The sequence below is a fragment of the Pseudomonas sp. G3-39 genome, assembly GCF_054790485.1.
The window spans coordinates 6,000,426-6,056,958 of sequence record NZ_CP186497.1 but is presented as its reverse complement, the minus strand read 5'-3'; the positions used below and the strand labels follow the sequence as shown (position 1 = coordinate 6,056,958).

Below are 56,533 nucleotides of genomic sequence, written 5' to 3'. Positions count from 1 at the left end.
CATCAGGCGCTGCATCTCTTCATTGACCGTGTCGAGCAAGTCCGCCTCGCGTGACTCCGGGGGAAACTTCGCCCGCTCGCGAAACAGCCCGAACGCCATGTGCATGCCGGTGACCGGCGTGCGCAGCTCATGGGAGGCACGCAGCACAAACTCGCTGCGTACGCGCTCGAAGGCGCGCTGCTCGGTGACGTCATGCAGCACCATCACCGCGCCAAGAATATGCCCCTGGGTGTGGCTGACCGGCGTCAGGCTGTAAGTCAGCAGACGTGATTCGCCATCGACCTCGATGCTCAAATCTTCCGGAGCACGCTCAAGGGTGCCGCCGCGCAACACCAGTTGCAGTTGTGCGTCGAGTTCCGGGCGCTCCAGCGCTGTGCCCAAACCCTGACCGAGTCGATCACTGTCCCAGCCCAACTGGCGCTGGGCCACTGGATTGAGGTGCTCCAGATGCCCTTCGCGATCAATCATCAGCAAGCCGTCGTCGATGCTGTCGAGCACCGCTTGCAAGCGTTGCTGACCGGCCAGCAGCTCGTCGACGTTGGTCGCCTGATGCTCGCGCAGCGCCTCGGCCATCAGCCCGAAGCGCTTGGTCAGCTGGTTCATTTCCATCGCCGAGGAAATCGGCAGCGTCACCTCGAAATTGCCTTGGCCGATGTTGTCCGCCGCTTGCGCCAGCGCCTCGATCGGTGCGCCGAAACGCCGGGCAATCGCATGCGCGGTGACAAAGCCGATGATCAGCACCGCCAGTCCCACCAACCCTAGCAGGCCGGAGACCAGCAGCGCCCTTTCCCGGGCGTCATGCTGCACGGCGTTGATGTTGTCCAGCGCATGCTTGTGCTCGGCAATCAAACCGTTGCGCAAGATGTTGAAGCGTTCTCTGAGGTCGCTGTTGCCGCTGAGCACATTGCCCGGATTACGCGACAGCTCGAACGCCTGGAGAAAACTCAGATAGTCGGCCTTGGCCTGGGTAAACCCGTACTGGCGGCCATCGCCGTCGGCCTCCTGCGAAATGCCTTCATCCAGCAATTGCAGGTAATGCTGCTTTGACGCTTCGAACGCGGCGGGATCGGGTTTTTCGGCCAGCATCAGCACCAACTGGTCGCCGAGGGTCTGACGCAACTTGAGCCCCAGGTCGAGGGTCACGAAGTTGCTGCGGATCGTTGCTTCCTGAGTACCGGCCATCTGCATCACGCTGACCAGCCCGAGCAACAGCCCGAGCAAGGCGACCGTGATCAGCGCAGAAATGCTCAGGAACAAGCGAGTGCGCAACTTCATCGCCAGCTTCATCGTCGGGCGCTCACAGGTTGTACTGCTTGCGCTTGCGATACAGGGTCGACGCGTCGATGCCCAGGGTTTTCGCCGCCTGATCCAGAGTGCCCGCCGTCGCCAGCACCGCGCCGATGTGGGCTTTTTCCAGCTCGTCCAGGCTCAACGCGGCGCCGACTCGAGGTGCGTTGTTCGCCGGCTGCTCGGCCATGCCGAGGTGGCTGATCTCCACGCGCTCCTGCGGGCAGATAATGCTCGCCCGCTCCACCACGTTGCGCAGCTCACGAATATTGCCCGGCCAGCGATAACCCAGCAGCGCTTCGCGCGCCTCGTCACTGAAGCCCCGAGCCGGGCGTGCGTACTCTTTTACGAAGCGCGCGAGGAAGCGGTCCGCCAGGGTCAGGATGTCCTCGGCACGTTCGCGCAATGGCGGCAGATGCAGGGTGATCACGTTGAGGCGATACAGCAGGTCTTCACGGAAGCGCCCGTCGCGCACCATGTCTTCGAGATTAAGGTTGGTCGCGGCGAGAATCCGCACATCGGCACGACGGGTCACTGGATCCCCTACCCGCTCGTATTCCTTGTCCTGAATAAAACGCAGCAACTTGGGTTGCAAAGTCAGCGGAAAATCGCCGATCTCGTCGAGAAACAGCGTGCCACCGTCCGCCTGATTGACTCGACCAAGCGTACTTTCGCTGGCGCCGGTAAACGCACCGCGACTGTGACCGAACAGCTCGCTTTCCATCAACTCTGCGGTCAACGACGGGCAGTTGATGGTCACGCAGGATTTCTTCTCGCGCTTGCTCCAACCATGAATGGCCCGGGCCAGTTCCCCTTTACCCGTGCCGGATTCGCCGAGGATGAGGATGTTGGCGTCGGTACCGGCAACCTGCCGCGCAGTTTCCAGCACGACTTTCATCGCCGGGCTGTGAGAGTCGAGGCCGTCCTTGGGTTTGCGGATCTCGCCTTCGAGGGCTTCCAGACGCGCCGAGAGCTGGCGCACTTCCAGCTGCTTGGCCGTGGCCAGACGCAACTGGTCGGGGCTGCACGGTTTGACCAGATAGTCGGCGGCGCCCGCCTGGATCGCGTCCACCGCGGTATCGACCGCCGAATGCGCGGTGACGATCACCACCCGCATCCATGGCGCCTGAACGCGCATCTGCGCCAGTACATCGAGACCGTTGTCTTCACCCAGACGCAAATCAAGGAAGCACAGGTCGAATACCTGGCGTTGCAACAGTGCATCAGCCTGAGCCGCGCTGTTGGCGGTGGCCACCGTATAACCTTCGTCTTCGAGGCAGTAACGAAAGGTTCGCAGGATGGCGGACTCGTCGTCCACCAGCAGAATGCGGCCTTGATGCTCAGTGGCAGATTCCATTTTTCCTACGCTCCATAGTGATTGATCTTGGGTTAGTCCCGGAAAAATCGGGCAAGTTGCATGGTTGATTCTGAACGATGCGAGCCATGGGAGGGTAGCTCTCTCCTGCCTTGACGGCCAATCCGTTGATTTTGTTGAGTTTTTAAACAATCACCGATTTACAGAGGGTTCCCTGCGTACTTTTCTGACATCCGGGACGTGCTCTCAATTCCATAAGAATGAAATCTCCTACGAAATAATCATGCATTTCGCACGACCGTAGATGACCCATCGTGCAGGATGCGTCCGTCGCCGAATTCCACTCACTCGCAAACCATTGATTTTATTGAATATTTTTCAAATAAAAAACTGGCATGCAGCCTGCAATAACTCAATCAGCCCGGGCAGATTCCACTGCCCCAACCGAATAAGAGTGAGGAACCCAGGATGACTCGCCAACGTGCCGCCCAAGTGCGTATCTCGCCACTGCATATTCAGCAAGGCCTGTTTGGCGTACTTGCGCTGTTGATCACCCTGATCGCCTGCCAGCAATACCTGAGCTGGGAAAACAGCCAGAAGCCTGAGCCACTGATCTCGATTCAACACAGCACGCAGACGCACTTCAGCGCTGTCAGCAGCAGTCAGGCCGAAAGCGCCTCGATGCGCATGATGGATGTCGATCAGCCACAGCCGCTGGATCAACTGCCACGTGAAGAGCGCTGGGTTTTCTGACGAAACCGAAGAATTCGGGCGCATCGCGCCGGAACACGCAATATCCCTAAATAGAGAAGTAAGGAGAATCACCATGTTGAGCTGGGCAATTACATTCTTGATCATTGCCATCATCGCCGCCGTACTGGGCTTCGGTGGTATCGCGGGCACCGCCACGGGTATCGCCAAGATTCTCTTTGTCGTGTTCCTGGTGATGTTTATCGCTTCCTTCTTCTTTGGCCGTCGCGGCCGAGGTTAACGATGATTGCTTTGAAGACACTGGCAGCCGCCCTGCTTATGGGCGGTAGTGCCATGGCGATGGCGGCCAATGATGGCCAGGCGCGGGTCAACGAGCTGCTCAGCTCCGACCCGCAATACCGGGAAACCTGGCAAGGCGTTGTGAAGCACGAAGAACGCCTGCCGGAATGGGTGATGAACCTGTCCGGCACGCCAGACCAGCAGATGAATGCCGTGACTGAAGACGGCGACAAGTACTTGGTCGGCCCGCTCTGTGAATCCGCAGACAAGTGCCTCAACCACCGCTTGATCGTGGCCTTCAGCTTCGACAAGAAAGATGCATATGCCATGCTCGTGGATGTGCCCGAAGGACTGCCGGCCGACAAGTCGCCAACGCGACATGCCACCTACCGCTTCCTCGGCAAACCGGATGAAGGTATGCAGAACCTGCTGATGGAAACGCTGAAGAAAGACCCGAAGTGGTATTGATTCGAACATGAGGGCAGCGCCCCGCTGCCCTTTATTGCGCCTACCCGAGGAAGGCTGGCGCATGACCAAGGGGCCGGGACGTTCTGACTGTTGCAGGGTCGGAGTGACCTACGGGTACAGGGAGTGCCTGCGCGAGGGCCGGGTCAGGGTAAAAGCTGCGACGCAGGTTCGCCGACCCTCAGTGGTTCGACGGACTTGCGCTGAGCTTTATCCGATGCAAAAACATTGATCCAGAGCGTCCTGCTCATCTTTTTATGCCTCACACTGCGCGCGAAAACATTACGCGGTGTTTCCTGGCGACCGTATATCGAGAAAGAGTCCCTTTAAACAGTGGTACATCTAGTCTGCAAACGTAGGCTTTTTCTTAAGATTTCCGTCGAAATTTCTCGTTTAAAAAATAACCAATCTACGCTGCAATGGCCGGTTCACGGCACTTATGCCGGCTGAAATGTCGTAATCGAACCGGTTGGGACGCCAGTTTCAATTAAAAAAGCTCATGCCGATTCGGCATAGGGTAGGCGTTTACGGCATTAGACGGCGCAACCTTGCATCGGAATAGTTGCGCCTTTTTTCGCCTGCCGAAGAGCCGTAAATACGCGCTTCGGGGCACCTTATACGGAGGCAGATGCACAGACTTTTCCGCTGACAGAGCGTTCCAGTTCCTGCATGTGCCTGAGTCAAACGCAAGTAAGGGTAAAGATAATGAAGAAGGCAAAACTCAGCCTCGCCTGGCAGATCCTCATCGGTCTGGTTTTAGGGATTGCAATTGGTGCGTTGCTCAACCACTTCAGTGCCGAAAAAGCCTGGTGGATCAGCAACGTCCTGCAACCGGCAGGCGATATCTTTATCCGTCTGATCAAGATGATCGTGATCCCGATCGTCATCTCCTCCCTGATCGTCGGCATCGCCGGCGTGGGCGACGCCAAGAAACTCGGGCGTATCGGTCTGAAGACCATCATCTACTTCGAGATCGTCACCACCATCGCGATCATCGTCGGCCTGCTGCTGGCCAACCTGTTCCACCCGGGCACCGGCATCGACATGAGCACCCTGGGCACGGTGGATATCTCCAAGTACCAGGCGACCGCCGCCGAAGTGCAACATGAACACGCGTTCATCGAGACCATCCTCAACCTGATCCCGTCGAACATCTTCGCGGCCATGGCCCGTGGCGAAATGCTGCCGATCATCTTCTTCTCCGTGCTGTTCGGTCTCGGTCTGTCGAGCCTGCAGTCGGACCTGCGAGAGCCGCTGGTGAAGATGTTCCAGGGCGTCTCGGAAAGCATGTTCAAAGTCACCCACATGATCATGAACTACGCGCCGATCGGCGTGTTCGCCCTGATCGCGGTGACCGTGGCCAACTTCGGTTTCGCCTCGCTGCTGCCGCTGGCCAAACTGGTGATCCTGGTTTACGTCGCCATCGCCTTCTTCGCCTTCGTGGTGCTGGGCCTGATCGCCAAGCTGTTCGGCTTCTCGGTGATCAAGCTGATGCGCATCTTCAAGGATGAGCTGGTCCTGGCTTACTCCACCGCCTCTTCGGAAACCGTGCTGCCACGGGTGATCGAGAAGATGGAAGCCTACGGCGCACCGAAAGCCATTTGCAGCTTCGTGGTACCGACCGGCTATTCGTTCAACCTCGACGGTTCGACCCTGTACCAGTCGATCGCAGCGATCTTCATTGCCCAGCTGTACGGCATCGACCTGTCGATCAGCCAACAATTGCTGCTGGTGCTGACCCTGATGGTCACCTCCAAAGGCATCGCCGGCGTACCGGGCGTGTCCTTCGTGGTGCTGCTGGCGACGCTGGGCAGTGTCGGTATCCCGCTGGAAGGCCTGGCGTTCATCGCCGGTGTCGACCGCATCATGGACATGGCGCGTACCGCACTGAACGTGATCGGCAACGCCTTGGCAGTGCTGGTTATCGCGCGCTGGGAAGGCATGTACGACGACGCCAAAGGCGAGCGCTACTGGAACTCCCTGCCGCACTGGCGCAGCAAGGAAAAACTGCCGGCTGGCGAAATTTCCAAGAACTGATAGCTGAAACCTGTGGAGATCGGCTTTTTTGTGGGAGCGAGCCTGCTCGCGAAGGCGGTATGTCATTAAGCATTGATGGACTGACAGGACGCTTTCGCGAGCAGGCTCGCTCCCACAGGGGATTTTAGCCAAGCCACAAATGAGGCACACACGAACCCCGGAGCAATCCGGGGTTTGTCGTTTCTGGCGACCCCGCTATCATTCGCCGCATCTTCCGGGGGATTTGACTGATGCTTAATGGCCTGTGGCTTGGCTTCTTCGTCGTGGCAGCAATATCTGCGCTGGTGCAGTGGCTGGTCGGTGGCAACGCCGGGATTTTCGCGGCGATGGTGGAAAGCATTTTCGCCATGGCCAAACTCTCGGTCGAGGTCATGGTGCTGCTGTTCGGCACGCTGACCCTGTGGCTGGGCTTTCTGCGCATCGCCGAGAAGGCCGGGATCGTCGAATGGCTGGCAAAAGTCCTCGGACCGCTGTTCCTGCGGCTGATGCCGGAAGTCCCGGCGGGGCACCCGGCACTGGGCCTGATCACCCTGAACTTCGCCGCCAACGGTCTGGGCCTGGACAACGCCGCCACGCCGATCGGCCTCAAGGCCATGAAGGCGCTGCAGGAGCTCAACCCCAGCGCGACCATCGCCAGCAACGCGCAGATCCTGTTCCTGGTGCTCAACGCCTCGTCGCTGACCCTGCTGCCGGTGACGATCTTCATGTACCGCGCCCAGCAAGGCGCACCGGATCCGACCCTGGTATTCCTGCCGATTCTGCTGGCGACCAGTTGCTCGACCATCGTCGGCTTCCTTTCGGTGGCGTTCATGCAGCGCCTGCGCATCTGGGACCCGGTGGTGCTGGCCTATCTGATTCCCGGCGCACTGATCCTCGGCGGCTTCATGGCGCTGCTGGCGACGATGTCGGCCACAGCGCTGGCCGGGCTGTCGTCGATCCTTGGCAACCTGACGCTGTTCGGCCTGATCATGCTGTTCCTGGTGATCGGCGCGTTACGCAAGGTCAAGGTCTACGAAGCGTTCGTCGAGGGCGCGAAGGAGGGCTTCGACGTCGCCAAGAACCTGCTGCCGTATCTGGTGGCGATGCTCTGCGCGATTGGCGTGCTGCGTGCCTCGGGCGCGCTGGACTTTGGTCTGGATGGCATTCGGCATCTGGTGCAGTGGGCCGGGTGGGATACGCGTTTTGTCGATGCGTTGCCGACGGCGATGGTCAAACCGTTTTCCGGCAGCGCCGCACGGGCGATGCTGATCGAGACCATGAAGACCTCCGGCGTCGACAGCTTCCCGTCACTGGTGGCGGCGACGATTCAGGGCAGCACCGAGACCACGTTCTATGTACTGGCGGTGTATTTCGGTGCGGTGGGGATTCAGCGCGCAAGGCACGCCGTTGGATGCGCGCTGCTGGCTGAATTGGCCGGCGTACTCGGCGCCATCGGCGTTTGCTACTGGTTCTTCGGTTAACCACGAATCCCCATTGTGGGAGCGGGCTTGCTCGCGAAAGCGGCGGGTCAGTCGACCTGTATATTGACTGACACACCGCCTTCGCGAGCAAGCCCGCTCCCACAGGGGTTATGTATAAGGTTTAAGGTCTGGGTTGTTGGGTGAATTGCTGGCCTTGCTGAACAGCCCAGGCGACAACCTTGGCCGTCAGCCGATCACTGGCCTGTCCAAACCCCGCGACCACCGCCGGCACCTGTACATCATTCAATGGCTGGCGCTCTTCGAAGCGGCGGCTGGCGAGAATCTTCTGGTCATAGCCGCGCACCAGCAGCGCATCGACGCGCACCACAACGCTGGCCTGATTGCCCTGATACTCAGTCTGAAACGCCTGCAAGCTGCCGCCCAGTTCCAGATCCGCAGCGAAGTTGCTGTCATCGGTGCTGAGCAGCGTCACCCGACCATCGCGGGCAAAACCATCCAGCAGCCGATTACGCACCAGCACCGGCGCCGGATCGCTCCAGCGCGACGCCTTGTAGCTGCTGATCACGTCGCCCTGTGGAATCACCGCAATGTTCGGCCGGTTCAGCGCTTCGCTGGCCTGCAGTTTGTTCAGGCGCAGCGACCAGTGCTGCGTCGCCGCTGAGCTGGCCGAGGCGGGCACTTGTGTGGCGGGCAGGCGATAGACGTCCGAAGGTTCGGCCTTGGGCAGGATCGAGCAGGCACTGGTCAAAGCGAGGCTGGCGAGGAGAGCGAAGTGAATCAGCTTCATGGGGTGAATTCCTTGTTCTTGTCACTGCCCAGCAAGTAGCCGCTGGGGTTGGCCTCAAGGCGTTGGGAAATGCCGCGCAGCGAAGTCAGGGTTTCGCGCAGTTCGCGGATCGCCGGCGCCAGGCCATTGAGGCCCTGCATACCGTTGTCGAGGGAGTTCTGATTCTTGCTCAGCAGGCCGTTGATGGTGGCGCTGCTTTGCTCCAGCGACTTCATCGCCTGCTCGGCACTGCCCAGCGCCTGCTTGCCCTGATCGTTGAGCAGGCCGTTGGCGTTGCGCATCAACGCCGAGGTTTGTTCGAGCATGCTGCCGGCCTGCTTGCCGACGCTCGCCAGTTGCTGCATGGCCTGGCGCAGGTCGCCGCGCTGATCGTTGATCGAACCGGTGGTCTGCTCCAGATGCGCCAGCGTGTTGCTGACGCGCTCGACGTTCTCCGGGGAGAACATCTGGTTGGCGTTGCTCAGCAGCGCGGTGATGCCACTCATCAAATCGTTGCTGTCGTTGAGCAGTCGCGAGATGGGCGAGGGTGCCGCAACGATGGTCGGCAGTTCGCCGTCATGCCCACGCAGCTTCGGACTCTCCGGGGTGCCGCCGCTGAGCTGGATGATCGAGGTGCCAGTGATCCCGGCCAGTGCCAGTTTGGCCTGGGTGTCTTCCTTTACCGGGGTGTCCCCACCCAGACGAATCCGCGCCAGCACTCGGCGTGGGTCTTTCGGGTCGAGACGCAGGTTGACCACGTCACCGACCTTGATCCCGCTGTACTGCACGGGGCTGCCCTTGGACAGGCCGCTGACCGCCTCGTTGAAGACCACTTCATAATCCTTGAACTCGCTGTCGACGCTGGACTTGGCCAGCCACAGGCCGAAGAGCAGGGCGCCTGCCACGACAATCACTGAGAACAGGCCGATCAACACATGATGGGCTCGGGTTTCCATGTCAGACCTCGTTGAGCAATTTGGCGGCGTCCAGCGCCGAGCGGCCACGCGGGCCGTGGAAGTATTCGTGAATCCACGCGTCGTCGGTTTCCGAAACCACATCGATAGGGCCGGCCACCAGCACTTTCTTCTGCGCCAGCACCGCCACACGGTCGGTGATGGTGTAGAGCGTGTCGAGGTCGTGGGTCACCAGAAACACGCTCAGGCCCAGCGCATCGCGCAGGGTCAGGATCAGTTGATCGAACTGCGCCGCGCCAATCGGATCGAGGCCGGCGGTGGGTTCGTCGAGAAACAGGATGTCCGGATCCAGCGCAAGGGCCCGCGCCAGCGCAGCGCGCTTGATCATCCCGCCGGACAGCGAAGCCGGGTATTTGTCCGCCGCCGACAGCGGCAGCCCGGCCAGTGCCAGCTTCACCGCCGCCAGATGCTCGGCGTCGTTGCGGCTCAGGCCGGCGTGTTCGATCAGCGGCAGGGCGACGTTTTCGGTCACCGTCAGCGAGGAGAACAGCGCGCCTTTCTGGAACAACACACCAAAGCGCCGCTCGACCAGCGAACGCTCATGCTCGGACAGGCTCGGCAGGTTTTGCCCGAACACCTTCACGTTGCCTTCGCTGGGCCGGCGCAGACCGACAATGCTGCGCAACAGCACCGATTTACCGCTGCCGGAGCCGCCGACCACGGCGAGGATTTCACCTTTGTACAAATCCAGATCGAGATTCTCGTGCACGCTCTGGCTGCCAAAGCGATTGCACAGACCACGGACTTCGATCACCGCCTCCGAGGGCGCGCGGGGTAGACGACTCACCAGCCCATCTCCATGAAGAACAGCGCAGCCACCGCATCGAGCACGATCACCACGAAAATCGACTGCACCACGGCTGACGTGGTGTGCGCACCGACCGATTCGGCGCTGCCGCTGACCTTGAAGCCTTCCAGGCAACCGATCGTGGCGATCAGGAAGGCAAAGATCGGCGCTTTCACCAGGCCGACCAGAAAGTGCTGAATACCGATGTCGCTCTGCAGCAGCGAGAGAAACATCGCCGGCGAAATTCCCAGCGACACCGCGCACACCACGCCACCGCCGATGATCCCGCAGAGCATCGCCAGAAACGTCAGCATCGGCAGCGCCACCAGCATCGCCAGCACGCGCGGCACCACCAGCAGCTCCATCGGGTCGAGGCCGAGGGTGCGGATCGCGTCGATCTCCTCGTTGGCCTTCATCGAACCGATCTGCGCGGTGAAAGCACTGGCAGTGCGCCCGGCCATCAGGATCGCCGTGAGCAACACGCCGAACTCACGCAGGAACGAGAAGCCCACCAGGTCCACGGTAAAGATTGTCGCGCCGAAACTGGCCAGCACCGTGGCGCCGAGAAACGCCACCACCGCGCCGACCAGAAAGGTCAGCAGCGCCACGATTGGCGCGGCGTCGAGGCCGGTCTGTTCGATGTGGGCGACGACGGGGGTGATGCGCCAGCGCTTGGGGCGCAACAGGTTGCGGGCGATGGTTTCGAGGATCAGGCCGATGAAACCCAGCACTTGCAGGGTGTCCTGCCAGACCGTTTCCACGGCGCGCCCGATGCGGGTCAGCAGTTGCACGCTGACACTGACTTCCGGCTCTTTGACCGGCACACAGAAATCAGTCAGCGAGCGATACACAGTCTGCAGCAGCGCGCGGTCAGCCTGGGAAATCGTGCAGTCGGGGTGTTCGGCGGATTTGCCCAGACGCTCGGAACCGAGCAGCTCCACCAGCAACGAAGCGCCAGCGGTGTCGAGCGCACCGAGGCTGTTGAGGTCGACCACGGTATTGGCGTCGTACTGGCCGCGGAGTTTTTCGGTCAGGTGCTTGAGGTCGGCGTAATGGGCAAGCGTCCAGTCCCCGGAAACCCGCAGGCGGGCAGGGCTGATTGACGTGTCCAGCTGGGCATTACCGCTCATTGAGCTGCTGATCATAAGCTCCGTGCTTGTCCGGCTATTAAGCGAACTAACGTAATAGCACGAACCGGATTACTTTTCTTTGATCGCTGTGCTGTCTGTCACTTCGAAACGCAACACGCCGATCACCTGACCATCTTCAGTCAGCACCCGCACCTGCCACTTGCCCGCCGGGTTGCCGGGGAAGTTCTGCTTGTGCGTCCACGCCCGGTAACCCTCCTTACGCCCGCCGTGGATATCGAGAGCGATGCGGTCGACCTCTTTGCCGTCGAACTGCCACACGTGGTAGATCCGCTCATCCAGCCCGCGCGGCGCGTTGATTGCGGTGTAGGCGTAGAGACCGCCGTTGCGGATCTGCTCGGCGCTGACCTGTTCGAGGCTGTCGCCCGGGGTGCGATCCTGCAACTGGGTGCTGATCGCCACGTCGGTCATCCACAGCGTCGCCGGCGGCACCCACGAGCGCAGCGTCCAGCCGACCGCGCCAATGCCGAAGGTGATGCACAGAATGGCCAACGCGTTGCGCACGGTGCGGATCGGGAAGATCGACGCCAGACTCGGGAACGACAACACCACCGCCGTGCCCAGCGCCCATTTGAAACTTTGCGCGGTGGTCAGGTGCATGATCACCGGCAGCGCGGTGAGCAGGGCGGCGAACAGGGTCAGGGTGTGCAACGCGAGAAAAGCCCAGCGCCGTGGCGCCAGCCATTTGTAATAGAGCGGATCGACAATCGAGATCAGCGCGGCGATGCACAGCAGGCCGGTGAAGATCAGTTGACCGCTGTTCCAGGTGGTGGTGATGAAGAAGAACGGCAGGACGAAAAACAGGCTTTCCTGATGGATCATCTGCGTCGCGTAACGCAGCAGCGGCTGGGGGATCTCCCGCTTGAAGATGCGCGTGAACAGGCCGGTCAGGGTGTTTTCCAGCATCAGCCAGATCCAGCTCAGCAGCATGATGATGGTGATCCAGCTCGCCAGTCCCTGTTGGCGATCGACCAGAATGAAACTGCCGACCCCGGAGATGAAACCGCCAAGCGCAATCACCCCGGGATAGCGCTTCATCAGCTCGAGAATGCGCTGGATCAGGAGGGGGATTTTCTGCATGGTGGCGGTTCACGACTGGATAGGGAAAAACCTCGACAGAGTACCGTCCGCCGGGCAACGTGGCGAGGCTCCCGGTCAGTAAAATCAGCACGGATCCCTGTGGGAGCGGGCTTGCTCGCGAAGGGGCCGTGTCAGTCGACATCATTGCTGAATGACACACCGCATTCGCGAGCAAGCCCGCTCCCACAGGTTCAGTGTTTGGCTGGCTTACGACGGTGCAACCGCCAGCAAATCAGCACCAGCAAGACCACGCCCAGGCCACCGGCAATCAGCCACAACACTTCATCATCACTGAGCAACGGCTTCTCGATCCGCAGATATCCCGGCTGCAACAGCAATTCACGCATGGCCTTGTTCGCCGTCTCCAGCGTCACGCCTTGCAGCTCTCGGGCCGGGTTGGCAAAGCGCCCGTCCTCGTAATCACCCAGCGCGCTCCAGTAGTAATCCGCCATGGCACTGTTGCCCTGTACCGCCCAGGCCTGATGGGCGATGGCGGCTTGTTTGATCCGGGCGAAGGTGTCCGGGTCGAGGCCGTTTTTCAGCAGGTCGGCCTTGAGGTCTTCCAGCACCTGTTGGGCTTCGGCGAGGTCATCGCGATCCACGTCAGCGTTGAGGCTCATGAAGCCGACCCCGCCAAACACTTCGCGCTCGGCCCATGGCCCGTAGGACAGGCCGTGATTCAGGCGAATCTGCCGGTACAGCGCCCAGTCGAGGTAGTCCTTGAGGATGTCGAAGGTCTCGTCGTACTGATCGTCGAGCATCGGCTCCGGCACCAGCCAGTGCAACTTGGCGCTGTCGCCGATGAAGCCACGGGTGAGGGTGCGTTCATGGGCGGCGCTGGTGCGGATGTCCGGCAGCTCACGGTGCTCCGCCGGGTCCACCGCTTCGAGCGCGCCCCAGGTGCGTTCCAGATAGGCCGGCAGCAGTTTGTCGAGCTCACCGACGACGATCAGGGTCATGTTGTTCGGCGCGTACCAGGTCTTGCGCACCTTCTCCAGTTGCTTCTGGGTCAGGTGACCGACCTCGGCCCGTTGCGGGCATTTCAGGCCAAGCTCAACCGCCAGTTGATTGCTCGCGGTGTGGCCCAGATCCTGACGGTCGAGAAAGCGTTGCAGGCGGGTGTAGTGGCCGCCGTCCTCGCGCTCGACTACGCGCTTGGCAGCGTTGATCGCGTTGTCGTCGATGCGGGTCTGGGTCAAAAGGTCGAGCAACAGGTCGAGGACCTTGCGCTGATTCTTTGCCGGGGCTTCGATGACGAACGTGGTGTCGGCGTTGCTGGTGAACGCGTTCCACTCACCGCCCAGCGCCTGCATGCGCTCCTCGAGGCCGCCTTCGCCGGTGGCATCGACGCCGCTGAACAGCAGGTGCTCAAGCAGGTGCGGCAGCTCTTTTTCATCGCAGTCGAAATCGTCGAGACCGACGCCCACCACCAGACGAATCGCCACATGCCCGCGCTCGGTGCCGGGCTTGAGCAACAGCTGCAAACCGTTGGGCAGCGCATAGCCTTCGACCTGAAAGCGATCAACGGCGAAGGCGGGCAGGGAACCGAGCAACAGACAGGCGAACAACAGGCAACGCATAACAGGCTTCCATACGGCTGATTTGGAGATCCGTGTCGCTATTCAGGCCGCTTTCGCGAGCAGGCTCGCTCCCACCTTGAAATTCATTCCCTGTGGGAGCGAGCCTGCTCGCGAATATCTTGCGGCTGAATCAATGTTACTGACTGACCCCAGCCCCAGACGTTCCAGGCGAATGCGTAATGTCGGCAATATCATCCGCTTCCAGCGCCCCGGTATCCGCCGTTTCCAGCACCACGTAAGCACTGCTGCAAAACAGCGAATTCAAGCGCTTCATATCCGCAATCAGCTCCAGATGCAGCGAACTGGTTTCCAGACTCTGCACGATCTTACGTTGCAAACGGCTGACATGGGCATGGGCCAGACGCCGTTCCTGTGCGCGAAAGCGACGTTTCTCGCGCAACAGCTGACGGGCGCTTTCCTTGTCGCCGCTGAGGAACACTGACAGGCCCAGGCGCAGGTTGGCGATCAGTTGCTGATGCAGCCCGGCCAGGTCCTCCAGGCCTTCTTCGGAAAACGACCGACGCTGCGAAGTCTTCTGCTGCTGCACTTTGCGCAGCATGCGTTCGATCAGGTCGCTGGCCAGTTTCAGGTTGATCGCCAGCTCGATGGTCTCAGCCCAGCGCCGACTGTCCTGTTCGCCGAGATCCTCGCGGGGCATTTGCGCCAGATACAACTTGATCGCGCTGTACAGCGCTTCGACGTCATCGGTCAGTCGGCGCATTTCCTGGGTGATGGCGGTCTGCTTGCCACGCAGTACATCGAGCATCGCGTCGAGCATGTTGTCGATCAGGTCGCCCATGCGCAGGGTCTCGCGGGCGGCGTTGGCCAGCGCCAGGCTCGGGGTGACCAGCGCCGTCGCATCGAGATGCCGCGGCTTGGCGGTGCCGTTGACCTCCGGGCGCTCCGGCAGCAGCCAGGCGCACAGGCGTGCCATAGGCGCGACGCTGGGCAGCAGGATCAGGCAGCGCGCGGTGTTGTAGAGCAAGTGGAAGCCGATGACCATTTCCTGCGGGCTGAAATCCAGGCCGTCCATCCAGTGCACCAGCGGGTCAAGCACCGGGATGATCAGCAGCAGGCCGATCAGTTTGTACAGCAGGCTGCCCAGCGCCACTTGCCGCCCGGCCGCGTTCTGCATGCTGGTGCTCATGAACGCCAGCACGCCGCTGCCGATGTTGGCGCCGATCACCAGACCGATCGCCACCGGCAGGCTGATCACGCTGGCACCGGCCAGCGTCGCGGTCAGGAGCACGGCGGCGAGGCTGGAATAGGAAATCATCGCGAACAACGCACCAACCAGGGCGTCGAGGAGGATGTCGCCGGTCAGCGAAGCAAAGATCACCTTCACACCTTGGGCGTGGGTAATCGGTGCGGCGGCCTCCACGATCAGTTGCAGCGCGAGAATGATCAGCCCCAGACCAATGCTGACCCGGCCCATCTGCCCGAGCCGCGTCTGTTTGCGCGACAGAAAGAAAATCACCCCGAGGAAAATCAGCAGCGGCGACAGCCACGACAGGTCGAACGTCAGCACCCGCGCCATCAGCGCCGTACCGACGTCGGCGCCAAGCATGGTCGCCAGCGCCGGGGTCAGCGCCATCAGGCCCTGACCGACGAAGGAGGTGACGAGCATGGCCGTGGCGTTGCTGCTCTGCACCATCGCAGTCACGACGATGCCGGCGACGAACGCGAGCCAGCGTTTGGACATGTTCTGGCCGATCACATGGCGCAGATTGGTGCCGTACACCCGCAGGATGCCGGTTCGGACGATGTGCGTGCCCCAGATCAGCAGGGCCACGGCAGAAAGCAGATTGAGCAGGGTGAGCATGCAGACCCCCTGTAGTAGCAGCGCCCCAGAGGGGCAAGTTGACGGTACCGCGCGGTTTCTACGTTTTGATACTTAAGCTGTAGTTGGCTAACGGACTGGGCGCCAGCATTGCACAGCTAAAGTGCGGATTGAAACAAAAGTGTCATGAAAATGGCCTTATCCACCTGACTTGAAAACCCCGATTTCCCTGTGGGAGCGGGCTTGCTCGCGAAAGCGGTGGGCCAGTCAACATTTCTATTGACTGATACGACGCCTTCGCGAGCAAGCCCGCTCCCACAGGTTTTTATGACAGAGCTTGAGGGGATTAAACGCAGCGAACTGGCGGTGAACCGGGTGCTGCACAACCTCGTCCCCCCGCCTGAATGCAGAAACAACTGTGGGAGCGGGCTTGCTCGCGAAAGCGCTGGGTCAGCCAACATCATCGTCGACTGACACGCCGCCTTCGCGAGCAAGCCCGCTCCCACAAGGGGTGTTGCGTGATTCAGGACTACCGGGTTATTGCCCCGGAACATCCTTGCGCAGTTTCACCGGATCCTGCTGCTGTTTCTTCCGGGCCATCGCGCCGCGCAGTTTGATGTTGATCGCTTCCACCGCCAGCGAGAACGCCATGGCGAAGTAGACGTAACCTTTCGGCACATGCACGTCGAACGACTCGGCGATCAGTACGGTACCGACCACCAGCAGGAACGACAGCGCCAGCATCTTCAGCGACGGGTGCTTGTCGATGAACTCGCTGATCTTGCCCGAGGCCGCCATCATCACCAGCACGGCGACGACGATTGCCGCGACCATCACCGGCACATGGGAGACCATGCCGACGGCGGTGATTACCGAGTCCAGCGAGAACACGATGTCGATGATCGCGATCTGAATGATGGTGTAAAGGAAGTTGCCGCCCTTGCCCGAAGGCTCGTCGCCGCTTTCGTCTTCGCCTTCCAGCGCGTGGTACATCTCCTGCGAGCTCTTCCACAGCAGGAACAGGCCACCGAAGAACAGGATCAGGTCGCGACCGGAAATGCCCTGGCCGAACACCACGAACAGGTCGGCGGTGAGGCGCATGACCCAGGTGATCGACAGCAGCAACAGGATCCGCGTGATCATCGCCAGGCCCAGGCCGAAGATCCGCGTGCGTTGCTGCATGTGCTTGGGCATGCGGCTGACCAGGATCGAAATCATGATGATGTTATCGATGCCCAGAACGATTTCCAGGGCGGTCAGGGTAAAGAAGGCAACCCAGATTTCGGGGTTGGTCAGCCAATCCATGTGTATTCCTTTGAGCGAGTGTTAAACCATGACGCCAGCAAGCAGCTGGCGTCATGGTGAGTGAATGCCGTTACAACGTGCTGAACAGCGGGAACGTCCCCAGCAGCAAGGCGGCCACCAGTATGCACAGGCAGACCAGCACTGCCCACTTCAGGGTGAAACGCTGGTGGTCACCGAACTCGATACCGGCCAGCGCCACCAGCAGGTACGTCGACGGCACCAGCGGGCTGAGCAAGTGGACGGGCTGACCGACGATCGAGGCACGGGCCATTTCCACTGCGGTGATGCCGTAATGGCTGGCCGCTTCGGAGAGCACCGGCAACACGCCGTAGTAGAACGCGTCGTTCGACATGAAGAATGTGAACGGCATGCTCACCAGCGCCGTGATCACCGCCAGGTACGGGCCGAGGAAGTCCGGAATCACTGCCAGCAGACTTTTCGACATGGCGTCGACCATGCCGGTTCCGGACAGGATACCGGTGAAGATACCCGCAGCGAAAATCAGACTGACCACCGACAGCACGCTGCCGGCGTGGGCCGCAACGCGGTCCTTCTGCATTTGCAGGCACGGGTAGTTGACGATCATCGCGATGCTGAACGCCACCATGAACAACACCGGCAGCGGCAGCAGGCCGGCGATCAGGGTGCACATCAGCGCCAGGGTCAGCAGGCCGTTGAACCAGATCAGCTTCGGACGGCGGGCATCGGGGAACTGCGAGACGCTGATTTCACTGTGATCAATCTCGTCGCCGATCAGGTGCAGCTCGCCCAGACGCGCACGCTCACGTTTGCCGTAGAAGTAGGCAATGATCAGGATCGCCACCACACCGGCGGCCATCGCCGGGATCATTGGTACGAAGATGTCCGACGGGTCGACATGCAGCGCACTGGCGGCACGGGCGGTTGGGCCACCCCACGGGGTCATGTTCATCACGCCACCGGCGAGGATGATCAGACCGGCCATGATCCGCGGGCTCATGCCGATGCGGCTGTACAGCGGCAGCATGGCGGCCACGCAGATCATGTAAGTGGTCGCGCCGTCTCCATCAAGGGAAACGACGAGCGCCAGCACGGCGGTACCGACCGAAACTTTCAGCGGGTCGCCCTTGACCAGTTTGAGGATCTTGCGCACGGCCGGGTCGAACAGGCCGGAGTCGATCATCAGGGCGAAGTACAGAATGGCGAACATCAGCATCACGCCGGTCGGCGCAAGCTTGGTAATGCCTTCGAGCATCATCGGGCCGATCTTCGGCGCGAAACCACCGAACAGGGCGAACAGGATCGGGATGATGATCAGGGCGATCAGCGCAGACAGGCGCTTGGTCATGATCAGGAACATGAACGTGATGACCATGGCGAAGCCAAGGAAAGTCAGCATGGGATTACTCCAGGCGTAGCGCGGCTAATTGAGTGAGCGGATCGGAAGGGATCAGCGCAGAACGGGAAGCACGAGACGTACGGGCGGAGTTTCAGCGAGAAGGCGGGCTACAGAGGACATCAGAATCACCATTGTTGTTGTTAATTGGGCCTGACATGCGAGCGATCACACGCGTTGGCCAACCGGTCTGTTGCCGGTAGTGGCGGCGATCCTAATCGGGCAACCTTTCAGCTACCTTTCGCTGACGAAAGCTTCAGGCGAATGGCCAACCGGCTGTCGGATGCGGCTAGAGTCAATCATTTCGGGGACGGGAGGGCACGGACATGGAAGAAGTGCACAGTGGTGGCTGCCACTGCGGACAGATTCGCTATCAGTTCAGCGGGCCGTTGCACGACATTGCCCACTGCCACTGCTCGATCTGCCGCAAAGTCAGCGGTGGGATTGTCACCACGTGGATTACCGTGGCGGCGGCCAGCTTCCAGTGGCTGAGCGGCACGCCATCGCGCTATGACTCGTCGAGCAGTTGCGCGCGGTATTTCTGTTCGCACTGTGGCGCGCAACTGGCGCTGGCGACATTGCTCAGCCCTGAGAGCATTGATGTGACCATCGCCACGCTGGATCACCCGGAGCGGGCGCCGGCCGAGCGGCATATCTGGACCGACAGCCAATTGCCCTGGCTGCATCTGGACGAGCATCTGCCGGGCGAGCCTGAAGAAACGCTTTGATCAGAAAATAGACAGATCCAGCGGACGTATCGCGCCCATCCAGATCGCATGCTCGGTGTGATCGAGCAAGTCATCGCCAGTGTCGGGGTGCAAAAACACCACCAGCCCCTTGCGATTGAGCGCCAGCCACGGCAACACCTCACCGATCAGCTCCGGGCCGAAAGCCAACTGGCAGCTCCAGTCCGGATGCGGGCCGACCGGGCGCTCATGGACGCGCCCCATCTTCAGAGGAAACAACTGCGCCGCCTGTTCACACAAAGCGCGCGCCTGATCAATTGAGTCAGCGTCGAAATAGACGTGGGCGTGATAGCCATTGATTGCGTGCATCTGAAAGCCTCTGAATCGGTTCGAACCCTCGGCGCAGGCTGCGTGTCACACGCCATACGAGGGACAACAAAAAGGAATCAGCCATGAAAAATGCCGAAACCCCGACGGTGAAAGTGGTGCTCTATGGTGCCATGGCCAGCCTGGGCGGTGCGTTGATGGCTGAATTGCTGCGACGGCAGCACGAAGTCATCGCGATTCTCGACGATTTGAACGTACTCGCACCACGTCCGGGCCTGCGCACCAAAAGCGGCGATCTGTTCGATGCCGAGCGGGTCAAGCAGAGCGTAGCGGGCAGCTCGGCAGTGATCTGCTTGTTGGACGCACCGGGTCTGCCGTTCAACAGCGACCATGTGGAAAGGTCCGTGGTGCTCGGCCCGGTGGAACAGGTTTTAGCGGTCGATGCGCTAGTCGACGGCTTGCAAGCGGCCAACGTGTCACGGTTGTTTCTGGTGGGGAATTTTGCCGTGCTCGACGAGCCAGATCTGGACGACGGGCTGCAACGCCACGCCGCCGAAGAAATCCGCGAAGCCCTGCAAAGCAGCCCATTGCAGTGGACACTGGTGAATGCGCCGCACGGGGTGGCGGGGCTGACCATTGAGCATTTCAGTCAGGTGGGCGGCAATCTTGAGCCGGGGCTGGCGGAGCCGCTGGAACGGCTGAACCGGGTCGCGGTGGGGATTGCCGATGAGCTGCGGCTGAACCTGCATGTGGGGCAGCATGTGAATTTTGTCGCGACGTCGGGTACGTAAAAGATCGCAGCCTGCGGCAGCTCCTACAGGGAGTTGTTTTTGATGTTCAAACCGCAATCGACGGCAATGCCACTCCGGCGAGGGACTCGGCACTGCTCGCCTGCTCGGCCATCAACCAGTCGACAAACTGTTGAATCAACGCCCCCCGGCGTTTGCGTTGCGGCAACACCACGTAATAACCCAGGCGCGACAACGTGGTCTCGGCGACAGGCCGACAGAGCAAGCCCTGGGTCAGCAAGTTATCCACAAGGTGCCGCCAGCCGATGGCCACACCCTGGCCGCCAATCGCCGCTTGAATCAGCAGCGTGTAATTGTCGAAACGCAATTGCCCCGGCGCCGGCGGCGTGTTGATGCCCAGTTCGCGAAACAGACCGCTCCAGTCAAACCAGTTGCTGCTGTTTTCCCCGCGCAAGTGCAGCAATGGAAACTCCAGCAACGTCTGAGCAGGCAAGGGCAGGGTGCGGCCCTTGAGCAGTTGCGGGCTGCACACTGGAAACACTTCTTCGCTGAACAGCCAATGGCTCTCGCCCTGTTTAAATCGGCCGTCACCAAACAGCACCGCCACGTCGATGTCGGTGCGTAGCATGTTGTGGTTGCGCTCGCTGGTGACCAGGCTGACATCGACGTTCGGGTTGGCTTCATGAAAGCGGTGCAGGCGCGGCATCAGCCAGTAGGCGGCGAAAGCGAAATCGGTGGCGACTTGCAATACTTCATGTTGCTGTTGCGTACTGATCGCGCTCAACCCTGCGTCGATATGCTGCAAACCGAGCTTAATCTGCTCGAAAAGAATCGCCCCGCCCTCGGTCAGTTCAATGCCGCGGTATATCCGGTCAAACAGCCGTGCGCCCAGTTGTTCTTCCAGACGCTTGATCTGCTGGCTGATCGCCGGTTGCGTGGTGCCCAGCTCCACCGCGGCGGCGGTAAAGCTGCGATGGCGCGCCGCCGCTTCGAATGCGCGCAACAGGTCGAGGGACAGATTGCCGAGGGCGTCATACATAAGCTGTGCTTATCCTAGTCATTGTCCGGCGCAGGCTTTACCGGACGGGGCATGGACTCCATGCTCGATCGCAGCAATGTCGCATAAATATTCACTATGGAATGCCGCGATCACATGAAGCGCAAGAACATTCTTTTCATCATGGCCGATCAAATGGCCGCGCCAATGTTGCCAATCTACGGCCCGTCGCCGATCAAACTGCCGAATCTTTCGCGCCTCGCCGCTCAGGGCGTGGTGTTCGATGCCGCTTACTGCAACAGTCCGCTGTGCGCGCCGTCGCGTTTCACTCTGGTCAGCGGCCAGTTACCGAGCAAGATCGGCGCCTACGACAACGCCGCCGATTTCCCTGCCGATATTCCGACCTACGCCCACTACCTGCGTCGCCTCGGTTACCGCACCGCGCTGTCGGGCAAGATGCATTTCTGCGGCCCGGATCAGTTGCACGGTTATGAAGAGCGCCTGACCAGCGACATCTACCCGGCCGACTACGGCTGGGCGGTGAACTGGGACGAGCCGGACGTGCGCCCGAGCTGGTATCACAACATGTCGTCGGTGCTGCAGGCCGGGCCGTGCGTGCGCACCAACCAGCTCGACTTCGATGAAGAGGTGGTGTTCAAGGCCCAGCAATACCTGTTCGATCACATTCGCGAGGACGGCGATCAGCCGTTCTGCCTGACCGTATCGATGACGCACCCACACGACCCATACACGATTCCCAAGGCGTTCTGGGATTTGTACGACGACGGTGACATCCCGTTGCCGAGCACCCCGGATCAACATTCCCTCGATCCACACTCGCAGCGCCTGTTCAAGGTCTATGACCTGTGGGACAAGCCGCTGCCTGTGGATAAGATTCGCGATGCACGGCGTGCCTACTTCGGCGCGTGCAGCTATATCGACGCCAACGTCGGCAAACTTCTGCAAACCCTCGAAGATACCGGGCTGATCGATGACACCATCATCGTGTTCTCCGGCGACCACGGTGACATGCTGGGAGAGAAGGGCCTCTGGTACAAAATGCACTGGTTCGAGATGGCTGCGCGGGTGCCGCTGTTGATCAGTGCGCCGGGGCAGTTCGCTGCCGGCCGGGTTAGCGCGGCAGTGTCCACCGCCGACCTGTTGCCAACCTTCGTCGAACTGGCCGGCGGCACGCTGGAGCCGGGTCTGCCGCTGGATGGCCGTTCGCTGTTATCACACCTGCAAGGGCAGGGCGGTCATGACGAAGTGTTCGGCGAATACATGGCCGAAGGCACGGTTAGCCCGCTGATGATGATCCGTCGCGGCGCCTACAAATTTATCTACAGTGAAAGCGATCCGTGCCTACTCTTCGACGTGCACAACGATCCGCGTGAACTCGAAGAACTCAGCCAGTCGCCGCAACATCGCCAGCTGTTCGACGAATTTCTCGCCGAAGCGCGGGCCAAGTGGGACATTCCGGCGATCCACCGCGAGGTGCTCGCCAGCCAGCGCCGTCGCCGATTTGTTGCCGATGCCCTGACCATCGGCAAGCTGAAGAGCTGGGATCACCAGCCGCTGGTGGACGCCAGTCAGCAGTACATGCGCAACCACATCGACCTCGACGATCTGGAGCGCAAGGCCCGTTATCCACAACCCTGCCAAAATCAATAATGTAAGGGGAAGTCCATGCGCAAGTTATCCACAGCACTGACGATTGGCCTGCTGGCTCTGGCCAGCGCCTCGGCATTTGCCGAGCAAAGCTGCGAAACGGTGAAAATGGCCGACCCGGGCTGGAGCGACATCGCCGCGACCAACGCCATCACCGGGTTTCTGCTGGACGGCATGGGCTACAAGGCCAAGGTCGACACCCTCGCGGTGCCGATCACCTTCGGCGGTTTGAAGGACGGTCAGGTGGATGTGTTCCTTGGTAACTGGATGCCGGCGCAGCAAGGCTTCTACGACAAATTCGTCGCCACCGGTGACGTCACCCAACTGGCGAAGAACCTCGACGGCACCGAGTTCACCCTGGCGGTGCCCGACTACGTGTGGGATGCCGGTGTGCATAACTTTGCCGACCTGAACAAATACGCAGACAAATTCGACAAGAAGATCTACGGCATCGGCTCCGGTGCACCGGCGAACATCTCGCTGCAGGAAATCATCAAGAAGAACGACTTCGACCTCGGCCAGTGGAAGCTGATCGAATCCAGCGAACAGGCGATGCTCGCCGAAGTGTCGCGGGCAGTGAAGAAGCAGAAATTCGTCACCTTCCTCGGCTGGACCCCGCACCCGATGAACGTGCAGCTGAAGATGCATTACCTCAAGGGCGGCGAGAAGTATTTCGGCGACACCGGCAGCGTCTACACCCTGACGCGCAAAGGCTACGCCGAGGCCTGCCCGAATGTGGGCAAGTTGCTGACCAACCTGGCGTTCACCCAGGACATGGAGAACAGCATCATGGCTGAGGTGGTGAACAAGAAAGTCAGCAATGCCGATGCGGTGAAGGCGTGGATCAAGGCCAATCCGGCGGTGCTGGACAAGTGGCTGGAGGGGGTGAAGACCGTGGATGGCAAGGATGCGTTGCCTGCGGTGAAGGCCAAGCTCTGACGCTTTCTACTTGACGACAACTTACTCGTGGCGAGGGGATTTATCCCCGATCGGCTGCGCAGCAGTCGCAAAGTCTATGCACTCGGTATACCTGACTCACCGAGACCGTCGGTTTTGGGGCCGCTTCGCAGCCCATCGGGGATAAATCCCCTCACCACAGTAATTGGCGCGTCCTGATAACCTTGCATAAACCCACACACCGCGAGGACCCATGGCCCTGCCAAGTCGCCATTCACTCTTTCCCTTCCTGACCTGGCTGCCCCGGCAAACCCGCGCCAGCGTCGGCCGGGATCTGGTCGTTGGCCTGAGCGGTGCGATTCTCGCGTTGCCGCAGTCGATCGCCTACGCACTGATCGCCGGCCTGCCGCCGGAATACGGCCTCTATGCGGCGATCATCCCGGTGCTGATCGCCTGCCTGTGGGGGTCGTCGTGGCATCTGATCTGCGGCCCGACTGCAGCAATTTCGATTGTGCTCTACGCCAGTGTCAGTCCTTTGGCCGTTCCCGCATCCCAGGACTACATCACGCTGATCCTGCTGCTGAGCTTCCTGGCGGGGATTTTCCAGTGGCTGCTCGGCCTGCTGCGCTTCGGTGCACTGGTGAATTTCGTCTCGCACTCGGTGGTGCTCGGCTTCACCCTCGGCGCGGCGGTGGTGATTGCCATCGGCCAGTTGCCGAATCTGCTGGGGCTGGATCTGCCGGCGAAAGCCACGGCGCTGGCCAGTCTGATGGACCTGCTGCAACACCTGCGGGCTGTGGATAACCCATCACTGGTGTTGGGTGTGGCCACGGTGCTGGTCGGTTTTGTCCTCAGACAACTGCTGCCGCGCTGGCCGACTCTGTTGATAACGCTGGTGCTGGGCAGCGCAGTGGTGTGGTTATGGCCGGCGATGTTCGGCCACGTGCATCTGGTCAGCGCCTTTGTCGGACGCCTGCCACCGTTCAGTGCGCTGCCGCTGGATCTCGATCTGGTGCTGCGCTTGCTGCCGAGCGCGGTGGCGGTAGGCATGCTCGGTCTGGTCACTAGCCTGTCGATTGCCCGTTCGATTGCTGCACGTTCGCAGCAGTTGCTTGATGCCAACCAGGAAGTCCGCGCACAGGGCTTGTCGAATATTGTCGGGGCGTTCTTTTCCGGATCGCTCTCCGCCGGTTCGTTCACCCGCTCAGGCCTGAGTTACGAGGCGGGCGCCTGTTCGCCGCTGGCCGGGGTGTTTTCGGCGATCTGGGTCGCGCTGTTCGCGATTTTCGGCGCCGGGCTGATTTCACACATTCCGATTCCGGCGATGGCCGGGAGCATTCTACTGATCGCCTGGGGGCTGGTGGATCATCGCGGGATTCGTTCGTTGCTGCGGGTCAGCCGTGCCGAGTTCGTGGTCATGGCGCTGACCTGCCTCGCCACGCTGCTACTGGAACTGCAGACCGCGATCTATGCCGGGGTGCTGGCGTCGCTGTTCTTCTACCTCAAGCGCACTTCGCAACCGCGAGTGCAGCATTCGCGCGAAGGTGAGGAGGACGTGCTGCGGGTCGGCGGCTCGATCTTCTTCGGCGCCAGCCATTACCTGCAAGTGCGCCTGCAACGGCTGCACGGTACGCGGGTGGTGATCGAGGCGCAGCAGATCAACTTCATCGATTATTCGGGGGTGGAGATGCTGCATCAGGAGGCGCGGCGCCTGCTGCGTCAGGATCGCAGCCTGACCCTGCGCCGGGCGCGGCCGCAGGTGGTGGAGGAGTTGCGGAAGCTGGAAGGGGCGGAGAAATGCCCGATCCGGTTTGAGGATTGATCCAGGATCGGCGGTGCGGCCATTCGCGAGCAAGCCCGCTCCCACATTTGATCGCATTCCAATGTGGGAGCGGGCTTGCTCGCGAAGCTTTTAAAGGGCCAACTGGCGGCGTAGTTCCGCCAGTACCGGCGCCGTATCCGGACGCACCCCGCGCCACAGGAAAAACGCCTCGGCCGCCTGTTCAGCCAGCATCCCCAGACCATCCATCGATACCGCCGCGCCATGCTCGCTGGCCCAACGGCAGAATGCGGTCGGCTCTTTGCCGTACATCATGTCGTAGCACAGGGTCTGGCCCGGCTCGATCAGGCTCGCGGCAATCGGCGGCACGTCGCCGGTGAGGCTGGCGGAGGTGGCGTTGATGATCACGTCCACCGGCTCCTGCAACCAGTCGAAACCACTGGCCGACACCGGCCCCAGATCACAGAACAGCTCGGCCAGCAGCTCGGCCTTGTCCACCGTGCGGTTGGCGATAATCACCGATGCCGGCTTCTCCGCCAGCAACGGCTCCAGCGCGCCACGCACCGCGCCGCCAGCGCCGAGCAGCAGGATGCGTTTGCCGGTCAGGCTGAAACCGGCATTCACCGTCAGGTCGCGCACCAGACCGGCGCCGTCGGTGTTGTCGCCGAGCAGCGAACCGTCGACCAGTTTGCTCAAGGTGTTCACCGCACCAGCGCGCTGCGCGCGAGCGGTCAGGCTGTTCGCCAGGCGATAGGCCTCTTCCTTGAACGGCACCGTGACGTTGGCGCCGCGACCGTCCTGGAAGAACGCCATGGCGCAGGCACTGAAGTCGTCAAGCGGCGCCAGCAGGGTGCTGTAGTCGAGGCGCTGACCGGTCTGCTCGGCGAACAGTTTGTGAATCATCGGCGACTTGCTGTGGCCGATCGGGTTACCGAAAACGACGTAACGATCCATCAGCAGTCCTCAGGCCTGGGCCAGCCAGTCGCGGTCTTGCAGGAAGTAGTCGGTCAGGCGCGCTTCTTCGCTGCCGGGCTCGGCCTTGAAGTCATAGGCCCAGCGCACTTGCGGCGGCAACGACATGAGGATCGACTCGGTACGCCCGCCCGATTGCAGGCCGAACAGGGTGCCTCGGTCGTAGACCAGGTTGAACTCGACGTAGCGGCCACGGCGGAATTCCTGGAATTCACGCTGCTGTGCGGTGAACGCATCGTGCTTGCGGCGCTGCACGATGGGCAGGTAAGCGTCGATGTAGGCATCACCGATGGCGCGCATGAAGGCGAAACTGGTGTCGAAGTCCCACTCGTTCAGGTCATCGAAAAACAGGCCACCGATGCCACGCGGTTCATGGCGATGCTTGATGTGGAAATAGGTGTCGCACCAGGCCTTGTAACGCGGATAGACGTCCGGCCCGAAAGGCGCGCAGGCCTGTTCGGCGACGCGGTGCCAGTGGATGCAGTCTTCCTCGTTGCCGTAATACGGGGTCAGGTCGAAGCCGCCGCCGAACCACCAGACCGGCTCTTCACCTTCCTTCTCGGCGATGAAAAAGCGCACGTTGGCGTGGGACGTCGGCACATGCGGGTTGTGCGGGTGAATCACCAGCGACACGCCGAGGGCTTCGAAACCGCGCCCGGCCAGTTCCGGGCGATGGGCGCTGGCCGACGGCGGCAGGCCGCTGCCGAACACGTGGGAAAAGTTGACGCCGCCCTTTTCGATCACCATACCGTTTTCGATCACGCGGGTACGACCGCCACCACCGGCAGGCCGGGTCCAGGCGTCTTCGACGAAGCGCGTGCCGCCGTCCTCGGTTTCCAGCGCGGCACAGATGCGGTCTTGCAAATCGAGCAGATAGGCCTTTACGGCGTCGGTGCGGGTCGTCATGGCTTCACCTTGAATCGGGCATAACTACGCGGGCGCCCCGCAGGCAGGGGGCGGCGCAAATGGGCGCGTAGCATAACACCGCAAACCTGCGCGCCGCAGTTGACGAAGATCAAGCAGGGGAGTTGGATAGGGGGCTTACAAACGACCCAAGGAGAGCAGGCAGATGGCAAAGCGTATCCAGTTCCGCGCCCACGGCGGTCCCGAAGTGCTCGAGTTTGTTAACTACGAACCCGCCGCGCCCGGCCCGAATCAGGTGCGGGTGGCGAACAAGGCGATCGGCCTGAACTTCATCGACACCTATTACCGCAGCGGTCTGTATGCCCCGCCAGCCTTGCCGTCCGGCCTCGGCGCTGAAGGCGCCGGCATCGTCGATGCGGTGGGCAGCGACGTCACCCGGTTCAAGGTCGGTGATCGCGTGGCATATGGCAGCGGCCCGTTGGGCGCCTACAGCCAGTTGCACACCCTGCCCGAAGCCAATCTGGTGAAGCTGCCGGACGAAATCAGCTTCGAGACCGCAGCCGGGGTCATGCTCAAGGGCCTGACCGTGCAGTACCTGCTGCGCCAGACCTATGAGCTCAAGGGCGGCGAAACCATTCTGTTCCACGCCGCTGCCGGGGGTGTCGGTTCATTGGCCTGCCAATGGGCCAAGGCACTGGGCGTGAAGTTGATCGGCACGGTCAGCTCGAAGGAAAAAGCCGAACTGGCCAAAGCCAACGGTGCCTGGGCAACCATCGATTACAGCCACGAAAACGTGGCACAGCGCGTGCTGGAGCTGACCGATGGCAAGAAAGTCCCGGTGGTGTACGACGGCGTCGGCAAAGACACCTGGCTGACCTCGCTCGACAGTGTGTCGCCGCGTGGGCTGGTGGTGAGTTTCGGCAACGCCTCCGGTGCGGTGGACGGGGTGAATCTGGGGATTCTTTCGGCCAAGGGCTCGCTGTACGTGACCCGCCCGACCCTGGCGACCTACGCCAACAACGCCGAGAACCTGCAGCGCATGGCCGACGAGCTGTTCGAGATGATCATCAGCGGCAAGCTCAAGGTGAGCATCAGCCAGCGCTATCCACTGGCTGATGCGGCGAAGGCGCAGACCGAATTGTCGGCCCGGCGTACCACCGGCTCGACCATCCTGCTGCCCTGACAAACCTTCGACGTCTTGCCAGTCAGGGTTGCGAACCCACGGCTGGCAAGTCAGTTCGAACGCGTTCAACACCTCGGCAGATGACACTCCAACGGTTTCTGCACCACGTGGCCAACCGCCGGATCAGGCGGTTGGACCGCCGCGAGAATTTGCCGCCACTCGGCTGACAGCACCCAGTAATCGCCGCGTGCGCGCTGGTCGATATGCAGGGCATTGGAAGCGATCGGCATCAGGCCGAAGCGCTGGTAGAAGCGCAGCTGTTGCGATCTGCACAACGCGGTTACCCCGTTATAACCGCGTTTAATGGCCCACTCGGTAGCGGCCGCCAGCAGACCGTTGACCGCAATGGGCAACTGATTGGGTGTGTACGACATCAATCGACTGAATTCGACATGGCGCGACAGCGCTACTGTGGGAGAAACGTGTTGCTGCGCCAGCGATACCCACTCGAACGGTGCCGGAGTCGCTCTCAATACCGCCAACAGTTGATCGTGCCGATACAGCAGGAAATGGGTACTGCGCGACTTTATCGCCAGTCTGGTTTCGAGCATCCGCGCCCGTGAAGTCAGCATGTAATGCTGCAACCGAAGCCGAAATTGCCGATCGATAAACCGGTCGAACTCCTGAGTATCCGCCCCTGCCTCAAGCATCACGATGCGACAACCCTCATGGTGACTCTTCAACGTCACCTGAAGCGCCTGCAGGTAATCCGTGAGTTGCAAATTGGTAGTGTCCATTCTTTCTCCGCAGACCTTAACTTATCGAAGTGTTTCGAGTGCAGGGAAAGGATGGTTGCTTTTACCGATTCCGCCACACCAGAAAGTCTGATAATCAAGTGGGAAAAGCCAATGAATCCGGGGACTTGGCGACTTTTCCGACAGGGAAACCGGCGTCATTGCAGGATAAATCGCAGGCGCGCGTAGTCCTCCTCACCATCAAGGCGAGGAAGACTCACGGTAAAGGTTTTCGACGCAGGATCAGTCGGGACGAATGACCTTGCCGGTTGCCAGATCGCGAATCACGCTGGGGTTCTTGCGCCCACCCAGTTGACCGCCAAGAATCAGGTCGATCTGCCCACGGAAATACTGCTCGACGCGCAACCGCGTGCGCGCCGCCGGCCGCCCCTGCGGGTTGGCCGAGGTGGAAATCAGCGGCCCGACCATCGAGCACAGATCCCGCACCTGCGGGTGATCGCTGACCCGCAGCGCCACCGTGTCATGCACGCCCGTCACCCATTCCGGCAACAGGTTCTGATGCGGCACCAGCCAGGTGTTCGGCCCCGGCCAGGTGCTGGCCATGCGGTCGATCCACTCCTGCGGGAAGTCTTCGAACAGGAAGTCGAATTGGCGGATGTTGTCGGCGACCAGGATCAGGCCCTTGTCCACCGAACGGTTCTTGATCGCCAACAGACGATCCACTGCCTCTTCGTTCCACGGGTCGCAACCCAGCCCCCAGACGGCTTCGGTTGGATAGGCAATCACCGCCCCGGCGCGAATCTCTCGTGCGGCTTGTTGCACACGCCAACTGTTGACCATGAAAAAACTCTCCGAAAACAGGTTTTGCGCAGTTTACCGATCTTCCCTGTAAAACCTAGCGTGTCCTCGCCAGCCAGCGACCGTTTTCACACACTGCGCGGCCGTCCATTTCCAGCTCGGTGAGCGCCGCGAGGACTTTGGGCAACGCCCAGCCGCTGCTCTCGACCAAGGCTTCGCTGGTGTGCGGCGCGGCGTGCAGCAGATCAAGCAAGGGATGCGCGGAATCCGGCGGGTCTGTGGATAACGGCAAATGCTGCCAGCCGCGCAGGGCTTCGAGAATGTGTTCGATGGTTTCCACCAGCACCGCGCCGTCGCGGATCAACTGATGGCAGCCGCGCGCACCGGGGTGATGGATCGAACCGGGAATCGCATACACCTCGCGGCCCTGTTCCGCCGCCAGCCGAGCGGTGATCAGTGAACCGCTGGCGACACTCGCCTCGACCACCAGCACGCCGAGAGACAAACCGCTGATGATCCGGTTGCGCCTGGGGAAGTTGCTCGCCGTCGGCCCGGCGTCCAGTGGAAACTCAGAAACCACTGCGCTGCCCGAGGCAATCATCGCGTCGGCCAGTCGACGATTGCGCTGTGGATAAAACTTTTCCAGGCCGGTGCCGAGTACGCCGACGGTTTGCCCGCCGACATCCAGAGCCGCTTGATGCGCAGCCGCATCGATACCCAGCGCCAAGCCACTGGTGATGACGAAACCGGCCCCGGCGAGGCTGCGGGAAAACGCGGCGGCGGTGTCCATTCCCGGACGTGAAGCACTGCGACTGCCGACCATCGCCAGTTGCGGTTTTTCCAGAATCAGCGGATCTCCGGCGACGAACAACAGCGGGGGCGGGTCAGGGATCTGCGCCAGCAGCGCCGGATAATCCGCCTGGTCCAACATCAATAGATGCTGGCCGGGCCGCTCTAGCCAGCGCAATGCATGGCTGGCGCCGTCGCGCACTTGCGGGCTGCGCCGAGCCTCGGCCGACGCCGCCGGCAACCCCAGCGCACGCCAGGCACTGGCCGGCGCGCTCAGGGCTTTTGACGCCGAGCCGAAGGCTTCAAGCAGTTTGGCAAAACGTTTCGGACCGATATCCGGCAGGCGGTGCAGGCGCAAACGCGCTTCCAGTTCCGCAGGGGAAACCGGCGTACAGGCAGACAGCATCGTGGATCATCCTTGATCGTTATAAGTCCCGAACCATTCGGAACAAGCTGTGGATAACTCTGTTGGTAACTTGTGAAGCCAGCTAAGGATTTCGCACCTTGTCGAGCACCGCCAGCGAGCGCGATGCGTTGAGTACGAGGCCGTAACTGAGCTTGTCGTAGGTGCGGAACACCATCAGCAGACCGGCCCGTTCATCGGGAATTTTCAGCGGCTGGCCGGTGACCCGGTCGCGCACGGTTTCCCCGGTTTTCATCACCACCAGCACATTGCCTTCGGCCAGACCGTCGCGCTTGCCTTTGTTCAGGGTGACCACGTCCATCACGCCGATCTGCGTGACGCCGCGCGGCACGTCGATGATCAGGCCGTTGATGTTGGTGCTCGGGGCGCTGGGCATGAAAGTCGAATTGATCGAGCGCTCTTCGCCGCTGAACAGACGATCGCCCAAACGTACTTCCTGGGTGGTGCGTTGCAGGGCGAGGGTGGCGACGTCGCCTTCGGTGGCGACGATTTCACCGCCACCGATATCGTCGGCGTTGATCCCGAGAAACTCCTTGGTCTGCGGGTCGGTGTAGACCTTGCCCTGGCGGAAGATGCCGTACACCGGTTGATTCGGATCGAAGTGGCCCCGGGCGAAGATCCGGTCGCCAGTGCCACTCAACACGCGCTCGGCATCGCCGGCGACGATATACGGCGCCTTGTCGAAGTCCTCGACCTTGTCGACGATGCGGTTGCTCAGCAGGAAACTGTTGATTGATTTCAGCGGAATGCTGGGTATCGCCTCGGCCACCGGGCTGGTGCGGATGCGCGGCGACAGCTTGATGGTGCCCCGTGACTCGCCGCGATTGAGGGTCAGCTGCGGCTGGCCGTTGACGTAACGGAGCGTCAGCGTGTCGCCGGGGTAGATCAGGTTGGGGTTTTCAATTTGCGGATTGGCCCGCCACAGCTGTGGCCATTGCCAGGGCTCGCGCAGGTATTTGCCGGAAATGTCCCAGAGGGTGTCTCCCGAAACCACCGTGTATTGCTGTGGAAAACCATCCCTGAGTTGCACTTGCCCTTGCGCAGCCGCGGCCGAAGCCAGAAGCAGCAGGGCGAGTAGTGTTTTCCTCATGCAGCGAATCCCTTTATCATGTGCGTTCGCGTGAACCGTCAGAGCCCCCGTGGCTCGCTACTGCAAATTGCATTAGCTACGCTTCACAACGGTAGCCTGCATCTTCGGACCTGCCAGGCCATCGACCCGACTTTACTCAATACGTGCAGCAATCAGCCTATGGCCATTTTAAACATCCTCGAATTTCCGGACCCGCGTCTGCGTACTATCGCCAAGCCAGTGGCTGTAGTGGACGACGAAGTGCGTCAGTTGGTCGATGACATGTTTGAAACAATGTATGAAGCGCCGGGCATCGGCCTCGCCGCGACCCAGGTCAACGTGCACAAACGTATCGTCGTGATGGACCTTTCCGAAGACCGCACCGAACCCCGGGTGTTCATCAACCCCGAGTTCGAATCGCTGACTGACGAGATGGATCAGTACCAGGAAGGCTGCCTCTCGGTGCCGGGCTTCTACGAAAACGTCGACCGCCCGCAGAAGGTCAAAATCAAAGCGCTGGACCGCGACGGCCAGCCTTACGAACTGATCGCCGAAGGCCTGCTCGCGGTGTGCATCCAGCACGAATGCGACCACCTCAACGGCAAGTTGTTCGTCGATTACCTGTCCACGCTCAAACGCGACCGGATCAAGAAGAAACTGGAAAAGCTGCATCGCCAGAACGCTTGATGCCCTCCTTCAAAGGCTTGCTGCGGCAAGCCTTTTTCTTTTTATGAGATTCCCTTCATGACTGAGCCATTGCGCATCGTTTTTGCCGGCACCCCGGAATTCGCCGCCGAACACCTCAAGGCCCTGCTGAACAGCCCTTACGAGATCGTTGCGGTCTACACCCAACCGGATCGTCCGGCCGGTCGCGGGCAAAAACTGATGCCGAGCCCGGTCAAACAGTTGGCCCTGGAAAATAATATCCAGGTGTTGCAGCCGCCGACCCTGCGCAACGCAGATGCTCAAGCCGAGCTCGCCGCGCTGAAACCGGACTTGCTGGTGGTGGTCGCCTACGGCCTGATCCTGCCGCAAGCGGTGCTGGATATTCCGCGTCTGGGCTGCATCAACAGCCACGCCTCGCTGTTGCCGCGCTGGCGCGGTGCGGCGCCGATCCAGCGCGCCGTGGAACACGGTGATGCCGAAAGCGGCGTGACCGTGATGCGCATGGAAGCCGGCCTCGACACCGGGCCGATGCTGCTCAAGGTCGTGACCCCGATCAGCGCCGACGACACGGGCGGCACGCTGCACGACCGCCTCGCCGAAATGGGTCCGCCCGCCGTGGTCCAGGCGATTGCCGGCCTGGCCGCCGGAACCCTCGAAGGCGAAGTGCAGAACGATGAGCTCGCCACCTACGCCCACAAACTGAACAAGGATGAAGCGCGCCTCGCCTGGCGCCGTCCGGCGGTTGAACTTGAGCGTCTGGTACGCGCCTTCAATCCCTGGCCGATTACCCACAGCACCCTCAACGGTGAAGCGCTGAAGGTATTGGCCGCGACACTGGCTGACGGCAAAGGCGCACCGGGAGAAATCCTCAGCGCCAGCAAGGACGGCCTGATCGTCGCCTGCGGTGAACAGGCGCTGTGCCTGACCCGCCTGCAACTGCCCGGCGGCAAGGCGCTGAACTTCAGCGACCTGTTCAACAGCCGCCGCGAGAAATTTGCCGTTGGCACCGTGCTCGGCGCCGTGGTGGACGCGCAATGAACCCGCGTCTGGCTGCCGCCAAGGCACTCGCCGCCGTGCTCAGCGGCAAGGCTTCGCTGAACAGCTCCCTGCCGGCGCAACTGGACAAGGTCGAGGACCGTGATCGCGGTTTCACCCAGGATCTGGCGTTCGGCACCGCGCGCTGGCAGCCACGGCTGTCGGCGCTGGCGGAAAAACTTTTGCAGAAACCGTTCAAAACTGCCGACGCCGATGTCGAGGCGCTGCTGCTGGTCGGTCTCTATCAATTGCTCTACACCCGCGTGCCGCCGCACGCGGCCATCGGCGAAACCGTCGGTTGCGCCGACAAGCTGAAAAAGCCGTGGGCCAAGGGTCTGCTCAACGCCGTGCTGCGCAATGCCCAGCGCGAAAGCGAGACGATTTTTGCCGAGCTGGAGCGCGATCCGGTGGTACGCACCGCCCACCCACGCTGGCTGCAAAAATCCCTGAAAGCCTTCTGGCCGGAGCAATGGGAAGCGATCTGCGCGGCAAATAACGCGCACCCGCCGATGATCCTGCGGGTCAACCGCCGCTATCACAGCCGCGACGCCTACCTCGGCTTGCTCAGCGAGGCCGGCATCGCTGCCACGCCGTGTGTTTACAGCCGCGACGGCATCGTCCTTGAAGCCGCCACCGACGTGCGCAGCCTGCCGGGTTTTGCCGAAGGCTGGATCAGCGTGCAGGACGAAGCGGCGCAACTGGCCGCCGATCTGCTCGATCTGGCCCCGGGCCAACGGGTGCTCGACGCCTGCTGCGCCCCCGGCGGCAAGACCTGCCACATCCTAGAAGCCGAACCGGCGCTGGCCGGCGTGGTGGCGGTGGATCTGGAAGCCAAGCGGCTGGTGCGGGTGAAGGAGAACCTTGAGCGGCTGGGGCTGAGCGCCGAACTGATCGCTGCCGACGGCCGCGATACCGCCGCGTGGTGGGACGGCAAACCGTTCCAGCGCATCCTGCTCGACGCGCCATGCTCGGCCACCGGCGTGATCCGCCGCCACCCGGACATCAAGCTGACCCGTCAGCCGGACGACATCGTTGCCCTCGCGCAACTGCAAGGCGAACTGCTCGACGCCCTGTGGAAAACCCTCGAAGTCGGCGGCATCCTGCTCTACGCCACTTGCTCGACCTTGCCGACCGAGAACACCGAAGTCATCGCCGCGTTCCTTGAGCGCACGCCCGGTGCCCGCGAACTCGACCTGGCCACCACGGCCGGGATCAAACAGCCCCATGGTCGCCAATTGCTGGCCCAGCAGGGAGGGCATGACGGGTTCTACTACGCCAAGCTGATCAAGATCGCTGCCGCGCGCGGCTAAACGGATTCAACGGAGTGACTGGATGAAAATCATCATCCTCGGTGCGGGACAGGTCGGCGGTTCGCTGGCTGAACACCTGGCGAGCGAAGCCAACGACATCACCGTGGTCGACACCGATGGCGAACGCCTGCGCGACCTCGGCGACCGTCTCGACATCCGCACCATTCAGGGCCGCGGCTCGCTGCCGTCGGTGCTGCGTCAGGCCGGCGCCGACGATGCCGATATGCTGGTGGCGGTGACCAACAGCGACGAGACCAACATGGTCGCCTGCCAGGTCGCGCACACCCTGTTCCACACCCCGACCAAAATCGCCCGGGTGCGCGAAGCGTCCTACCTCAATCGCGAAGAACAGCTGTTCCAGAACGAAGCGATTCCGGTCGACGTGCTGATCAGCCCCGAGCAGGTGGTGACCAACTACATCAAGCGTCTGATTCAGCATCCGGGCGCGCTGCAAGTGATCGACTTCGCCGAAGGTCAGGCACAACTGGTGGCGGTGCGCGCCTATTACGGCGGGCCGCTGGTGGGTCAGCAATTGCGCCAATTGCGCGAGCACATGCCGAATGTCGAAACCCGGGTCGCGGCGATTTTCCGCCGCGACCGACCGATCCTGCCGCAGGGCGATACGGTGATCGAGGCCGATGACGAAGTCTTCTTCATCGCCGCCCGTGAGAATATTCGCGCGGTTATGAGCGAAATGCGCCGTCTCGACGAAACCTACAAGCGCATCGTGATTGCCGGTGGCGGGCAGATCGGCGAGCGTCTGGCCGAGGCCATCGAAAGCCGCTACCAGGTGAAGATCATCGAGATGAACCCGGCCCGCTGCCGCTATCTCTCCGACACCCTCGACAGCACCGTGGTGCTGCAGGGCAGTGCGTCGGACCGTGATCTGCTGCTGGAAGAGAACATTGCCGACGCCGACATCTTCCTTGCGCTGACCAACGATGACGAAGCCAACATCATGTCGTCGCTGCTGGCCAAGCGCCTGGGCGCGAAGAAGGTGATGACGATCATCAACAACCCGGCTTACGTCGATCTGATCCAGGGCGGCGACATAGACATCGCCATCAGCCCGCAACTGGCGACCATCGGCACCTTGCTGGCCCACGTACGCCGTGGCGATATCGTCAGCGTGCACTCACTGCGCCGGGGCGCGGCGGAGGCCATCGAGGCGATTGCCCACGGCGATGCGAAGTCGAGCAAGGTCATCGGCCGGCCGATCGAGAAAATCGGCCTGCCGCCGGGCAGCACGATTGGCGCGATCATCCGCAACGAAGAAGTGATCATCGCCCACGACGATACGGTGATCGAAACCGGCGACCATGTGATTCTGTTCCTTGTGGATAAAAAGCATATTCGCGATGTGGAGAAGCTGTTTCATGTGGGTTTGAGCTTCTTCTGAGTTTTGCGCTGACGGCACTGGCCCCTTCGCGAGCAGGCTAGCTCCCACATTTGGAATGCGTTTCCCCTGTGGGAGCGAGCCTGCTCGCGAAAGCGGTGTAACTGACACCGATCAACACCTGACACTCCACAGAAAAGGAACCCACCGATGCTCGAATCCTTGGAAAAAATGCTCGCCAAGGGTGTGGATAACTCATTGCTGCGCTTTGGCCTGGGCAAGGGTTATCTGGATTTGGGAGAGAACGCCAAGGCAGCCGAGCATTTCCAGCGCTGTGTCGGTTTCGATCCGAAGTATTCGGCGGCGTGGAAGCTATTGGGCAAGGCGCAACTCGCACTGGGCGATCACGCCGCCGCACGTCAGGCGTGGGAACAGGGTCTGGAAGCCGCCCGCGCCCATGGCGACAAGCAGGCCGAAAAGGAAATGACGGTGTTTCTGAAGAAACTCGACCGACAGGCAATAGGCTAGAGATAACGCAGGCCGATGCCCTCGGCATCCACCGTCACCACTTCCATTCGCACCCGTGGCGCGCCGGTGGGTAAACCCTGCACCTGACCATAAACCACAGCGCCTTTGGGCAGTGAAGCCAAGCGCGGATGCTGCACATACACGCCGGTAGCCGACAGGTTGCGCGTCTGCCCGAGGCATTCGCCGAAGCTGTCGTGGGTGATCTTGATGCGGAAGGATTTGCGTTGTTCGGACATCTTTATGCGCCCTTGAATGAACGGGGTTGTGGATAAGCCGCAGAAGCAAGATCAAAAGATCTCAGCCTGCGGCAGCTCCTACGGGTTATCCACAGAGTGTGCCAACTTGCTCAGTACCAGCGCGCTTCGCCCGGCGGACGTTTCTTGAAGCGCTTCATGCTCCACATGTACTGACTCGGATACGCCGCGACGTAACGCTCGACCACCTTGCTCATGGCCGCGCAGGATTCCTCGGTATCGGTGCTGTACATGGCTTCTGGCGCCGCTTCGAGGATCACTTTGTAGCCGGAACCGTCCGGCAGGCGCAGGGCGTGCAGGAACACGCCGACCGCTTTGCCGCCGGCGAGCATGTTCGGCACGAATTTACTGGTCAGCGCCTGGGTGGCGAAGAACGGTACGAAGATCCCCGCGGATTCGGCCGGTTCCGGGTCAGCCGGAATGCCCACTGCACCACCTTTGCGCACTTCCTTGATGACGCTGAGGATGCCTTCCTTGGTGGAGGCAGCGACTTTATTGCCCAGTTGCACGCGTTGCTTGCGCAGCAATTCATCCACAGCCTTGAGCTTTGGCGGGCGGTAGAAAATGATCGGTTTGCACTGGCTGCAATAGAAGTGGTTCAGCACTTCCCAGTTGCCCAAGTGGCTGGTGATGCCGACCACGCCTTTGCCCGAGGCCAGCGCATCCTTGAGGATGTCGAGGCCTTCGACTTCGCGCACCAGATCGATGGAACGCTGGGCCGGCCAGATCCAGGCGCAGGCACTTTCGGTCAGGGACTTGCCGATGTCTTTGAGGCTCTGGCCGACCAGGCGCTCGCGCTCGGCTGGGTCCATCTGTGGAAAACATTTGGAAAGGTTGATCCGCACCACGTCGCGGGAGCGGTTGGGGGTTTTCCACATGATCCAGCCGATCGCCGAACCCACGGCCTGCACGGCCCGCCATGGCAGCAGGGCAAACAGCCGCAGAGCGCCTACCAGCAAGGCGCCTTTAAACTTTTCCACAGGTCACTCCTGATTTTCTGCTGTGCGCGAGGCGGCCATTCTAACCGCCGTTGACCAGCTGCGCGTAGCGGTCGCAGTCCTGAGTGTGATCCATGACCATGCCCGAAGCCTGCATCAGTGCGTAGCAAATGGTTGGGCCAACGAAGGTGAAGCCGGCCTTTTTCAGGGCTTTGCTCATCGCCAGCGCTTCGGGGGTGATCGCCGGGACTTCGCTGCGATCCTTGAAATGATTGATGATCGGTCGATCGCCGACGAACGACCAGAGGAAGGCCACCGGGTCCTCCAGCGCCAGCCAGGCCTGGGCATTGCGTCGGGCGGCATTGAGTTTGAGGCGGTTGCGGATGATCCCCGGATCGAGCATCAGTTCATCGATCTCGGCGTCGCTCATCTGCGCCACACGCTGCACGTCGAAGCCGTACAACACCTCGCGGTAGCGCTCGCGTTTACGCAGCACGGTGATCCACGACAGCCCGGCCTGGAACCCTTCGAGCAAAAGCAACTCGAACAAACCCTGCGCATCGCGTAGCGGCGTGCCCCACTCCTGATCGTGATAAGCCATGTACAGCGGATCTTCGGTACACCAAAAGCAGCGTGGCATAAGGCTCCAGGGGGTGGAGGTGCGACTGAATCGGGTATACTCCCGCTCTTTAAATCGCAGCCCAAGAAACAGGTGAATTTCGTGAGCCAGCCTACGCCAGCCGTGCGTACCTTCCAAGACTTGATCCTCGCGCTCCAGCAATACTGGGCCGAGCAAGGTTGTGTGGTACTTCAGCCCTACGATATGGAAGTAGGCGCCGGCACTTTCCACACCGCGACCTTCCTGCGCGCCATCGGCCCGGAAACCTGGAACGCCGCGTACGTGCAGCCAAGCCGCCGTCCGACTGACGGCCGCTACGGGGAAAACCCGAACCGTCTGCAGCACTACTATCAGTTCCAGGTCGTGCTGAAACCGAACCCGGACAACTTCCAGGAACTGTACCTGGGCTCGCTCAAGCATGTCGGCCTGGACCCGCTGGTCCACGACATCCGCTTCGTCGAAGACAACTGGGAATCGCCAACCCTGGGCGCCTGGGGTCTGGGCTGGGAAGTCTGGCTCAACGGCATGGAAGTGACCCAGTTCACTTATTTCCAGCAGGCCGGCGGCATCGAGTGCTACCCGGTCACCGGTGAAATCACCTACGGTCTCGAGCGTCTGGCCATGTACCTGCAAGGCGTGGACTCGGTCTACGACCTGGTCTGGGCTGACGGCCCGTTCGGCAAGGTGACCTACGGCGACGTGTTCCACCAGAACGAAGTGGAGCAGTCCACCTACAACTTCGAACACGCCAACGTCGACAAACTGTTCGAACTGTTCGACTTCTATGAAAGCGAAGCCAAGCGCCTGATCGAACTCGACCAGCCGCTGCCGTTGCCGAGCTACGAAATGGTGCTGAAGGCCTCGCACACCTTCAACCTGCTGGACGCGCGCCGGGCGATCTCGGTGACCGCGCGTCAGCAATACATCCTGCGCGTACGCACCCTGGCGCGTTCCGTTGCGCAAGCCTACCTGCTGGCCCGCGCCAAGCTGGGCTTCCCGATGGCGACCCCGGACCTGCGTGACGAAGTACTGGCCAAGCTGGAGGCTGCACAATGAGTGCTCAAGATTTTCTGGTTGAACTGGGCACCGAAGAACTGCCGCCAAAAGCCCTGAACACCCTGGCTGAAGCGTTCCTCGCCGGTATCGACAAGGGCCTGCAAGCTGCCGGCCTGAGCTACGAAAGCAAAACGGTCTATGCCGCGCCGCGCCGTCTGGCGGTGCTGATCACGGCGCTGGCGACCCAGCAACCGGATCGCAGCATCAACCTGGATGGCCCGCCACGTCAGGCCGCCTTCGACGCTGAAGGCAACCCGACTCAGGCAGCCCTGGGCTTCGCCAAGAAGTGCGGCGTCGAACTGAGCGAAATCGACCAGAGCGGCCCGAAACTGCGTTACAGCCAGAACATCGCCGGCAAGCCAACCGCAAGCCTGCTGCCGACCATCGTCGAAGATTCGCTGAACGACCTGCCGATCCCGAAACGCATGCGTTGGGGTGCGCGCAAGGAAGAGTTCGTGCGTCCGACCCAGTGGCTGGTGATGCTGCTCGGTGACCAGGTCATCGACTGCACCATCCTCGCGCAGAAGGCTGGCCGCGACTCCCGTGGTCACCGTTTCCATCACCCGGAAAGCGTGCGCATCGGTTCGCCGTCGAGCTACCTGGCCGACCTGCGTGCCGCCTACGTGCTGGCCGATGCCAACGAGCGTCGCGAGATCATCAGCAAGCGCACCGAAGAACTGGCGACCCGTCAGGAAGGCACCGCGATCGTGCCGCCGGCGCTGCTCGATGAAGTGACCGCGCTGGTCGAGTGGCCGGTGCCGCTGGTGTGCTCGTTCGAGGAACGCTTCCTCGACGTGCCGCAGGAAGCGCTGATCACCACCATGCAGGACAACCAGAAGTACTTCTGCCTGCTGGATGCCGACGGCAAGTTGCTGCCACGGTTCATCACCGTCGCCAACATCGAAAGCAAAGATCCACAGCAGATCATCGCCGGTAACGAGAAAGTGGTTCGACCACGCCTGACCGACGCCGAGTTCTTCTTCAAGCAAGACAAGAAGCAGAAACTCGAAGCCTTCAATGATCGCCTGAAGAACGTGGTGTTCCAGGAAAAACTCGGCAGCGTCTACGACAAGGCCGAGCGCGTTTCGAAACTCGCGGCCTACATCGCCGCGCGGATCGGCGGCAACGCTTCCTGGGCGGCCCGTGCCGGCCTGCTGTCGAAGTGCGACCTGGCCACCGAAATGGTCGGCGAGTTTCCGGAGATGCAAGGTGTCGCCGGTTACTACTACGCGCTCAATGACGGCGAGCCGGAAGATGTCGCGCTGGCGCTGAACGAGCAGTACATGCCACGCGGTGCCGGTGCTGAACTGCCGGCGACCTTGACCGGTGCCGCTGTCGCGATCGCCGACAAGCTCGACACCCTGGTCGGCATCTTCGGTATCGGCATGCTGCCGACCGGCAGCAAAGACCCGTATGCCCTGCGCCGTGCGGCCCTCGGCGTGCTGCGCATCCTGATCGAGAAACAACTGGATCTGGACCTGAACGACGCCGTGGCTTTCGCCGTGGCTGCGTTCGGTACCAAGGTCAAGGCTGCCGGTCTGAACGACGCGGTGCTGGAATTCATCTTCGACCGTCTGCGTGCGCGTTACGAAGACGAAGGCGTCGATGTTGCCACTTACCTGTCGGTACGTGCCCTGAAGCCGGGTTCGGCGCTGGACTTCGACCAGCGTGTGCAAGCGGTTCAGGCCTTCCGCAAGCTGCCGGAAGCGGCAGCGCTGGCGGCGGTCAACAAGCGTGTATCGAACCTGTTGAGCAAGGTTGAAGGCTCGGTGCCGACCGTGGTCGAAGCCAAATACTTCGACAACGCCAACGAGTTCTCGCTGTACTCGGCGATCCAGCAAGCGGATCAGGCGGTGCAGCCAATGGCCGCAGCGCGTCAGTACAACGAATCGCTGGCGCGTCTGGCGGCATTGCGCGAGCCGGTGGATGCGTTCTTCGACGCGGTGATGGTCAATGCCGAAGACGCCAAGGTCCGGGCCAACCGCTACGCGCTGCTCGCGCGTCTGCGTGGCCTGTTCCTCGGGGTTGCCGACATTTCGCTGCTGGGTTGAGGAATTGCTGTTGAAACTGCTGATTCTCGATCGGGATGGAGTGATCAATTACGACTCCGACGCTTACATCAAGTCGGTGGAGGAGTGGATTCCACTGCCCGGCTCGATCGAGGCGATTGCGCAGTTGAGCAAGGCCGGCTGGACGGTGGCGGTCGCTACCAACCAGTCGGGCATTGCTCGCGGCTATTACGACCTTGCCACCCTCGACGCCATGCACGCGCGCCTGCGCACGCTCGTGGCAGAGCAGGGCGGTGAAGTCGGGCTGATCGTGTACTGCCCGCATGGTCCGGACGAGGGTTGCGATTGCCGCAAGCCGAAGCCGGGGATGTTGCAAACCATCGCGGCGCATTACAACGTGGCGCTGACGAATGTCTGGTTCGTCGGCGACAGCCTTGGTGACCTGGAGGCCGCCAAAGCCGTCGATTCACAGCCCGTTTTGGTAAAGACCGGGAAAGGCGAAAAAACTCTGGGCAAGACCCTTCCGGTCGGCACCCTGATTTTTGACGATCTGGCGGCGATTGCCGCAGAACTTATCCACAACTAGAGTGCTTCTGAAGTTCCTGACCAGGGATTGATCGGGAGTGCGCTTGAACAGTCGGGCATCGCCCGTAACGGTAAACGTCGCCATGTCGATACTGCAGGCCATCAGAATTTTTCTCTTTTACCTGCTGCTGGGCACTACTGCCTTGCTGTGGTGCAGCCTGAGCTTTTTTATCGCGCCCTTTCTGCCGTTCAAGGCGCGTTATCGTTTCATCAACGTGTACTGGTGCCGTTGCGCCTTGTGGTTGACCAAGGTGTTTCTCGGCATTCGTTACGAGATCAAAGGCGCGGAAAATGTGCCGGATCGGCCCTGCGTGATTCAGTCGAACCACCAGAGCACCTGGGAGACGTTCTTTCTCTCTGCTTATTTCTCGCCCTTGAGCCAGGTGCTCAAGCGCGAATTGCTCTACGTGCCGTTCTTCGGCTGGGCCATGGCCATGCTGCGGCCGATCGCGATTGACCGCGACAACCCGAAAGCGGCGCTCAAACAAGTCGCGGCCAAGGGCGATGAACTGCTCAAGGACAACGTCTGGGTCTTGATCTTCCCTGAAGGCACCCGCGTTCCCCACGGCACTGTCGGCAAGTTCTCGCGCAGTGGCAGCGCGTTGGCGGTAAATGCGGCGCTTCCGGTGCTGCCGATTGCACACAATGCCGGCAAATTCTGGCCGAAAATCGGCTGGGGCAAGACGCCGGGCGTGATCACCGTGGTCATCGGTGAGCCGATGTATGCCGAAGGCACTGGTCCGCGCGCCATCGCCGAGCTGAACGACCGGGTACAGGCCTGGAACGAACAGACCCAGCGCGAAATGGGTTCGCTGCCACCAGCACCGCAGGCGCCTGCCGCGAATGATCAGGTGGCTGTCTGAGATTTTGTGGATAACCTGTGTACGGTTTTGTTGAAAAAGCCTGAATATTGTAAGTAACCGATTGATTTACTTATATATTTCTCAAGCTCATAAAAAACCGTAAAAGGTGCATAAGTTTTTTTCGGAAGTAAAAAAACCGGCTGATATAGCCGGTTTTTTGTGCCTGTTCACTCGCAGATCAGCGGTAACTGCAGCCGGAACGTGGTGCCTTGATCGACGATACTGTGGCACTCGATGTTACCGCCATGATGGTCGACTACTGCCTTGACCATCGACAGCCCCAACCCGACGCCATCAATCCCCTGCGCCGACGAAAAGCGCCGGTACTGGGTGAACAGATCCGGCAGCTCCTCGGCGGCAATGCCTTTGCCCTGATCGGTCAATTCACAGCATAGCCACTCACCCTGGCAACTGACGTTCAACTTGATCGTGGTACCGACCGGGCTGTACTTGATCGCGTTCTCCAGCAGGTTGAACAAGGCGCGGGTCAGCAGGCCCTGGTCAGCGTTGATCAGACGCTCCTGGGATTGTTCGTCCATCGTGTGCAGCAGTTTGATGCTTTTCTGCTGAGCAATGGGCAGCGCCTGATCCAGTACGTCCAGCACCAGCATCGCGAACAGACTGGGCTGGAACTGATAAGCCTCGGACTCGGCTCGCGCCAGCAGAACAAAACCGTCAGTCAGATCGAGCGCCCGGCGTACCTGGCGCTCGATCTGCTCGAACAGCGGTGAATCCGCGCCGGCTTGATGGCGATGTACATCGAGCAGGGCCAAAATCGCCGAATGCGGGGCGCGCAGATCGTGGGAAAGGAACCGCAGCAAAACCCCACGCTGTTCTTCTGCGGCGCGTTCGGCGCTCAGATCGGTGAGGCTCAGCAGCCAGCCGATGGGAGTATCGCCATCCACCGGCAGCAAAGCCGCCCGTTCCAGACGCAAACTGCGTTCCTTGTGATCGCGAAACTCCAGCAGCGTCAGGTCCGACAGCGCCGGGCGTGGTTCTGTGGACAATTCCGGATAACCGAGGCGGGCCAGTTGCTCGAGAACATAGTCACCGACCAGCGGGTCATCGAACAATACCCGGGCCTTGCGGTTTCCCAGCAGAATCTGCCCCTTGGGATCGCTGATCAGCGTCGCCACCGGCAGGTATTCCAGACCGTCGGCAATGAAACGCCGGGTATCGCGGGTGCGGCTCATGGCTTGCTCCAGTGCCATGATCTGGCCCTGCAGCTGATCAGCGCTGGTGAATTGCGCACGGCGCCGCTCGGGAAATACTTTCGGCTCGCGGTCCAGTCGGGCCAGCTCCCAGCCAAAATACGTCAGCACCACACTCAGGCGCCGCCAGTTCCAGATCAGGTAGCCGAACAACATGCCCAGCGCCGCTGGAGTCGGTGACCACCAGTGTCGAACTTCCGCCAGCCCGGCGCTAGCCAGCAGCACACAAGCCACACCGCACGATGTCACCCAGATCGCCCAGCGCGGGCGCCACAGCAGCAATCCGAGTACGCAGGCTACCAGCCCTACCGAAAGCAACGCGCTCCACATCGGTACCACGTCGTGCAGATTGATCTGCGCGCGATACGACAACAAGGCAGTCAGCGGCAACAGCACTAGACTTATCCACAACCACTCACGCACCAGCCGTCGAAACAGACGCTGGACCTGACTTGGCTCGCGGCTTTCACGCCGACGCGGGCTATTCATGACAAACAGGGCAGGGGACAGTGAATGGTTTCATGGGCCACAGGTCTGAGGATGTAGATCCGAAGAATCATAGCGGACGTCGACCGATGGTGGACTGCTTACTTTTACCGCACAGGCCGAGCCTTCAGGGTTGCCGGCCACTGCTCAAGCAACAAGGAACCCACGCGTATGCGCGTTGCGATACTGGACGATGAACCCGCCGAACTGCGTCGGGTCGAGCAAACCCTGCAGCAGATGGCTGCGGAGGGAGACCAGCCTTGGTCGTTGCACAGCTTTGAACGGGGCGAGGACCTGTTGCGCCAATTGCGGCGGGACACCTTCGACCTGCTGATCCTCGACTGGCAACTGCCCGACCTGTCCGGCCTGGCGCTGCTGCGCTGGACCCGCGAACACATGGAGGCGCCGCCCGCCGCGATCATGCTGACCAGCCGCGACGGCGAAAGCGATATCGTCCAGGCGCTGAACGCCGGTGCCGACGATTACGTCAGCAAACCGTTCCGCCCCAACGAGCTGAAAGCCCGAGTCGCCGCCGTACTGCGCCGGCACAGCCAGCAACGCAGTAGCGCTGCCGAAGTCCTGAGTTTCAATGACCTGACCTTCGACGACGCCGAACTGAGCGTCACCCGCGAGGGCAAGGCAGTGGTCATGACGGAGCGTGAATACCGCCTGGCGCGCTGCCTGTTCAGTAACCTGGGTCGGCCATTGTCGCGGGAGTACCTGTACGAACGCTTCTGGCCCCACGAAGAAGTGGCGTCGTCACGGCCGCTGGATACGCACATCTATCGCCTGCGCAACAAACTGGGGCTGACGGCGGATCGGGGTTGGCAGTTGCTGACGATTTATGGGTATGGGTATCGGTTGGAGAGTGTATCTGCGACACCTGCTGACAGCATGATGCAGTCGTAAGGTGAATCGACCAGTCAAACTGGTCGATATTTGGCATCCCGCGAGCGTCAGTTGACCAAAGGTGCACGCCAGTCATCTGAACCCGTCGTGCCGCAGATTTCATGCGTCCAGATGATTTTACGATACGTGAAATGTACGTCTTCCAACTGTGTGAAGTGCGCCATATTCATATCTTGGCAATTCGGCATTCTGGAATTCACTTCCACAATAACGGCGTCTACCAATTCAATACTGAAAAAATGTTCTTGTGTACCTGAAGCGGAAGTTCGATACCAGGCAATATGACAATTGTCCAAGACTTCGCCACTGGTCAAGGCGCTGAATATCAACGGGGATGCCTTGTCGAAAACCTTGGTAACCATGAGCGGCTTATGCACCCGCTGACCGGTGGGCTGGCCGGATTGAGGGTCACGTGGAATGATTATTTGATGGCTGAAAGCTTGTATCAAAATCTGATCTTCGTGCCCTTCCTGGTAGGTATTACCCACTGAATCTGCTGTAAAAGCTCCAGCACTGATTAAACCTTGTCGATTACCATTGATCGTCAAATACGCAGGTGTTGGCATAACTAAGTTCCCTGTTTGATTCTAGACACTGACAGTGCTTCACCTGTGCCGTAGGGCAGTTAGCGAAGCGGCTGTAAGATAAATAGAACCGATCCAGATATATGTAGGAAGAGTCTCTCCTATACGAAGGGATAGTCTTAAAATTTGCAGGATTTAATCCGACAAGAAAGAACCAAAAAAAAGCCAGCGCATAGCGCTGGCTTTTTTATTCGTGCGTTAGCGATGGGACGATGGATCAGAAATCCAGGTTCGAAACCGCCAGCGCATTGCTCTCGATGAAGTCACGGCGAGGTTCGACCGCATCACCCATCAGGGTGTTGAAGATCTGGTCTGCGCCAATGGCGTCTTCGATGGTGACTTTCAGCATGCGGCGCACGCTTGGGTCCATGGTGGTTTCCCACAGCTGATCCGGGTTCATTTCACCCAGACCTTTGTATCGCTGAATGGTGTGCCGCTTGGTACTTTCAGCCATAAGCCAGTCGAGGGCTTCCTTGAACTCGGTGACCGCTTTCTTGCGCTCGCCACGCTGGATGTACGCGCCTTCGTCGAGCAGGGTGCTCAGTTGAGCGCCGAGGGTGACGACGGTCTTGTAGTCGTTGCTGCCGAAGAAGTCGCGGTTGAAGGTCACGTAGTTCGACAGGCCGTGGGAGATCAGCTCGACCTCTGGCAACCAAACGCCACGTTCACGATCTTCACGCAGGCTGGCCTTGTAGACTAGGCCCGACTTCTCGACGGTGCGCAGACGCACTTCGTACTGAGCCAGCCAGTCCTGCATCTTGGCGTGGTCGCCGAGCATTTCCAGGCTCACGGCCGGCAGGTAGATGAAGTGTTCGGTCAGTTCCTGCGGGTACAGGCGCGACAGACGCTTGAGGGTCTTCATCACCATGCGGAAGTCGTTCACCAGACGCTCGAGCGCTTCACCGGAAATGCCCGGAGCCTCTTCGTTCAGGTGCAGGCTCGCATCTTCCAGAGCCGACTGCGTCATGTACTCTTCCATGGCGTCGTCGTCTTTGATGTATTGCTCTTGCTTGCCTTTCTTGACCTTGTACAGCGGCGGCTGGGCGATGTAGATGTAGCCGCGCTCGATCAGCTCCGGCAACTGACGGAAGAAGAAGGTCAGCAGCAGGGTACGGATGTGCGAACCGTCGACGTCAGCATCGGTCATGATGATGATGTTGTGATAGCGCAGCTTGTCGATGTTGTACTCTTCGCGACCGATACCGCAGCCGAGTGCAGTGATCAGCGTGCCCACTTCCTGGGACGAGATCATCTTGTCGAAGCGTGCTTTCTCGACGTTGAGGATCTTGCCCTTCAGCGGCAGGATCGCCTGGGTCTTGCGGTTACGTCCCTGCTTGGCAGAGCCGCCCGCGGAGTCACCTTCCACGAGGTACAGTTCGGACAGCGCAGGATCTTTTTCCTGGCAATCAGCGAGCTTGCCCGGCAGACCGGCGATGTCCAGCGCGCCTTTGCGGCGGGTCATCTCACGGGCCTTGCGCGCCGCTTCACGGGCACGGGCCGCGTCGATCATCTTGCCGACGACCAGCTTGGCTTCGTTCGGGTTTTCCAGCAGGAAGTCGGAGAAGTACTTGCCCATCTCCTGCTCGACCGCGGTCTTCACTTCGGAAGACACCAGCTTGTCTTTGGTCTGCGAGCTGAACTTCGGATCCGGCACTTTTACCGAGATGATCGCGGTCAGGCCTTCACGGGCATCGTCACCGGTGGTCGCGACTTTGTGCTTCTTCGCCAGACCTTCCTGCTCGATATAGTTGTTCAGGTTACGCGTCAGTGCGGAACGGAAACCCACCAGGTGAGTACCGCCGTCGCGCTGCGGAATGTTGTTGGTGAAGCACAACAGGTTCTCGTTGAAGCTGTCGTTCCATTGCAGGGCGATTTCCACGCCGATGCCGTCTTCACGCTGGATGTTGAAGTGGAACACCTGGTTGACCGCAGTCTTGTTGGTGTTCAGGTATTCAACGAACGCACGCAGGCCGCCTTCGTACTTGAACAGCTCTTCCTTGCCGCTGCGCTCGTCCTTGAGGACGATGCCGACACCGGAGTTGAGGAAGGACAGTTCACGAATGCGCTTGGCCAGGATGTCCCAGCTGAAGTGAATGTTCTTGAAGGTTTCGCTGGAAGCCTTGAAGTGGATCTGGGTACCGGTGGTTTCGCTGTCGCCAACGATCGCCATAGGAGCCTGAGGCACACCGTGGACGTAGGTCTGTTCCCAGATCTTGCCGCTGCGGCGTACGGTCAGTACCAGCTCTTCGGACAGGGCGTTCACGACCGACACACCTACACCGTGCAGACCGCCGGATACCTTGTAGGAGTTATCGTCGAACTTACCGCCAGCGTGAAGGACGGTCATGATGACCTCGGCGGCGGAAACGCCTTCCTCTTTGTGCACGTCAACCGGGATGCCACGGCCGTTGTCTTTGACGGTGATGGACTCATCCGGGTGGATGATGATGCTGATGTCGTCGCAGTGGCCGGCGAGGGCTTCGTCGATCGAGTTGTCGACCACCTCGAACACCATGTGGTGCAGACCGCTGCCATCGTCGGTGTCACCAATGTACATACCGGGACGTTTGCGTACGGCATCCAGGCCTTTCAGCACTTTAATGCTCGTTGAGTCGTACGTATTTTCTTCGCTCAATGCCTTCACTCCCGATGGTCGTGGGTCTGGGTGATACGGCCCTGTTCCACGTGGAACAGAGCGACTGGCGTTTCCGTCTGCCAGCCTTCCCTCAATAATTCGTGATCTACACAGGTGATGAAAACCTGGCAGCGTAAGTCTTCCAGCAAGCGGCACAGCGCGCGACGGTGGCTCTCGTCCAGCTCGGACGGCAAGTCATCCACCAGATAAATACACTGGCCGCGTCGGGCCTGGCTCACCAGATGCCCCTGGGCAATTCGCAAGGCGCAAACCACCAGCTTCTGCTGACCCCGGGACAAGATGTCCGCGGCGTTGTGTGCGCCCAATCTAAGGCGCAAGTCAGCGCGTTGCGGTCCGGCCTGGGTATGACCCATTTGCTGGTCCCGTTGCACGGAGCCAGCCAGTACGGCACTCAATTCCCGGTCCTTGTCCCAGCCTCGGTAATAGCTGAGCGTCAAACCTTCAAGCTCAACCAGTTCGCTCAAGGTTTGTTCAAAGACTGGTTTCAAGGCTTTGATGTAAGCGCGGCGGTATTCATCGATTTCAGCGCTGGCCTGGCACAGCTCCCTGTCCCAAACCGCTTGCGAAACGGCGTCAAGTGTACCATGCCGCAGCCAGGAGTTTCTCTGGCGCAAGGCCTTCTGCAAACGCTGCCAGGTCGCCATGAAACGCGGTTCGACGTGGAACACGCCCCAATCGAGAAACTGCCGGCGAATCTTCGGCGCACCTTCGAGCAGGCGGAAGCTGTCAGGGTTGATCAGTTGCAATGGCAGGATCTCGGCCAGTTGCGCGGCACTGCGAGCGTTCTGCCCGTCGATGCGGATCTGGAACTCGCCCTGACGGTCGCGAGATATCCCCAACGCACTGTGGCCACCCTCGGCCAGTTCGACCTGACCGAACACCGTGCAGGCGAGTTGCTCGTACTGGATGACCGGCAACAGCCGCGTGCTACGAAACGAACGGGCAAGCCCCAGCAGATGAATGGCTTCCAGAACACTGGTTTTGCCGCTGCCGTTGGCGCCGTAAAGAATGTTGATGCGGGGGGAGGGGGAGAAGGTCACCGGGTGCAGATTACGCACCGCGGTGACCGAAACACGACTTAAGGACATCCAGGATCAGCTGATTACAGACGCATCGGCATGACAACATAAGCCGAGTCGTCATTGTCGGACTCTTGCACCAGCGCACTGCTGTTGGAGTCGGACAGGATCAGGCGAACCTGTTCGGTGGTCATCACGCCCAGCACGTCGAGCAGGTAGCTCACGTTGAAGCCGATTTCCAGCGAACCGCCGTTGTATTCAACGCCCACTTCTTCTTCCGCTTCTTCCTGCTCCGGGTTGTTGGCCTGGATCTTCAACTGACCGTTGGCCAGTTGCAGACGGATGCCGCGGTACTTCTCGTTAGACAGAATCGCAGTACGGCTGAACGCTTCACGCAGGGCCTGACGATCGCCCAGTACCAGCTTGTCGCCACCCTTCGGCAGAACGCGCTCATAGTCCGGGAACTTGCCGTCGACCAGCTTCGAGGTGAAGGTGAATTCGCCGGTGGTGGCGCGAATGTGGTGCTGACCCAGAACGATGCTGACGTTGCCATCCGGCTCGGTGAGCAGACGCGCCAGTTCCAGAATGCCTTTGCGTGGCACGATCACCTGGTGACGATCCGGCTGACCGATATCGGCCTGCATCGAGCACATGGCCAGACGGTGACCGTCGGTTGCCACGGCGCGGATCACACCGGCCGAGACTTCCAGCAGCATGCCGTTGAGGTAGTAGCGCACGTCCTGCTGGGCCATGGCGAAGCTGGTGCGTTCGATCAGGCGACGCAGTTTGCTCTGCTCCAGGCTGCAGGTCAGCGAACCCGGGCCTTCTTCAACCGTCGGGAAATCATTGGCGGGCAGGGTCGACAGGGTGAAACGACTACGGCCGGCCTTCACGACCAGCTTCTGCTCGTCGACCTTGATGTCGATCAGCGCGTCGTTGGGCAGGCTCTTGCAGATGTCCATCAGCTTGCGCGCAGGCACGGTGATGGAGCCGGTTTCAGCCGGCTCTTCGAGTTGCACGCGACCGACCAGCTCGACTTCCAGATCGGTACCGGTCAGCGACAGTTGCTGGCCATCGACGACCAACAGCACGTTGGACAGTACCGGCAAGGTCTGTCGGCGCTCGACGACGCCTGCGACCAGTTGCAGGGGTTTCAACAGGGCTTCGCGTTGAATGGTGAAATGCATGGTCTAGTCCCTTGCCTTAATAAGCTGCGCTGGAGTTCATCAAGTGGTCAGTGTACGCAGCAGGTTCTTGTAGTCCTCGCGGATGTCCGCGTCGGATTCCTTAAGTTCGTTGATCTTGCGGCAGGCGTGCAACACCGTCGTGTGGTCGCGACCACCAAACACATCGCCGATTTCCGGCAGGCTGTGGTTGGTCAGCTCCTTGGACAGCGCCATGGCCACCTGACGCGGACGTGCCACCGAGCGCGAACGCCGCTTGGACAGCAGGTCGGAAATCTTGATCTTGTAGTACTCGGCGACAGTGCGCTGAATGTTATCCACAGAGACCAGTTTGTCCTGCAGTGCCAACAAGTCTTTCAGGGATTCGCGGATCAACTCGATGGTGATGTCGCGGCCCATGAAGTGCGAGTGGGCGATCACGCGTTTCAGCGCGCCTTCCAGCTCACGGACGTTGGAACGAATTCGTTGGGCGATGAAGAAAGCCGCATCGTGAGGCAACTCGACTTTGGCCTGGTCGGCCTTCTTCATCAAGATCGCCACGCGGGTTTCCAGCTCCGGCGGCTCGACGGCAACCGTCAGGCCCCAACCGAAGCGGGATTTGAGGCGCTCTTCAAGGCCTTCGATTTCTTTCGGGTAGCGGTCACTGGTGAGAATGACCTGCTGGCCACCTTCAAGCAGGGCGTTGAAGGTGTGGAAAAACTCTTCCTGGGACCGCTCTTTACGGGCGAAGAACTGAATATCGTCGATCAGCAGAGCGTCCACCGAACGGTAGAAACGCTTGAACTCGTTGATCGCGTTCAGTTGCAGCGCCTTGACCATGTCGGCCACGAAGCGCTCGGAATGCAGGTACACGACCTTGGCATTCGGGTTCTTCTTTAATAGATGGTTACCCACTGCGTGCATCAAGTGGGTTTTACCCAGGCCGACGCCGCCATAAAGGAACAGCGGGTTGTAACCGTGTTTGGGATTGTCCGCCACCTGCCAGGCCGCCGCGCGGGCGAGCTGGTTGGACTTGCCTTCGACGAAGTTCTCGAAGGTGAAGGTGCGGTTCAGGTAACTGGTGTGCTTGAGCGCGCCTTCGACCTGAACGGTGCGCTGTTCGGCGCGAACCGGGGCCTGTTGCGAGGCCGCACCGGCCATCGGGTCAAAGCTGTCGCGGGACGGCTCTTCACTGACTTCCTCGGTTTTCTGCGTCGAGCGCTTGGCCGGAGCTGCACTTGGAGCGGGTGCTGGCGCACTGGCCGGCACGGTATTGGCCTGAGCCTGGGACACCTGCGCAGCGGCCAACGGCGCGTTCGGCGCGGCACGCGGTGCCGAGCTGCGTTTGCTGCCTATTAATAAGGAAAGCGCTGGCGCCATGCCGTTGCCGTGCTCATCCAGCAGTTCAAGGACGCGACCGAGGTACTTTTCGTTGACCCAGTCCAGTACAAACCGGTTCGGTGCGTAGACGCGCAACTCGTCGCCTTCGGCTTCGACCTGTAGTGGACGGATCCAGGTGTTGAATTGTTGGGCAGGCAGCTCCTCGCGCAAAAGCTCCACGCACTGCTGCCAAAGTTCCACTGACACGGATATCCCCTAAGTTGAAAGCCGGTGAGGCAAAAACAAGCGGCCATTGTAGCGGCGAGCCGTCCACTTATCCACATGCAGGTTGTGTGGTGACCATGATTAATCAATGCGTTAACCGGTAAAAAGGCGACCAACGGTGTGTGCATAAGCTCTGTGGATAACCGCCTCTGAGGGCACTGGACAACTGGGGGTGGAACTCAGTGGATAACCAGCCTGTGGATAACAGGCCATTCCACACACAGGTTATCCGACAGCGCAGCACAGGCTGACCACGGTTTTCCACTGTAGTTGTCATTCTCTGTACATCATGCTGTACAAGGGCTGAAGATGGTTATCCACAGAAGAGGGCGGTCCTAGCTTTTACAAGCTTTACAGAAAAGCTTTAAATAATTCCCTTCTTTATTTTTATGTCTGGCAAACAGGTTTTCGGTTCCGGAAGCTCCAGAGATCTATTTATAAGGAAACGCTGGTTGGAAATTGACCTGAAGGCTTGCTTTCTCTAGAATCCCCGGTCTCTTAAAACGGGGGCCATTCCGGCCCGTTGTGGACGAACCAGGTAACACGACATGAAACGTACTTTCCAACCAAGCACTATCAAACGCGCTCGTACCCACGGTTTCCGTGCTCGCATGGCTACCAAGAACGGTCGCGCTGTCCTGTCGCGTCGTCGCGCCAAAGGTCGTGCGCGTCTGGCAGTTTGATAATCCGGTACTGGAGGTGAGTCAGGACTTCAGTCGGGAAAAGCGTCTGCTTACCCCCCGGCATTTCAAGGCAGTCTTTGACTCCCCTACCGGCAAGGTTCCGGGGAAAAATCTCCTGCTCCTTGCGCGCAACAACGATCTTGATCACCCCCGTCTCGGGCTGGTTATCGGGAAAAAGAGCGTAAAGCTCTCCGTTGAGCGCAATCGCCTCAAACGTCTGATGCGCGAATCGTTCCGTCTGCACCAGGATTCTCTGGTCGGCTGGGATATCGTTATCGTCGCGCGCAAAGGTTTGGGCGACGTAGAAAACCCCGAATTGATTCAGCATTTCGGCAAACTCTGGAAGCGTCTGGCCCGTAACAAGCCAGTTCCAGCAGTCAAAACCGAAACTGTAGGGGTAGACAGTCCAGATGCGTAAACTGGCACTCGTTCCGATCCAGTTTTATCGCTACGCCATTAGTCCTTTGATGGCCAGTCACTGTCGTTTCTACCCCAGTTGTTCTTGCTACGCGTATGAAGCCATCGAAAATCATGGCCTTCTGCGCGGTGGCTGGCTGGCCTTTCGTCGTTTAGGTCGCTGTCATCCGTGGAATCCCGGTGGTTATGACCCGGTTCCACCTATCCCTACCTCCCGTTCTTCTTCGATGGCCGAGTAATCATGGATATCAAACGCACGATCCTGATCGTCGCCCTGGCAATCGTGTCCTACGTTATGGTTCTTAAATGGAACCAGGACTATGGCCAGGCTGCCCTGCCGACTCAGAATGTTGCTTCCAGTACGACTGCATCCGGTTTGCCGGACACCGTTCCTGGCAATAACGCTTCCGCCAGTGACGATATTCCGCGCGCCGCAAGCGATACCAGCGCACCTGTGGAAACCCCGGTCGCTGCCAGCAAGGATCTGATCCAGGTCAAAACCGACGTGCTCGATCTGGCGATCAATCCACAGGGCGGTGACGTTGCTCAACTGACTTTGCCACTGTATCCACGTCGTCAGGATCGTCCTGATGTACCGTTTCAGCTGTTCGACAACGGCGTCGAGCGTACTTATCTGGCACAAAGTGGCCTGATCGGCACCAACGGTCCGGACGCAAGCCCGGCCGGTCGTCCGGTTTATGCCTCGGAGAAGAAAAGTTATCAACTGGCTGAAGGTCAGGACCAACTGGTCGTCGACCTGAAGTTCAGCAAGGACGGCGTCAACTACATCAAGCGTTTCACCCTGAAACGCGGCCTGTATGACGTAACCGTGACCTACCTTGTGGATAACCAGAGCGCTCAGCCTTGGTCGGGTTCGATGTTCGCCCAACTGAAGCGCGACGCCAGTGCCGACCCTTCGTCGACCACTGCCACCGGCACCGCGACTTACCTGGGCGCTGCCCTGTGGACAAGTTCCGAGCCGTACAAGAAAGTGTCCATGAAAGACATGGACAAAGGTCAGCTCAAGGAAACCGTCACCGGTGGCTGGGTAGCCTGGCTGCAACACTACTTCGTGACTGCATGGGTTGCGCCGAAGGGCGAAAACAACATCGTTCAGACGCGTAAAGACAGCAAAGGCAACTACATCATCGGTTACACCGGTCCTTCGTTGACCGCCGCACCGGGTGCCAAAGTTGAAACCAGCGCCATTCTGTACGCCGGGCCGAAAAGCCAGGCCGTACTGAAACAGTTATCCCCAGGTCTGGAACTGACAGTCGACTACGGCATTCTGTGGTTCATCGCTCAGCCGATCTTCTGGTTGCTGCAACACATCCACGCGATCGTGGGTAACTGGGGCTGGTCGATCATCTTCCTGACCATGCTGATCAAAGGGATCTTCTTCCCGCTGTCGGCTGCCAGCTACAAATCCATGGCGCGCATGCGTGCCGTAGCACCGAAACTGGCTGCACTGAAAGAGCAACATGGCGATGACCGGCAGAAAATGTCGCAAGCCATGATGGAGCTGTACAAGAAAGAGAAGATCAATCCGCTGGGCGGTTGCTTGCCGATCCTCGTGCAGATGCCGGTTTTCCTTTCGCTGTACTGGGTTCTGCTGGAAAGCGTGGAAATGCGCCAGGCGCCGTTCATGCTGTGGATCACCGACCTGTCGATCAAGGATCCGTTCTTCATCCTGCCGATCATCATGGGTGCGACCATGTTCATTCAGCAGCGTCTGAACCCGACTCCACCGGATCCGATGCAGGCGAAGGTCATGAAAATGATGCCAATCATCTTCACCTTCTTCTTCCTGTGGTTCCCGGCTGGTCTGGTGCTGTACTGGGTTGTGAACAACTGCCTGTCGATTGCCCAACAGTGGTACATCACGCGTAAGATCGAAGCGGCGACGAAAAAAGCCGAGGCGTAACTTACTCTGTGGATAACACCACTCAAAACGCCCCCTAGTGGGGCGTTTTGCTATCTGCCACTTTTGTCTGGATTCCGGTTTATGAGCATACCTCGTGAAACCATCGCTGCTGTCGCCACCGCTCAAGGTCGCGGCGGTGTCGGCATCGTCCGTATTTCCGGACCGTTGGCCAGCGTTGCAGCCAAAGCCATCAGCGGCCGTGAACTAAAACCGCGTTACGCGCATTACGGTCCGTTTTTCAGTGCTGATCAGCAGGTGTTGGACGAAGGACTGGCCCTGTATTTCCCGGGACCAAACTCGTTCACTGGCGAAGATGTGCTGGAGTTGCAGGGGCACGGTGGCCCGATCGTCCTCGATATGCTGCTCAAGCGTTGCCTGGAACTGGGTTGCCGTCTGGCTCGCCCGGGTGAATTCAGCGAGCGCGCGTTCCTCAATGACAAACTCGACCTGGCTCAGGCCGAGGCGATCG

The 56,533-nt window shown here is 60.4% G+C and carries 54 protein-coding genes and 1 pseudogene (2 of these 55 only partly in view); 27 read left to right on the top strand and 28 right to left on the bottom strand.

Translation table 11 applies throughout. The features are described from left to right. Both ACOYXG_RS27375 and algB read right to left on the bottom strand, forming a co-directional pair. On the bottom strand, positions 1-1,287 hold the 5' portion of the coding sequence (locus tag ACOYXG_RS27375) for a KinB sensor domain-containing domain (RefSeq protein ID WP_027610246.1). 504 nt of this gene lie to the left of the window's left edge; the window shows 1,287 of its 1,791 coding nt (coding positions 1-1,287); it begins with the start codon at positions 1,285-1,287; its stop codon lies off the left edge, out of view. A gap of 10 nt (positions 1,288-1,297) precedes the next feature. Then, positions 1,298-2,644: a sigma-54-dependent response regulator transcription factor AlgB gene (gene algB / locus ACOYXG_RS27370; protein WP_027610247.1), complete on the bottom strand. Its 1,347-nt coding sequence runs from the start codon at positions 2,642-2,644 to the stop codon at positions 1,298-1,300. 426 nt (positions 2,645-3,070) lie between these two features. Here algB and ACOYXG_RS27365 point away from each other — a divergent pair, with 426 nt between their 5' ends. From ACOYXG_RS27365 to ACOYXG_RS27345, 5 genes are all read left to right on the top strand, one after another. Then, complete coding sequence (locus ACOYXG_RS27365) at positions 3,071-3,355, top strand: hypothetical protein (protein WP_047297449.1); 285 nt, start codon at positions 3,071-3,073, stop codon at positions 3,353-3,355. Between the two features lie 73 nt (positions 3,356-3,428). Further along, entirely contained in the window at positions 3,429-3,593 is a 165-nt protein-coding gene (locus ACOYXG_RS27360) for a DUF1328 domain-containing protein (protein WP_003177151.1), read from the top strand. A 2-nt stretch (positions 3,594-3,595) separates the two neighbouring features. Then, positions 3,596-4,060 carry an inhibitor of vertebrate lysozyme family protein gene (locus tag ACOYXG_RS27355; RefSeq protein WP_096797612.1) on the top strand — a complete coding sequence of 155 codons (465 nt, stop codon included), beginning with the start codon at positions 3,596-3,598 and terminating at the stop codon, positions 4,058-4,060. Positions 4,061-4,762: 702 nt separating this feature from the next. Then, the gene (gene gltP, locus ACOYXG_RS27350; RefSeq protein WP_460355083.1) at positions 4,763-6,094 is read left to right on the top strand and encodes a glutamate/aspartate:proton symporter GltP; all 1,332 of its coding nucleotides are present in this window, start codon (positions 4,763-4,765) and stop codon (positions 6,092-6,094) included. Between the two features lie 230 nt (positions 6,095-6,324). Beyond that, positions 6,325-7,554 carry a nucleoside recognition domain-containing protein gene (locus tag ACOYXG_RS27345; protein ID WP_025112290.1) on the top strand — a complete coding sequence of 410 codons (1,230 nt, stop codon included), beginning with the start codon at positions 6,325-6,327 and terminating at the stop codon, positions 7,552-7,554. A 121-nt stretch (positions 7,555-7,675) separates the two neighbouring features. Here the strand turns inward: ACOYXG_RS27345 and ACOYXG_RS27340 are convergent, their stop codons facing one another. The 5 genes from ACOYXG_RS27340 to ACOYXG_RS27320 are packed head-to-tail and all read right to left on the bottom strand — an operon-like array spanning position 7,676 to position 12,270. Next, positions 7,676-8,302 carry an ABC-type transport auxiliary lipoprotein family protein gene (locus ACOYXG_RS27340; RefSeq protein WP_096797614.1) on the bottom strand — a complete coding sequence of 209 codons (627 nt, stop codon included), beginning with the start codon at positions 8,300-8,302 and terminating at the stop codon, positions 7,676-7,678. Then, entirely contained in the window at positions 8,299-9,237 is a 939-nt protein-coding gene (locus tag ACOYXG_RS27335; RefSeq protein WP_027610252.1) for an MlaD family protein, read from the bottom strand. Before ACOYXG_RS27335 ends, ACOYXG_RS27340 begins: the two co-directional genes overlap by 4 nt. Before the next feature lies 1 nt (position 9,238). Beyond that, positions 9,239-10,042 carry an ABC transporter ATP-binding protein gene (locus ACOYXG_RS27330; protein ID WP_041073657.1) on the bottom strand — a complete coding sequence of 268 codons (804 nt, stop codon included), beginning with the start codon at positions 10,040-10,042 and terminating at the stop codon, positions 9,239-9,241. Beyond that, positions 10,039-11,187 carry an ABC transporter permease gene (locus ACOYXG_RS27325; protein WP_247269477.1) on the bottom strand — a complete coding sequence of 383 codons (1,149 nt, stop codon included), beginning with the start codon at positions 11,185-11,187 and terminating at the stop codon, positions 10,039-10,041. The genes ACOYXG_RS27330 and ACOYXG_RS27325 overlap by 4 nt, the downstream gene beginning before the upstream one ends. 54 nt (positions 11,188-11,241) lie before the next feature. After that, positions 11,242-12,270 (bottom strand): DUF5924 family protein, encoded by a 1,029-nt coding sequence (locus ACOYXG_RS27320; protein WP_096797617.1) that lies wholly within the window; start codon positions 12,268-12,270, stop codon positions 11,242-11,244. A 93-nt stretch (positions 12,271-12,363) separates the two neighbouring features. Between ACOYXG_RS27320 and ACOYXG_RS27315 the strand changes: the two are divergent. Beyond that, positions 12,364-12,462, top strand: a pseudogene (locus ACOYXG_RS27315) (metal ABC transporter ATP-binding protein); the annotation flags it as partial. Here the strand turns inward: ACOYXG_RS27315 and ACOYXG_RS27310 are convergent. The 4 genes from ACOYXG_RS27310 to ACOYXG_RS27295 all read right to left on the bottom strand — a co-directional run bounded on the left by ACOYXG_RS27310 (position 12,462) and on the right by ACOYXG_RS27295 (position 18,313). Next, positions 12,462-13,850, bottom strand: coding sequence for a M16 family metallopeptidase (locus ACOYXG_RS27310; protein ID WP_460355078.1), 1,389 nt, complete (start codon positions 13,848-13,850; stop codon positions 12,462-12,464). The pseudogene ACOYXG_RS27315 and the gene ACOYXG_RS27310 sit on opposite strands and share 1 nt — an antisense overlap. A gap of 136 nt (positions 13,851-13,986) precedes the next feature. Continuing rightward, positions 13,987-15,672, bottom strand: coding sequence for a Na/Pi cotransporter family protein (locus ACOYXG_RS27305; RefSeq protein WP_097090209.1), 1,686 nt, complete (start codon positions 15,670-15,672; stop codon positions 13,987-13,989). 495 nt (positions 15,673-16,167) lie between these two features. After that, positions 16,168-16,935 (bottom strand): TerC family protein, encoded by a 768-nt coding sequence (locus ACOYXG_RS27300; protein ID WP_027610258.1) that lies wholly within the window; start codon positions 16,933-16,935, stop codon positions 16,168-16,170. Positions 16,936-17,005: 70 nt separating this feature from the next. Further along, entirely contained in the window at positions 17,006-18,313 is a 1,308-nt protein-coding gene (locus ACOYXG_RS27295) for a CitMHS family transporter (RefSeq protein ID WP_007954069.1), read from the bottom strand. 323 nt (positions 18,314-18,636) lie between these two features. On the opposite strand from ACOYXG_RS27295, the gene ACOYXG_RS27290 reads away from it, so the two are divergent. Next, positions 18,637-19,038 carry a GFA family protein gene (locus ACOYXG_RS27290; protein ID WP_097090211.1) on the top strand — a complete coding sequence of 134 codons (402 nt, stop codon included), beginning with the start codon at positions 18,637-18,639 and terminating at the stop codon, positions 19,036-19,038. Here the strand turns inward: ACOYXG_RS27290 and ACOYXG_RS27285 are convergent, their stop codons facing one another. Continuing rightward, positions 19,039-19,365, bottom strand: a complete 327-nt coding sequence (locus ACOYXG_RS27285; RefSeq protein WP_096797621.1) for a DOPA 4,5-dioxygenase family protein — start codon at positions 19,363-19,365, stop codon at positions 19,039-19,041. An 83-nt stretch (positions 19,366-19,448) separates the two neighbouring features. Here ACOYXG_RS27285 and ACOYXG_RS27280 point away from each other — a divergent pair, with 83 nt between their 5' ends. Beyond that, positions 19,449-20,114 carry an NAD(P)-dependent oxidoreductase gene (locus tag ACOYXG_RS27280; protein ID WP_096797622.1) on the top strand — a complete coding sequence of 222 codons (666 nt, stop codon included), beginning with the start codon at positions 19,449-19,451 and terminating at the stop codon, positions 20,112-20,114. Between the two features lie 46 nt (positions 20,115-20,160). Here the strand turns inward: ACOYXG_RS27280 and ACOYXG_RS27275 are convergent, their stop codons facing one another. Further along, positions 20,161-21,111 (bottom strand): choline sulfate utilization transcriptional regulator, encoded by a 951-nt coding sequence (locus ACOYXG_RS27275; protein WP_097090213.1) that lies wholly within the window; start codon positions 21,109-21,111, stop codon positions 20,161-20,163. 114 nt (positions 21,112-21,225) lie between these two features. Here ACOYXG_RS27275 and betC point away from each other — a divergent pair, with 114 nt between their 5' ends. The 3 genes from betC (at position 21,226) to ACOYXG_RS27260 (ending at position 25,456) form a co-directional block, all read left to right on the top strand. Next, positions 21,226-22,740 carry a choline-sulfatase gene (gene betC / locus ACOYXG_RS27270; RefSeq protein WP_414888652.1) on the top strand — a complete coding sequence of 505 codons (1,515 nt, stop codon included), beginning with the start codon at positions 21,226-21,228 and terminating at the stop codon, positions 22,738-22,740. Between the two features lie 15 nt (positions 22,741-22,755). Next, positions 22,756-23,676, top strand: coding sequence for a choline ABC transporter substrate-binding protein (choX, locus tag ACOYXG_RS27265; protein WP_414888653.1), 921 nt, complete (start codon positions 22,756-22,758; stop codon positions 23,674-23,676). 211 nt (positions 23,677-23,887) lie between these two features. Beyond that, positions 23,888-25,456, top strand: coding sequence for a SulP family inorganic anion transporter (locus ACOYXG_RS27260; protein WP_460355072.1), 1,569 nt, complete (start codon positions 23,888-23,890; stop codon positions 25,454-25,456). Positions 25,457-25,546: 90 nt separating this feature from the next. On the opposite strand, the gene aroE is transcribed toward ACOYXG_RS27260, so the two are convergent. Both aroE and hemF read right to left on the bottom strand, forming a co-directional pair. Then, positions 25,547-26,368: a shikimate dehydrogenase gene (gene aroE, locus ACOYXG_RS27255; protein ID WP_098966439.1), complete on the bottom strand. Its 822-nt coding sequence runs from the start codon at positions 26,366-26,368 to the stop codon at positions 25,547-25,549. Between the two features lie 9 nt (positions 26,369-26,377). Further along, positions 26,378-27,292 (bottom strand): oxygen-dependent coproporphyrinogen oxidase, encoded by a 915-nt coding sequence (gene hemF, locus ACOYXG_RS27250; protein ID WP_460355069.1) that lies wholly within the window; start codon positions 27,290-27,292, stop codon positions 26,378-26,380. A 163-nt stretch (positions 27,293-27,455) separates the two neighbouring features. On the opposite strand from hemF, the gene ACOYXG_RS27245 reads away from it, so the two are divergent. Further along, entirely contained in the window at positions 27,456-28,433 is a 978-nt protein-coding gene (locus ACOYXG_RS27245; RefSeq protein WP_097090219.1) for a quinone oxidoreductase family protein, read from the top strand. A gap of 65 nt (positions 28,434-28,498) precedes the next feature. Here the strand turns inward: ACOYXG_RS27245 and ACOYXG_RS27240 are convergent, their stop codons facing one another. The 4 genes from ACOYXG_RS27240 to ACOYXG_RS27225 all read right to left on the bottom strand — a co-directional run bounded on the left by ACOYXG_RS27240 (position 28,499) and on the right by ACOYXG_RS27225 (position 32,229). Then, on the bottom strand, positions 28,499-29,170 hold the full coding sequence (locus ACOYXG_RS27240) for a hypothetical protein (protein WP_027610269.1): 672 nt from the start codon (positions 29,168-29,170) through the stop codon (positions 28,499-28,501). Between the two features lie 240 nt (positions 29,171-29,410). Then, positions 29,411-29,968, bottom strand: a complete 558-nt coding sequence (locus ACOYXG_RS27235) for an L-threonylcarbamoyladenylate synthase type 1 TsaC (RefSeq protein ID WP_007962683.1) — start codon at positions 29,966-29,968, stop codon at positions 29,411-29,413. A gap of 55 nt (positions 29,969-30,023) precedes the next feature. Further along, positions 30,024-31,121: a DNA-processing protein DprA gene (dprA, locus tag ACOYXG_RS27230; RefSeq protein WP_460355064.1), complete on the bottom strand. Its 1,098-nt coding sequence runs from the start codon at positions 31,119-31,121 to the stop codon at positions 30,024-30,026. A gap of 82 nt (positions 31,122-31,203) precedes the next feature. After that, positions 31,204-32,229, bottom strand: coding sequence for a LysM peptidoglycan-binding domain-containing protein (locus ACOYXG_RS27225; protein ID WP_139055031.1), 1,026 nt, complete (start codon positions 32,227-32,229; stop codon positions 31,204-31,206). A gap of 159 nt (positions 32,230-32,388) precedes the next feature. On the opposite strand from ACOYXG_RS27225, the gene def reads away from it, so the two are divergent. The 5 genes from def to ACOYXG_RS27200 all read left to right on the top strand — a co-directional run bounded on the left by def (position 32,389) and on the right by ACOYXG_RS27200 (position 37,083). Beyond that, the gene (gene def / locus ACOYXG_RS27220; RefSeq protein WP_027610272.1) at positions 32,389-32,895 is read left to right on the top strand and encodes a peptide deformylase; all 507 of its coding nucleotides are present in this window, start codon (positions 32,389-32,391) and stop codon (positions 32,893-32,895) included. A gap of 57 nt (positions 32,896-32,952) precedes the next feature. Further along, complete coding sequence (gene fmt, locus ACOYXG_RS27215; protein WP_460355061.1) at positions 32,953-33,912, top strand: methionyl-tRNA formyltransferase; 960 nt, start codon at positions 32,953-32,955, stop codon at positions 33,910-33,912. Next, positions 33,909-35,219, top strand: coding sequence for a 16S rRNA (cytosine(967)-C(5))-methyltransferase RsmB (gene rsmB, locus ACOYXG_RS27210; protein WP_460355059.1), 1,311 nt, complete (start codon positions 33,909-33,911; stop codon positions 35,217-35,219). Before fmt ends, rsmB begins: the two co-directional genes overlap by 4 nt. Before the next feature lie 22 nt (positions 35,220-35,241). Next, positions 35,242-36,618, top strand: coding sequence for a Trk system potassium transporter TrkA (gene trkA / locus ACOYXG_RS27205; protein ID WP_003220233.1), 1,377 nt, complete (start codon positions 35,242-35,244; stop codon positions 36,616-36,618). Between the two features lie 147 nt (positions 36,619-36,765). Next, a complete protein-coding gene (locus tag ACOYXG_RS27200; RefSeq protein ID WP_103367980.1) occupies positions 36,766-37,083 on the top strand; it encodes a tetratricopeptide repeat protein in 318 nt (105 codons plus the stop codon). On the opposite strand, the gene ACOYXG_RS27195 is transcribed toward ACOYXG_RS27200, so the two are convergent. From ACOYXG_RS27195 to ACOYXG_RS27185, 3 genes are all read right to left on the bottom strand, one after another. Next, positions 37,080-37,319, bottom strand: coding sequence for a PilZ domain-containing protein (locus tag ACOYXG_RS27195; RefSeq protein WP_095139782.1), 240 nt, complete (start codon positions 37,317-37,319; stop codon positions 37,080-37,082). The genes ACOYXG_RS27200 and ACOYXG_RS27195 overlap by 4 nt on opposite strands. 110 nt (positions 37,320-37,429) lie before the next feature. Continuing rightward, positions 37,430-38,317, bottom strand: a complete 888-nt coding sequence (locus ACOYXG_RS27190; protein WP_047596996.1) for a lysophospholipid acyltransferase — start codon at positions 38,315-38,317, stop codon at positions 37,430-37,432. 40 nt (positions 38,318-38,357) lie between these two features. Beyond that, positions 38,358-38,915 carry a DNA-3-methyladenine glycosylase I gene (locus tag ACOYXG_RS27185; protein ID WP_027610277.1) on the bottom strand — a complete coding sequence of 186 codons (558 nt, stop codon included), beginning with the start codon at positions 38,913-38,915 and terminating at the stop codon, positions 38,358-38,360. Positions 38,916-38,996: 81 nt separating this feature from the next. On the opposite strand from ACOYXG_RS27185, the gene glyQ reads away from it, so the two are divergent. The 4 genes from glyQ (at position 38,997) to ACOYXG_RS27165 (ending at position 43,407) form a co-directional block, all read left to right on the top strand. Continuing rightward, positions 38,997-39,950, top strand: coding sequence for a glycine--tRNA ligase subunit alpha (glyQ, locus tag ACOYXG_RS27180; RefSeq protein ID WP_003187265.1), 954 nt, complete (start codon positions 38,997-38,999; stop codon positions 39,948-39,950). Beyond that, positions 39,947-42,001: a glycine--tRNA ligase subunit beta gene (glyS, locus tag ACOYXG_RS27175; protein WP_103367979.1), complete on the top strand. Its 2,055-nt coding sequence runs from the start codon at positions 39,947-39,949 to the stop codon at positions 41,999-42,001. The genes glyQ and glyS overlap by 4 nt, the downstream gene beginning before the upstream one ends. 4 nt (positions 42,002-42,005) lie before the next feature. Further along, positions 42,006-42,545: a D-glycero-beta-D-manno-heptose 1,7-bisphosphate 7-phosphatase gene (gmhB, locus tag ACOYXG_RS27170; protein ID WP_177325594.1), complete on the top strand. Its 540-nt coding sequence runs from the start codon at positions 42,006-42,008 to the stop codon at positions 42,543-42,545. An 82-nt stretch (positions 42,546-42,627) separates the two neighbouring features. Further along, the gene (locus tag ACOYXG_RS27165) at positions 42,628-43,407 is read left to right on the top strand and encodes a lysophospholipid acyltransferase family protein (protein ID WP_103367978.1); all 780 of its coding nucleotides are present in this window, start codon (positions 42,628-42,630) and stop codon (positions 43,405-43,407) included. Positions 43,408-43,574: 167 nt separating this feature from the next. On the opposite strand, the gene ACOYXG_RS27160 is transcribed toward ACOYXG_RS27165, so the two are convergent. Beyond that, a complete protein-coding gene (locus ACOYXG_RS27160; protein ID WP_098966423.1) occupies positions 43,575-45,107 on the bottom strand; it encodes a sensor histidine kinase in 1,533 nt (510 codons plus the stop codon). 168 nt (positions 45,108-45,275) lie between these two features. Between ACOYXG_RS27160 and ACOYXG_RS27155 the strand changes: the two genes are divergently transcribed. Next, the gene (locus ACOYXG_RS27155) at positions 45,276-46,013 is read left to right on the top strand and encodes a response regulator transcription factor (protein WP_027610281.1); all 738 of its coding nucleotides are present in this window, start codon (positions 45,276-45,278) and stop codon (positions 46,011-46,013) included. A 47-nt stretch (positions 46,014-46,060) separates the two neighbouring features. Here ACOYXG_RS27155 and ACOYXG_RS27150 read toward each other — a convergent pair whose 3' ends face one another. The 5 genes from ACOYXG_RS27150 to dnaA form a co-directional block, all read right to left on the bottom strand. After that, entirely contained in the window at positions 46,061-46,579 is a 519-nt protein-coding gene (locus ACOYXG_RS27150; protein ID WP_027610282.1) for an Hcp family type VI secretion system effector, read from the bottom strand. Between the two features lie 235 nt (positions 46,580-46,814). Continuing rightward, the gene (gene gyrB / locus ACOYXG_RS27145; protein WP_007960764.1) at positions 46,815-49,232 is read right to left on the bottom strand and encodes a DNA topoisomerase (ATP-hydrolyzing) subunit B; all 2,418 of its coding nucleotides are present in this window, start codon (positions 49,230-49,232) and stop codon (positions 46,815-46,817) included. 5 nt (positions 49,233-49,237) lie between these two features. Then, positions 49,238-50,341, bottom strand: coding sequence for a DNA replication/repair protein RecF (gene recF / locus ACOYXG_RS27140; RefSeq protein WP_003220208.1), 1,104 nt, complete (start codon positions 50,339-50,341; stop codon positions 49,238-49,240). A 14-nt stretch (positions 50,342-50,355) separates the two neighbouring features. Next, a complete protein-coding gene (dnaN, locus tag ACOYXG_RS27135) occupies positions 50,356-51,459 on the bottom strand; it encodes a DNA polymerase III subunit beta (RefSeq protein ID WP_003220202.1) in 1,104 nt (367 codons plus the stop codon). A gap of 39 nt (positions 51,460-51,498) precedes the next feature. Further along, positions 51,499-53,022, bottom strand: coding sequence for a chromosomal replication initiator protein DnaA (gene dnaA, locus ACOYXG_RS27130; RefSeq protein ID WP_095139791.1), 1,524 nt, complete (start codon positions 53,020-53,022; stop codon positions 51,499-51,501). Between the two features lie 566 nt (positions 53,023-53,588). Here dnaA and rpmH point away from each other — a divergent pair. From rpmH to mnmE, 5 genes are all read left to right on the top strand, one after another. After that, positions 53,589-53,723, top strand: a complete 135-nt coding sequence (gene rpmH / locus ACOYXG_RS27125) for a 50S ribosomal protein L34 (RefSeq protein ID WP_003213577.1) — start codon at positions 53,589-53,591, stop codon at positions 53,721-53,723. Positions 53,724-53,739: 16 nt separating this feature from the next. Continuing rightward, the gene (gene rnpA / locus ACOYXG_RS27120) at positions 53,740-54,141 is read left to right on the top strand and encodes a ribonuclease P protein component (RefSeq protein WP_011336726.1); all 402 of its coding nucleotides are present in this window, start codon (positions 53,740-53,742) and stop codon (positions 54,139-54,141) included. Then, a complete protein-coding gene (gene yidD, locus ACOYXG_RS27115; RefSeq protein ID WP_080761984.1) occupies positions 54,134-54,379 on the top strand; it encodes a membrane protein insertion efficiency factor YidD in 246 nt (81 codons plus the stop codon). Before rnpA ends, yidD begins: the two co-directional genes overlap by 8 nt. Before the next feature lie 2 nt (positions 54,380-54,381). Beyond that, complete coding sequence (yidC, locus tag ACOYXG_RS27110; RefSeq protein ID WP_460355044.1) at positions 54,382-56,064, top strand: membrane protein insertase YidC; 1,683 nt, start codon at positions 54,382-54,384, stop codon at positions 56,062-56,064. 81 nt (positions 56,065-56,145) lie between these two features. Beyond that, on the top strand, positions 56,146-56,533 hold the 5' end (the start) of the coding sequence (gene mnmE / locus ACOYXG_RS27105; protein WP_414888661.1) for a tRNA uridine-5-carboxymethylaminomethyl(34) synthesis GTPase MnmE. Its footprint extends 983 nt past the window's final position; the window shows 388 of its 1,371 coding nt (coding positions 1-388); its start codon is at positions 56,146-56,148; its stop codon lies off the right edge, out of view.

Coding starts and splice junctions, on each gene's coding strand:
- algB (WP_027610247.1), bottom strand. CDS start 2,644: ATGGAATCTGCCACTGAGCATCAAGGCCGCATTCTGCTGGTGGACGAC.
- ACOYXG_RS27365 (WP_047297449.1), top strand. CDS start 3,071: ATGACTCGCCAACGTGCCGCCCAAGTGCGTATCTCGCCACTGCATATT.
- ACOYXG_RS27360 (WP_003177151.1), top strand. CDS start 3,429: ATGTTGAGCTGGGCAATTACATTCTTGATCATTGCCATCATCGCCGCC.
- ACOYXG_RS27355 (WP_096797612.1), top strand. CDS start 3,596: ATGATTGCTTTGAAGACACTGGCAGCCGCCCTGCTTATGGGCGGTAGT.
- gltP (WP_460355083.1), top strand. CDS start 4,763: ATGAAGAAGGCAAAACTCAGCCTCGCCTGGCAGATCCTCATCGGTCTG.
- ACOYXG_RS27345 (WP_025112290.1), top strand. CDS start 6,325: ATGCTTAATGGCCTGTGGCTTGGCTTCTTCGTCGTGGCAGCAATATCT.
- ACOYXG_RS27340 (WP_096797614.1), bottom strand. CDS start 8,302: ATGAAGCTGATTCACTTCGCTCTCCTCGCCAGCCTCGCTTTGACCAGT.
- ACOYXG_RS27335 (WP_027610252.1), bottom strand. CDS start 9,237: ATGGAAACCCGAGCCCATCATGTGTTGATCGGCCTGTTCTCAGTGATT.
- ACOYXG_RS27325 (WP_247269477.1), bottom strand. CDS start 11,187: ATGATCAGCAGCTCAATGAGCGGTAATGCCCAGCTGGACACGTCAATC.
- ACOYXG_RS27320 (WP_096797617.1), bottom strand. CDS start 12,270: ATGCAGAAAATCCCCCTCCTGATCCAGCGCATTCTCGAGCTGATGAAG.
- ACOYXG_RS27310 (WP_460355078.1), bottom strand. CDS start 13,850: ATGCGTTGCCTGTTGTTCGCCTGTCTGTTGCTCGGTTCCCTGCCCGCC.
- ACOYXG_RS27305 (WP_097090209.1), bottom strand. CDS start 15,672: ATGCTCACCCTGCTCAATCTGCTTTCTGCCGTGGCCCTGCTGATCTGG.
- ACOYXG_RS27300 (WP_027610258.1), bottom strand. CDS start 16,935: ATGGATTGGCTGACCAACCCCGAAATCTGGGTTGCCTTCTTTACCCTG.
- ACOYXG_RS27295 (WP_007954069.1), bottom strand. CDS start 18,313: ATGCTGACTTTCCTTGGCTTCGCCATGGTCATCACGTTCATGTTCCTG.
- ACOYXG_RS27290 (WP_097090211.1), top strand. CDS start 18,637: ATGGAAGAAGTGCACAGTGGTGGCTGCCACTGCGGACAGATTCGCTAT.
- ACOYXG_RS27285 (WP_096797621.1), bottom strand. CDS start 19,365: ATGCACGCAATCAATGGCTATCACGCCCACGTCTATTTCGACGCTGAC.
- ACOYXG_RS27280 (WP_096797622.1), top strand. CDS start 19,449: ATGAAAAATGCCGAAACCCCGACGGTGAAAGTGGTGCTCTATGGTGCC.
- ACOYXG_RS27275 (WP_097090213.1), bottom strand. CDS start 21,111: ATGTATGACGCCCTCGGCAATCTGTCCCTCGACCTGTTGCGCGCATTC.
- betC (WP_414888652.1), top strand. CDS start 21,226: ATGAAGCGCAAGAACATTCTTTTCATCATGGCCGATCAAATGGCCGCG.
- choX (WP_414888653.1), top strand. CDS start 22,756: ATGCGCAAGTTATCCACAGCACTGACGATTGGCCTGCTGGCTCTGGCC.
- ACOYXG_RS27260 (WP_460355072.1), top strand. CDS start 23,888: ATGGCCCTGCCAAGTCGCCATTCACTCTTTCCCTTCCTGACCTGGCTG.
- aroE (WP_098966439.1), bottom strand. CDS start 26,368: ATGGATCGTTACGTCGTTTTCGGTAACCCGATCGGCCACAGCAAGTCG.
- hemF (WP_460355069.1), bottom strand. CDS start 27,292: ATGACGACCCGCACCGACGCCGTAAAGGCCTATCTGCTCGATTTGCAA.
- ACOYXG_RS27245 (WP_097090219.1), top strand. CDS start 27,456: ATGGCAAAGCGTATCCAGTTCCGCGCCCACGGCGGTCCCGAAGTGCTC.
- ACOYXG_RS27240 (WP_027610269.1), bottom strand. CDS start 29,170: ATGGACACTACCAATTTGCAACTCACGGATTACCTGCAGGCGCTTCAG.
- ACOYXG_RS27235 (WP_007962683.1), bottom strand. CDS start 29,968: ATGGTCAACAGTTGGCGTGTGCAACAAGCCGCACGAGAGATTCGCGCC.
- dprA (WP_460355064.1), bottom strand. CDS start 31,121: ATGCTGTCTGCCTGTACGCCGGTTTCCCCTGCGGAACTGGAAGCGCGT.
- ACOYXG_RS27225 (WP_139055031.1), bottom strand. CDS start 32,229: ATGAGGAAAACACTACTCGCCCTGCTGCTTCTGGCTTCGGCCGCGGCT.
- def (WP_027610272.1), top strand. CDS start 32,389: ATGGCCATTTTAAACATCCTCGAATTTCCGGACCCGCGTCTGCGTACT.
- fmt (WP_460355061.1), top strand. CDS start 32,953: ATGACTGAGCCATTGCGCATCGTTTTTGCCGGCACCCCGGAATTCGCC.
- rsmB (WP_460355059.1), top strand. CDS start 33,909: ATGAACCCGCGTCTGGCTGCCGCCAAGGCACTCGCCGCCGTGCTCAGC.
- trkA (WP_003220233.1), top strand. CDS start 35,242: ATGAAAATCATCATCCTCGGTGCGGGACAGGTCGGCGGTTCGCTGGCT.
- ACOYXG_RS27200 (WP_103367980.1), top strand. CDS start 36,766: ATGCTCGAATCCTTGGAAAAAATGCTCGCCAAGGGTGTGGATAACTCA.
- ACOYXG_RS27195 (WP_095139782.1), bottom strand. CDS start 37,319: ATGTCCGAACAACGCAAATCCTTCCGCATCAAGATCACCCACGACAGC.
- ACOYXG_RS27185 (WP_027610277.1), bottom strand. CDS start 38,915: ATGCCACGCTGCTTTTGGTGTACCGAAGATCCGCTGTACATGGCTTAT.
- glyS (WP_103367979.1), top strand. CDS start 39,947: ATGAGTGCTCAAGATTTTCTGGTTGAACTGGGCACCGAAGAACTGCCG.
- ACOYXG_RS27165 (WP_103367978.1), top strand. CDS start 42,628: ATGTCGATACTGCAGGCCATCAGAATTTTTCTCTTTTACCTGCTGCTG.
- ACOYXG_RS27160 (WP_098966423.1), bottom strand. CDS start 45,107: ATGAATAGCCCGCGTCGGCGTGAAAGCCGCGAGCCAAGTCAGGTCCAG.
- ACOYXG_RS27155 (WP_027610281.1), top strand. CDS start 45,276: ATGCGCGTTGCGATACTGGACGATGAACCCGCCGAACTGCGTCGGGTC.
- ACOYXG_RS27150 (WP_027610282.1), bottom strand. CDS start 46,579: ATGCCAACACCTGCGTATTTGACGATCAATGGTAATCGACAAGGTTTA.
- recF (WP_003220208.1), bottom strand. CDS start 50,341: ATGTCCTTAAGTCGTGTTTCGGTCACCGCGGTGCGTAATCTGCACCCG.
- dnaN (WP_003220202.1), bottom strand. CDS start 51,459: ATGCATTTCACCATTCAACGCGAAGCCCTGTTGAAACCCCTGCAACTG.
- rpmH (WP_003213577.1), top strand. CDS start 53,589: ATGAAACGTACTTTCCAACCAAGCACTATCAAACGCGCTCGTACCCAC.
- yidD (WP_080761984.1), top strand. CDS start 54,134: ATGCGTAAACTGGCACTCGTTCCGATCCAGTTTTATCGCTACGCCATT.
- yidC (WP_460355044.1), top strand. CDS start 54,382: ATGGATATCAAACGCACGATCCTGATCGTCGCCCTGGCAATCGTGTCC.